This window comes from Burkholderia sp. Ac-20345, from assembly GCF_017104825.1.
Classification (GTDB): Bacteria; Pseudomonadota; Gammaproteobacteria; order Burkholderiales; family Burkholderiaceae; genus Burkholderia; species Burkholderia lata_B.
On the sequence record NZ_JAAGPO010000055.1, the window covers coordinates 1 to 57,671 of the forward strand.

Below are 57,671 nucleotides of genomic sequence, written 5' to 3' on the forward strand. Positions count from 1 at the left end.
TTACGGCAAGACGCCGATGCGCACTTTCCTCGATTCGCTCGAACTCGCCAAGGAGAAACTCATCCCCCATTGATGACTCGTTCTTTGTCGGTCCGACTACCTGTCAGATCGAGTCCCGGCTAATACAGGTGATCTACAGCAACAACAATTGGTTCGACTGGCCTTCGGGAATGGCGTCGTCCTTCTCCGTTGGGGTCCTGTTCCGCTGCCCATCGGGGTGCGCATTTCCGCTTCGCTCGGCGTTCCCGTAGTCCGCATGATGCTTGCGCATCCAGGCGACGCCAAGCACATCGGACGAGAACACGACGCCCGGGGCAATTTGAACAAGCTGACTCATCGGTGAACTCTCCTAAGCCGATTGAACGTCAAAGTGCGCAGCGGCGAAGCGAGCGCTGCAGCTCACACTTCGACGCTATCGCGGGTGAACGTTGTCCAGCCGTCCTTCACCCGTTGAGCAAGGCAGAGATGCCAACTCGAGGTGCTCGTCGCACAAGGCGATCGACACTTGAGTTCACATCTTTATCCACATTCTCGCCGAAATAATGTCGTCACTTCGCATGCGTCCGGAATAAACTCGTCATCAGCCCTCGAGTAGAGTTCCGCGCGTCCACGGCAGCTCGCCGAGCCCGGCCGCACGACAAGATTGCGGGATCGCCAGTCATGAACCTTGCTTGCGGTCGAGATGCGGCGTTGTCCTTCGCGAGGTCGACACATGCCCATGCGATCGCGTGCGGGATCTCGACGCCGTTGCCGCGACCGTGCCGCCCGGCTTGCCGCAGGTCATCTCACCGGTGCCGCGGGCGCGAGAAATTCGGTGAGCCCGTCGGCATCGGCGAAGAGACCGCCGGCACGGCAGCGGGCGGCTACTTCCTGCGCGGTGCATGCGGGCTCACGCAGTGGGCGACCGCGCAGCTGCTCGACGCGATGTCGGATCTGACCGCAGCTGCACGTCGCACGCTGGCCAGCACCTCGCCCCACGCATTCCGGCACACGACCAGTACGCAGATGCTGGCGACGGACATCGTGCTCGACGTCGAGCGATGTACGGCCGGCCGCGCGTTGCTCGACATGGTGCCGATCTATATTTCGCCGGAGGAGGCCAGGCTACGTCGTAAGGCCCCGAAAATTCACGTCCGTCGCGTGACACCCCGGATGTGGCGCGATTGCAGCGTGGCCCGTATCCGACAAATCGAACTTACCGCTTCTACGCCTGCGGAGTGCTCACGTGTCCAGCCCCTGTCTCGTTGAGGCCATTACTCATCGCCTTTTGTCCTCGGCTGCCTGAATGACACGGTACAGCGGCGGGTAGTAGATCCAATTCGGCTGGTAACTCTCCAGCCACGCCCATTTGAGAGCCCATAGTCCTGCAAATGCCATGGCTATGCCGAACAGGATGCCCCATGGAAAGCACGCATTCAACAACGCGTGGACAATCGATTCGTCCTCGATGCCGCCAACGAATACCGCCCCATCTGCGACTGTCAGCAATACGACGCCGAAAATCAGGCCCCCTGCCTGTTTGCGCTGCTCGCGCGATAGTGATTCGCCGCGATCGTATCTTTCATACAGCCGAAGCAGAAACTCGTCCTTCTCCTCCAAAGCAAGATTGTGTATCTCGTGAGGTGTCACGCATCCGATGGGCCGACTCCAACGGGGTTCGTGATGGAATATCGCAGTCCACCGCGATGGAATCCCGTATGCGATTTCGATAACAATGCTGCGCACGAAATCGGCTAACGCGGGAATGACCATCGAAGCGATCAGTCCAAACGCGGTGATGGTAAGACAAAGAAACACGATGCTTTGCGGCAGCCAGTCACCCTTAATCGCAGCGTGCAGCAGGCCATGACGATCACTCAATAGCAAGGCTAGGTCGGCGTACAGGAGCAAGTACGTGAGACGCAATGCCCATTGCCATTCCCATGCCTTCTGCAGATATCCCAGCGCAATCGGCGGTGCCGACCCTCGTTCCTTTTCTTCCTCATGCCGGACCGCCATACATGCCCTCCTTGAGCGCTTAAGAAGCTGAGTTTCGTCGCAATTTTGTCTATACAAGGCCACGTACTCATCGCGGCTTCAATCGCATGACAGATCCGCCAGCGGCAAATTTGGTCAGTCGTTGCTTGTTTGCGACGGGCAACTGCGAACGTTGGGTCGGCTGATTCGATGAGGCAGCAGAAATCATCCGCCGACAGTTGAATTCAAAAAGCGGGTGCGGTTCTGGCCAGCAATCCATGCCGGCTCCCGTCCACGGCCACTCCACGTTGCACCGGTCTCCGGATCGCGGTACTTCGCCGGCGGCTTGGTGCGCTTCTGTGGACGTGGGATATCGAAAATATCATCGGGCGTCAGACCGTTTTCGGCAATCGCGCGCTTGATGTTCACGATGACAGCGGCAAGCTCATTGGACCTGGCGTCGGCGATTTGCGCGTCCAGGTCCGCAAGCTGATGAAGAAGTTCTCTTAACGTGGGCATAGTCTGGTGGAGTCGTGATTCCGAGCTAAATGAGACGGCATTGCTCATGTCGGGAATTCTTGGCGAGGCGTCCGTGTACTAACGGGCAACCGCGACGGGCTTTTTGTAAATGAGAATGTCATCAAGGCATACCCATGTCAGCAGGGCCGAGACAGCGATCGCTATGGCGAGCGCGAGCAATCGTGGGCGCGACCGTGGGCGACGCTGCGGCTGCTCACGCGGCGACAGTGGTCGGTCCCGTGTAATTCCCTTCAGGTCTCCGACACCGCCCGAGACTCGCATTTCGTTGATCTCGGGCTTGGTCATCCAGTTCGCACCTCGTCCATTCGTCGCGCTCACACGCTGTCCTCTTGTTCCCATTGCGCCAGCAGGTCCGCGGGAATCGCCTTGACGACGTCGGCATAGCGCTTGCCGACAAACTGCTCCGCGCGCCGGAGCAACACGGGAATCGGACTGCTGGGCTCGTGCGTTTCGAACCAGTCACGTGCTGAGCAGATCAAGCTCAGCGCGGCCTGTCGGCCGGCGGGGGCGCCGCTCGCACTTAGCGCGACGCTCGGCAGAGCGGACGAGTGTGCGGGTTCGGTGAAGTCGGAGGCTGACGCATGTTCCACGCTGAGCGCGCTGTCTGGCACGTTCCCATCGGGTTCCGAGGCGTTGATGGGCGCAATCTCGTCTGTCGCGGATTCCACGTGCGATACCCCTCGCTGCAGCAACTGAAGGACGCGCGTGAGGGGAGAGAAGTCGGGCAGGTACGATCCAAGATGGGCGCCACACCACATGTTGATCGCGGCGAGATTCGAGATCGCTTCGTCGAAGCCCGTCATGGTCGCCGGCTGTTGCCGACGGAGATCCTGCAGTTGCTGCACGACTGAGTCGGGCGCGATCGCGTCGGCTGGGCGTGGATGCGCGAACGCGCGCTCGACATCCCGCACCTGCAGCCGAGTAGCGGTCGACTTCATCAGCACGATTTCCCGCACATCGGACAGCAATCCATCGGGGTCCGCCAGCCCCTGCAATGCGTTCATTCGCATATCGAGCGCGGTGTCGCGATCTTCACCGTCAGCCCCCGCTTGGGGATGGATATTGTCCGGAAACGACTGCAGCCAGGTCGCAAGCAGCCTTGTGCCCTCTGCGAGCCCCTCGGCACCGCCCAGACGCGTGCGGCAACGCGTGTTGAGGACCGCGACCCGCATGTCCTTCGTGCGTAGCATCAATCGTCGGCAATCCCGTTCGATCTCGCTCCAGTTCAGCGGGTCGGCAGCGCCGACGAAGTTACCGTATTGCACATCCTGTTTGGGCACCGCGCTCGTGAACAGGACGACGAAATCGTGATCGTATTCAAGATCCGGGCCGCATGGCGCACCATCGCTCACGGGGGTGAGCCAATCGAAGTGGTTGGAACCCGTGACAGATACGTGTCCGGCTTTGCTGGGTATGGGTGCTCGCTTCTTGCTCATGGTCATTCTCGGGAATCAGTGGCACGGCGCTCGAATTGGCGGACATATCGCTCCGGCTCGAAGCGCATGCCGGTGATCGGTTTGTGCGGATCTGGCCGTCCGAGCCATCCGGACCAGCCCATGCGTTGCTGACCGCCCATCACGGCTGCGGGCGCGCTTTCGGGTTTGATGCGTAGTTCAAGTTCCCATTCGAGCTCGTAGCCGACGAACGCCCGTACCCATTCGACGAGCCGTGGCAGATCTTCTCCCTGCGGCGTAAAACGCAGATACGCGTCGAGATCGACCGGCCCGATGACGATCCGAAACCGATGCTGGCGATCCGGTGCGACGCGGCCGAGCATCGCGCCCTGTCCCATCGTCGCCGCCGCGCCGGGGCGTCCCATGCGGCCGCGGTCGGCCGGATCGATTTCAATCCAGTGAAATACGTTCTCTTCAATCGCGACCGGCACGCTGAAGTAGCGTTCGAGCGTGGCGCGCAAGCCGTCCGGGTTGCGCGACTCCCGCACGAGGTGCGGCGACGCGGCTAGCCGCGCGTGTGACGGTAGGGGGCGTTGACTGCACTCGGCCACGTCCTGTCCGGTGAGGCTTGCAATGTAAAACGAGAACCGCTCGTCGCTCGCTCGGTCGAGGCCGGCCGTCGATTGTGCGGAGGCCCATGCGCGATAGAAGAGGGTGAAGAAGCGGTGATGGAAGATGTCGAAAAAGTCGACCGTTGTCATGTCCCGCCGGCTGTCCTCGCGATCCTTCGCGATCTCGGTGACGTGGATCGGTAGCGGGCCATTGGGGCCGAGCATCCCCAGGCCGAACAGGCGGACCTTCAGGCGGCCCGCGGCCTCTTGAGCACTTGCAACTTCACGCGGGGCAAAAGCAAGACTAGGCTGCTGGCCGAGGCGGAACGGCTCGGCGCGCGGCCGCCGTGCGGTACCGATCGGATCGATCGCTGGGTTCGCGCCGATGCGTCGCAAGAGCGACAGGAATCCGAAGCGCCACGGTTCGGCCTGCAGGCGCTCGAGCAGCTCGGGCGACAGCGTGCTGTCTCGCAGCAACGCGGGTAGCGTCGCGCGCTTCATCACAGCACTCCGCGCGTGCCGGTGCGCACGGGCCAGCGCGCAATGCGGCCGCGCTGCATCGAATGCAACTCGGTTTGGGTAAAACTGTTGATCGAGACATGCCGTGCAAGCCAGTGCTCAAGAATGACCCCAAAGAGATAGGGGCTCACCCCCGAGAAGCCGGTCTCGTCGACCGTCAGCGCGCACTCTATGCCGCGGCCAAACGTCATGGGGCCCGTTCCCGGCAGCTTGCGGGTCACGGGCCGCGTTTTCACGCCAACGAGGCTTTCCACCTGCCGGCCTTGTCCGGAGTCGCCATCCGTCAGATAGAGGCGAAGCAGATCACGCAGGCCCTGACCGCCTTCACGGTGATCGAGATCGTCCAGTGGCAGGTAGTTGAAATTGAGCTGACGGATCAGGCGCCACGCCATCTCGCGCTCAGCGTACGGCGGCAGCGGCGGACTCGGGGCACGGATCAGACCAATGCTCTCCACCGGAGCGGATTCGGCGGTCTCCAGGTCATGCAAGCCATCGCGCGGCACGAGCGTGGCGAGATCTCGGTTGGTCAGCAGCGCGTCGACTGACAAGAAGCGGATGTTCTCGTTGTAGGGCGCCTCGTTCTGATCGACCAGCGAGAGAAACACCTCCGTGCCGACATAGGGCGTGCGCGTGCCATACCGTCGCGCCGAATCGGACACGAGCCGTCGCTCGCGCCGTGTCGAGAAGTAGCGGCCGTGGTTGCCCTCATCGTTGTTCAGCGTCTGGTAGAGCGGGCGGAATTCGAGTTCCGACGACGTCGCGGCCACGCGGCCGTAGACGGTTTCCACTGAGAACACCTCGTAATCAAGCGGCGCGAGCCGTGCCGGCACCAGATGAAACTCGGTATCGCGCGGCGAGATCTCGATCCGGTCGGTGTGCTTGCTGAACAAATTGATGACCGGCGTGCAGAACAGTGCGAAGCGCGACGCGTCGACGAGGTTGGCGAGCTCGGCCGGTGCACGATCAAGCAGCACGACGATCTCGACTTCGCGGCCTTCGACTCTCGAGAAGCCTTCGGCCAGGCCGTTCAACGCGAAGAACCAGAATCGCGCAGGGCACGCGAAGTACTCGTGCAGCAAATTGTGCCCGTGGAATTTCGTCCAGGTCAGCGGCAACAGGTTCTGATCGGTGCGCAGACCCTCATACCCGACGGCGTTTTCGGTGACAGCGGTGGGCGCACGGCCTGGTACGGCAAACTCGCCGGGCGTCCCGATAACGGAGGCGATTGCGCCAACATGCAGTAGCTCGAACAGGTGAGAGGCGACCTGCTCGTCACCGGCCAGATAAACGGGGAGACGGTCTAGTCCCTTCAGATCCGCGATGCGCATGTCACCCGTCGTCGCCAGGCGCAACCGTAAGGCGCCGCGTACTTGGGTTTCCGGTGGGACGTATCGCGCAAGTCCCGGAATGTCTGGGGGGATACCGGTCAGGCGCGCTTCGGTGATCGTGAGCGGCCACAGCGTCACATCCTGCCCGCTCGTGAACTGACACGCCGTGCGCTCCCCGTCGGGAATGCGCGCGGTGAACGCGGTGCCGCGTGGAATACGATACCCGTTGGCGAGGTTCCCTTCCGTTCTCCCAGGGTACATCCGGGCGACTGCAATCGACGGCGTGGGTGCGACGTAGTTCGGGTAGATGACTTCCAGTAGCCGTTCGGTAAAGCGCGGAAACTCTGCGTCGAGCTTGAGTTGCGTGCGTGCAGCCATGAAGCTGAACGACTCGATCAGTCGCTCGACGTAGGGATCGGCCACTTCACCCGCTTGCATGCCGAGGCGCCGTGCGATCTTCGGGTGGGCATGCGCGAACTCAGCAGCCAGCTCGCGCATGTAGATGAGTTCTTGGTTGTAGTAGTCGAGCAGTCGCGGGTCCATCGGTGTGGTCTCGTTGTTGTCGTGGTGCCGCGCCGGGCTTAGCTGGTGCGCATGCCGGTGATTCGAATTTCGCTTGTTTCGAGATCCAGCGAGCTCTGCACCATGAATTCGAGCGGATACGGATCCATGTGAATTAGTCCGCGAACTTCAAACGCGAGGACGTTGTGATGATCGCCCGTGCCGTCATTGCGTGGACGAGGTGAGACCACCAGGGAGTCTGCAATCAAACGCGGTTCGAAATCCGTGATGGCCTGCCGGATCATCCGTTCGACGTCGTTCCACTGGCGCGATGCGATGAAAGCACCCGCGAGCGGCGGCACGCCGAAATTCACGGTTGAGGCTGCCGCATGCGGATGACGCCTGCGATCAATCTGATCCTCGATGCTCGTCGTGTTGAGCAGATAAGCGAGGTCGCGCTGCACGATGTCCCGCATTTGTTTGCGCGTGACCGTATATTCCTCGGGCGCTTCAGTTTGCCGATGCGGTGCGTCATCGCGAAGCCGGTCGAGCAAGGTCGGCATCAGGTGTGCATTGGCCCGGCGAGGCGTACGAACCGCGAGCCCATCCGAAGGCAAAGGTCGTTTGCGCTCAGTCATCGACGTGCTCTCCCTGGGCGGCGCCGTCGCGAACAGGTGAGCCGAACTCCGTGTTCGCCAGTTCGAACAGGCCGAAGTCGCCCTGGTCTGTCGCCCAAGTCTTTTGCCCGAGCGCGATGACGCCGGTCCGGCCACTTTCCTGCCAGACGGTTTCGCGTCCGAGGCGCATGGTGTCATCGCTGGCTTCCGAACCCGGATAGCGGGCAGGCATGAAGCCGTGGACGATTGAGCCGTCAATCAGCGTGAACGTACACGGCGCCCAAATCAGATCGACCAGCTTGGTCGGTGGCGACACGCGCCAGGCAGCCAGATCGGCGAACGGCACCCATCGGTAGTGCCTGGCCGTAATGACCTCGCACACCGGTCCGAAGCGCGAATCGCTATCCACGATCCAGGTGGCCATTCCTTGAGGGATCCGGGCAGCAATGCTTGGCGCGGCCTCGAGTGCCGCCTCGCGCGCGTCGTCGGCTTGCTCAATCCGATCGCCTGCAGCCAATTGCAGTGCGTCGAGAAGGCCTTCGATCCATGCCGACGGTTCCAGCACAAAGCCCGGACGTTCACGTCCGTCGACCACCTGCTGTCGCCAGCGTTCAGCGCGAATCAGGTCGCGGTATACCTGGGCCGTTGACGCCTGGCCCGGTTCGAGCTTCGCCCACGTCTGCAATTGCTGGATTGCCCGCGTCCATTCACCGGTGACGCACATCAGCTGAAACAGCGCCCAGCGATGGGACGCGGTGGTTGGCTGAGCACGCAGGCGTGCCGAGACGCGTTCGATCTGTTCGCTCAGAGGCGTTTCACTCACGCGATGGGTGTGCGGTGTATCGGCGGCGGTGAGGCGGGTCATCCTCTTTCCTTGCTGGAGGGGGCGGAGAGCGGGCTGTCCACGGTCAATGCGTGGTGTTCGCGCCGAGTGAGCGCCGGCGGTAGTGCCGGCCCCCGTCGTGCTGCCGCGGCTTGAAATTCGGGTGGGGCAAACAGTCGCAAGATTTCCGGAACGGGCTCCACGTCGAGCGCAGTCTCGGTGTGGCCATCCAGTCGCTCGAACACATCCGCGAGCGTGTGATCGCCAAACAGCAGCGCTTCGATGGATCCGGCGCGTTCATGGTCACCGTACGCATGCAGGGCATCGGGCGAGTCCGGAGCAGCGCCATGCGCTGCGGGTTCGTCCACCAGCGGTGCCCACTCTGCGGTAACCGTCGCATGCGGGTCGGTCAGCGCACGCCAATATTGCGCGTGCAACGCGTCCACGAGACCGTCCGGACTGTCAGTGTTGGCTGTCTGTGAGTGAGAGGATGCGCGCGCATGCGCCGCGGCGCTGTCCATGACGCCGATGCCGAGGCGGTCAAGGACGTCGTCGTTGGCGGCCAGATCTCCGCCGCTCTCATCCGCTGCAAGGTCGGACTCCGCCGCGTCAGGCGCGCGCCACGCATGTCCTTTGCCAAGCACGGGCTCGGCGTGCGAGAGGTCCGGTTGACGGCGCCACGGTAGGCGAAGGGAGCGCATCTAAGGTGTCCGCTGACAATGAAGATCGCATTTTAAACACGAGTGCTGGCGACTCGTCCATCACGGCGGCGTTAATCGACATTTCAAGGAGGGTCTAAAATGTTTTTGAGATCGGACGATAAATGTCAAAAATGTTAAATCGCAAAATGCAAATCTGAGGAAAATCAATGGATTGTGATGATTGTGATAGAGGATTTAACGGTTGTGTCCTAATTTTGTTGCGGAAGAACAATGACTTAGATTATCTCGAATTTGTCTTGGTGGCATCGAGGTAGAGTGGGGCGGCGCGAGGATTGTCGCTCGCGGAGAGGGGAGGCGCGGGTATTGACTTCGATTCGTTCTTGCTGTTATTGACATGGGGAATGCGTTGACGGCACTTCCGTTTCATGCTGATAATTCGCCACCGACTCGATGTGGCCGTTTGACTCGTATCGGTGAGAGTGCGATATATCGAGTGTTTTCGGTTCCATCAGGTAAGGTGGCTGTGTAGTAGTCCTGATAGGTCTGACAGGGTGCTCGGGGCATCGTAGCCAATTACAAAGACCATCATGACAATTTCACGCCAAACGCTATTCGGGAAGCTCGGGGTCCAGCTTTACCGAGGCATCGAATCTGCAACGAACTTCTGCAAGCTGCGCGGAAACCCGTTCGTTGAGCTCGTCCACTGGCTGCACCAGTTGCAGCAGCAACCGGACGGCGACCTTCAGCGGATCGTGCGCCATGCCGGCATCGATCGGGATGCGCTCGAGCGGGATTTCGTGCGAGCGCTGGCTGCGTTGCCGGCCGGAGCAAGCTCGATCAGCGATTTCTCCTGGCATATCGAGTCGGCGATTGAACGTGCTTGGGTCCTCGCCACGCTTGAGCACGGGGAGCACCGCGTACGTGGCGCATGGCTGATTGCTGCGCTCGTATCGACGCCCGACCTGCGGCGTGTGTTGCTTTCCATTTCCCCGACCTTCGGCAAGATTCCAGTCGACGGCCTGGGTGACGTGTTGCCGGGCTGGATTGCTGGGTCACCTGAAGCGGCCGATGCCTCCTACGACCACAGCGAGTTATCGCCTGCTACACCGGGCGAGGCGTCCGGTGCAATGTCCGGTCCGCAAAAGAGCGGTTCGCTCGAGCAGTACTGCACGGATCTGACCGCACGTGCCCAGGCTGGTGAAATCGACCCGGTCATCGGCCGGGAACTCGAAATCCGGACGATGATCGACGTGCTGCTGCGCCGCCGGCAGAACAATCCGCTGCTGACCGGCGAAGCCGGCGTCGGCAAGACCGCCGTCGTGGAGGGGCTCGCGCGCGCGATCGCATCGGGCAACGTGCCGCCGAACCTAGCCGATGTGCGCCTGCTCAGCCTCGACGTAGGAGCGTTGCTCGCCGGCGCGAGCATGAAGGGCGAATTCGAGGCTCGCCTGAAGGGGCTGCTCGAAGCGGCCGCCAAGTCGCCGGTGCCGGTGGTCCTGTTCATCGACGAGATCCACACCCTGATCGGTGCCGGTGGTCAGGCTGGCACGGGTGACGCCGCGAACCTGCTGAAGCCGGCGTTGGCTCGCGGAACGATCCGCACGATCGGGGCGACCACTTGGGCCGAGTACAAGCGACACATCGAGAAGGACCCCGCACTGACCCGGCGCTTTCAGGTGCTGCAGGTCGCGGAGCCGTCCGAGGCTGCGGCCGTCGATATGGTCCGGGGGCTCGTGCAAACGTTTTCGCAGCATCACGGTGTCGTGGTGCGCGACGAGGCAATCCGTGGCGCGGTGACGCTCTCGCATCGCTACATTCCGGCGCGACAGTTGCCGGACAAGGCTATCAGCCTGCTCGATACCGCGTGCGCCCGGGTGGCGCTGTCGCAGCACGCGACCCCGCGCGAACTCGACGACGTTCGTCAACGCCTCGCGGCCGCGCGTACCGAAGAGGCGCTACTCGTGCAGGAGGCCCGTATCGGTCTGGAGGCGGACAAGGCGTTGTCCAACGTGCGCGCCCGCATCGATGTACTGGCGTCGGAGGAAGGCGGAGTCGAGACGCGTTGGCGCGAGCAAGTGGCGGCCGCGCAGGCGTTGCTCGCCGCGCGTGAAGCGGCGAACGGCGAGGTCGAAGCTGAGCGACCGCCGATCGCGATGCTGCGCGAACTCGAGCACGCGCTGACCGCCCTGCAAGGGGATGCGCCGCTCGTGTTTCCGGAGGTCGATGAGGCGATCGTGGCGGAGATCGTGTCGGACTGGACCGGCGTCCCGGTTGGTCGCATGGTGACCGACGAGGTCGCCGCGGTGCGCCGACTACCCGAAACGCTGGAAGCCCGCGTGATCGGTCAGACCGATGCGTTGCGCATGATCGGGGAGCGCGTGCAGACCGCGCGTGCTGGCTTGACCGACCCGAAAAAACCGCTCGGTGTGTTCCTGCTCGCAGGACCGTCGGGTGTCGGCAAGACCGAGACTGCGCTCGCACTGGCCGAGGCACTGTACGGTGGCGAGCAAAACCTGATCACGATCAACATGAGCGAGTATCAGGAAGCCCACACCGTCTCGGGCCTGAAGGGCGCTCCGCCCGGATACGTCGGTTACGGAGAGGGCGGCGTGCTGACCGAGGCTGTACGCCGGCGTCCGTACTCGGTGGTCCTGCTCGATGAGGTCGAGAAGGCCCATCGCGACGTGCACGAGATGTTCTTCCAGGTGTTCGATAAGGGCTACATGGAGGACGGCGACGGCCGCCATATCGATTTCCGCAATACGACCATCCTGCTGACCAGCAATGTCGGCTCCGACCTGACGGCAAGCTTGTGCGCCGATCCGGAACTTGCACCTGACATGGATGGTTTGCGCGAGGCGCTTACCCCCGAACTGCTCAAGGCCTTTCCGGCTGCCTTTCTCGGCCGGGTGGCGGTGGTGCCGTACCGGCCTCTCGCTGACGAAGGGCTGGCACGCATCGTCCGCTTGCATCTGGGGCGCGTCGTGAAGCGCATGGCCGATAGCCACGACATCACGCTTACTTTCGACGATGCGGTGGTCGATTACATCGTCGGCCGTTGTCTCGTACAGGAAACCGGCGCGCGTGTGCTCATCGGTTTTATTGAGCAACACGTCCTGCCGCGCCTGTCGGCGCTTTGGCTCGACGCCTTCACTTCGAAGGCCACGTTGTCGCATATCGCCATCACCGTTTCCGATTCCTCCGTCCCGCCTGCACAAGCACTCGCGTTCGAGGCGATGCCGTTTCATGTCGCCGAGTCGCAGTGCTGAGCTTGGAGACTCTCTACCCCCGTTTGGAGACTGTTCATGTCCGCTAGCAGTTCGCAGAAATTCATCGCGCGCAATCGTGCGCCGCGTGTGCAAATCGAGTACGACGTCGAGGTCTATGGCTCCGAGAAGAAGGTCGAACTGCCGTTCGTGATGGGCGTGCTGTCCGACCTGTCGGGCAAGCATCCGGTCGAGCCGCTTCCTGCGGTGACGGATCGTCGATTCTTGGAAATCGATATTGACAATTTTGATGAACGCATGAAGGCGATTCGGCCGCGCGTCGCATTTGCGGTGCCGAACACCCTGACGGGCGAAGGTCAGATGATGGTCGACATGACCTTCGAGAGCATGGAGGACTTTTCGCCAGCCGCGATCGCACGCAAGGTCGAACCGCTGCGCAAGCTGCTCGAGGCACGCACGCAACTGGCCAACCTGCAGACGTACATGGATGGCAAGTCGGGCGCCGAAGCCCTCGTCACGCAGCTGCTGCAGGACCCGGCGCTGCTGAAGTCGCTCGCCGCGGCACCGAAGCCCGAGCGCCACGATGGTGACGCAGCTGAGGCGAGCGAAGCGAACTGACCGACGAACTGATCGAGGAAGACCATCATGGCGAAACAGCAAGCACAGGCCGTCCAAGCGCAGACTGCCACCCAATCCGATTTTACGCAATTGCTCGAAAAGGAATTTCGGCCGAAGACCGAGCAAGCACGTGAGGCCGTCGAATTCGCAGTCCAGACGCTGGCCGAACAGGCACTCGCGCAATCGACGACGATCAGCGACGACGCCTACAAAAGCATCGCGGCAATCATCGCGCAGATCGACCACAAGCTCTCCGAGCAGATCAACCTCATCCTGCATCACGACGACTATCAGGCACTGGAGTCGGCCTGGCGCGGTCTGAGCCATCTCGTCTCGAACACGGAAACCGACGAGCATCTCAAGATCCGTGTCCTGGACGTTTCGAAGACCGAGCTGCACCGCACGATGCGCCGATACAAGGGACTGGCATGGGATCAAAGCCCGCTCTTCAAGCAGATCTACGAGCAGGAGTATGGCCAGCTCGGCGGCGAGCCGTACGGTTGCATGGTGGCCGACTACTATTTCGACCACACGCCGCCTGACGTCGACCTGCTGGCGTCGATCGCGAAGGTCGCCGCGGCGTCGCATACGCCGTTCATCACGGGTGCGGCTCCGTCCGTGCTCCAGATGGAATCGTGGCAGGAGCTTGCCAATCCGCGCGATCTGACGAAGATTTTCACGCAGAACCTCGAATACGCGGCGTGGAATTCGCTGCGCAACACCGAGGACGCGCGTTACGTCGGTCTCGCGATGCCGCGCTTCCTCGCGCGTCTGCCGTATGGCGCCAAGACCAATCCGGTCGACGAGTTCGACTTCGAAGAAGACACCAACGGTTCGGACCATAGCCGCTATGGCTGGGCGAACGCGGCATACGCGATGGGCGTCAACATCAACCGTTCGTTCAAGCAGTATGGCTGGTGCTCGTTGATCCGCGGTGTCGAGTCCGGCGGCACGGTCGAGAACCTCCCGTGCCACACGTTCCCGACCGACGACGGTGGCGTTGACATGAAGTGCCCGACCGAGATTGCCATCTCGGACCGCCGTGAGGCCGAACTGTCGAAGAACGGCTTCATTCCGCTCGTCCATCGCAAGAACACCGACCACGCGACCTTCATCGGCGCGCAGTCGCTGCAAAAGCCGGCCGAATATCACGATCCGGACGCGACCGCCAACGCAAACCTGTCTGCTCGTCTGCCGTATCTGTTCGCGTGCTCGCGCTTTGCGCACTACCTGAAGTGCATCGTGCGCGACAAGATCGGTGCGTTCAAGGAGCGCGAGGACATGCAGCGCTGGCTCAACGAATGGGTCATGCACTACGTCGATGCGGATCCGGCGAACTCGTCGCAGGACACCAAAGCGCGCCGGCCGCTGGCGGCCGCCGAAGTGCTCGTCGAGGACGTCGAGGGCAATCCGGGCTACTACCAGGCGAAATTCTTCCTGCGCCCGCACTTCCAGCTCGAAGGGCTGACGGTCTCGCTGCGGCTTGTTACCAAGCTTCCTTCCATCAAAGAAGCAGCTTGAGAGTAGTTCCGGTCCGTTCGGTCGCGCGTTAAGCCATCACTCTCGTGGTGCGCGGCCTCTTTTTATTCATTGAAGAAAAGGAGTACTAGGTATGGCACAAGATATTTTCCTGAAGATCGACGGCATCAACGGCGAATCGCTCGACGACAAGCACAAGGATGAAATCGAAGTCCTGAACTGGGACTGGGAAATCATCCAGGAATCGTCGATGCACGCCGGCAGCGGCGGCGGTGCTGGCAAGGCGACGGTCAAGGATTTGACGTTCGAACACAACATCGATCGCGCGAGCCCGAACCTGATGAAGTACGCGCTGACGGGCAAGCACATCGACCAGGCAACGCTCGTGATGCGCAAGGCGGGCGGCAACCCGCTCGAATACCTGAAGGTCACGATGAGCGATGTGATCGTCACGCGCGTGAAGCCGTCGGGCAGCAAGACCGATGCGGAGAAGAGCCGCGAGACGGTGTCGCTGTCGTTCGCGAAGGTGAAGCAGGAGTACGTCGTCCAGAACGCGCAGGGCGGCAGCGGTGGTGCCGTCACGGCCAGCTTCGACATCAAGGGCAACAAGGAAGCGTAAGCCGGCGTTGCGCTGTGCGTCGGCATGGTTGCCTTGCCGTACGCGCAGCGTCTGCCTCCGTATCCCAAGGTGAAATCTGCATGCGTTCGATCCTGATAGCCACCACGCTCGCCGGCGTAACGATTCTCTCGGCTTGTGCGAGTGGCGAGCCCAAGCCCAAGGAGCCGATTCGGCTTGAATTGACCGTTAACGCCGAGTCCGATGTCAATCCGGACGAGCGTGGTCGGGCAGCGCCGATCGTCGTACGCCTCTACGAGCTGAAGAACGACAACGCGTTCAAGGCGGCGGATTTCTTCACGCTGCAGACCCAGGACAAAACCGTGCTGGCCGACGACGTCGTCAAGCGCGACGAGTTGCAGTTGCGTCCCGGCGACCACCAGACGATTGTGCGGCGCCCTGGGGCGGATACGACCGCCATTGGTGTGATCGCTGCGTATCGCGACCTACCAAATTCCGTCTGGCGCACGGTCTACACGATGCCTGTGTCACCCGACAAGGCGTGGTATCGCATCTCCACGCCGAAGCTGAAACTGACTGTCGATCTCGAGGCCAAGGCCATCAAGATCGAGGAAGCCAAGAAATGAACCACGTCGCTCAACGAAACGGACGAAACGCATGAGCTGGTATGCCAAGGTCGCCTGGCAGGAGGGGCTGTTTTTTCGCCCGCAACTGTTCCAGCAACAGGATCGCTACTTCGAGAAGTACGCACATATGCGTGCGGCGCCGCTCTCGCCGTTCTTCTTTGGCTTTTCGCACTATGCGCTCGATCTGGAATCGCTGGCGCTGGGCAAGGTGATCGTCAAATCGGCCGCCGGCGTGTTTGCCGATGGTTCGCCGTTCGATGCACCGGGCAACACGCCGCTACCGCCGCCGTTGACGATCCGGCCGGAGCACCTCGATCAGGTGATCTATCTGGCGGTGCCGGTCCGACTGCCGAACTGCGAAGAGACGACGTTCGAGAACACGCCGGATTCGCTGGCGCGCTATCTCGTGTTTGATACCGAGCTGCGCGATACCAATTCGATCGGCCTGGCACCCGAGCCGGTGCAACTGTCGAACCTGCGGCTGCGCCTGATGCCTGAGAAGGAGCTTGGCGACGCCTGGATCGGGCTTGCGTTCACGCGCGTGAAGACGATTCGCGCGGACGGCAGCATCGAACTCGACGATACGCTGGTGCCCCCGGTTTCGGGGTATGGCGCGAGCGGCCTGCTCACAAGCTGGGTCACGAAGATTCACGATCTGGCGCGCCTGCGCGCAAATGCGCTCGCGCAACGGCTGGCGGGCACCGACGACACCACGGCCAGTGCTGCGACGGTCACGGATTACCTGCTGCTGCAAATCCTGAACCGGTATGAGCCGCTGCTCCAGCATATGTTGCGTGTGCCGACGACGTCGCCGGCGGACGCCTATACATTGCTGATCAGCATGGCCGGCGAGTTGTCGACGCACCTGCGTACGGATACGCGTCGGCCCCTCGAAACACATCCGCCCTATCAGCACACGACGCCGCACCTGTGCCTGAAGCCCGTTGTCGACGACACGCACCGGTTGCTGAACGCCGTGCTCGTGCGTAGCGCGCAAAGCATTGAACTCGAAGACCGCGGCCATGGCATGCGTAACGCCGTGGTCGATCCGGTCGACATGCAGGGATTCACGGCTGTCGTGCTCGCCGTCCACGCTGCCATGCCGCCGGACGTACTGCAGCAGCAATTCCTTGCGCAAGCGAAGGCTGGCCCATCCGACAAACTGCCGAGCCTCGTGCGCAGTCACCTGCCGGGCATTGGCTTGCAGGCGCTGCCGGTGCCGCCGCGGCAGATTCCGTTCAACGCGGGATACATCTACTACGAGCTGACCCAGGGCGGGCCGCTTTGGGACGAGGTCGTTCGCCACGGTGGTCTCGCGCTGCACGTCGCAGGCGACTTCCCGTCGATCAAACTCGAACTGTGGGGCGTACGCGCGTAAGCACGCAACGGCAGCCTTGAATTCACGAATCGCGATCAGCTACGTCTCACCATGAGCAACTCATCTACCGGTACCGATGTGACCGAGGAACGGACCTCGCCGGCGTCCTCGCGGCCGTCATCCCCGTCGTTTGGGGCTTCCGCCGTTCCGTTTAAGGATCGGCTCATCGCTGTCGAGCAGGCATCGAACCCGCTGCGGGAAGCCGCGCGACCGCTCTTGCGTGCGCTCGCGGACATGCCGGACCATCTCGCTCCCGAGGAGACCTTCGCGCTTCGCGACCTTCTCGAGCAGGAGGTTCGCACATTCCAGAAGCTGTGCGAGCAGGCCAATATTCGCCGCGACCACACGATCGGCGCGCGCTACTGCCTGTGTACGGCACTCGACGAGGCCGCGACGCAGACCGCGTGGGGAAAAGGGGAGTCGTCCGGGATCGAATGGATCAGCACGGGGCTGGCCACGACTTTCCACGAGGATCGGCAGGGGGGCGAGAAGGTCTATCTGCTGATTAGTCGACTGCTTGCCGAACCGGACGAGCACCGGGATCTGTTGGAAGTCATCTACGAGATCCTCAGCCTGGGATTCGAAGGGCGCTTTCGACACGAGACCACCGGCAAGCGAAAGCACGATGCAATTCGCCAACGGATCTACAGCGAGATCACGTCGCAGCGCGGGATCGCGCCCACCGCACTGTCGCCGCACTGGCAGTCGGATGTGAAGAGCAAGCGGGCGTCGTTCTATGACTTTCCGGTCTGGATCACGGCGACATTCCTGTCGGTGCTTTTGCTGGGGATCTTCGGCTGGTTCAAGTACGAACTGATGAGTCGCAGCGCGATCGTGGAAAAGCAGATCGCCGACATCGGCCGGATGACCCCGCCGCCTGCGCCGCCGCAATTGCATTTGAAGCAGTTACTGAAAGACGAGATCGCAGCGGGCACGGTCAGCGTCGACGAGGACGCACGACACAGCGCCGTGACGTTCCGGGGCGACGCGATGTTCCCGCCGGGCGGCGTCACGATCAAGAGTGCCATGGCGCCGCTGATCGCGAAGATTGCGGGTGAGATCGTCAAGGTGCCGGGCAAGGTCACCGTCCTGGGCTACACGGACAACCTGCCGATCCGCAGTCGGCAGTTCCCCTCGAACGAGGCGCTGTCGGAGGAGCGAGCGACGCAGCTCATGCAGATGCTGCAGACCGCCGGCGTCCCGGCGAACCGTCTCGAAGCGGTCGGCAAGGGCGACGCCGATCCGATTGGCGACAACAGTACCGCCCAGGGACGTGCGCAGAACCGGCGCGTTGAGATTGTCGTCGCGCAATAGGCCAGACCGGTACTCGGAATAGACCATGAAGAAGTTTTTGTCGTTTCTCGCATCGCGCCAGTTTCTCGCGTTTCTCGCGCTGATCGTCGTTGCGCTGGTGATCTGGTTCGTCGGACCGTTCTTCGCGTTCGGTGGCCTCAAGCCGCTGGCCGGCGCTGGCATGCGCGTGCTGCTGATTGCGCTGGTGCTCGTCGGGATGCTGCTCTGGCTCGCGAACTGGTCGACGAGCATCGTGTTTGTTGCGCTGGTGTGTCTGCTGATCTGGTATGCGGCGCCCTTGCTGTCGTTCGGCCATACGTCGCCTTTTGAACCCGTGTCGGCCCGGCTTGGCGCTATTGCGCTGGTCGTCGTGGTCTTCGCCCTGTTCTGGATGTTCCGGCTGTGGCAGAAGATGCGCGAGGACGAGGCATTTCTGAAGAAAATGCTTCGCTTCGGCGATAAGAAGGAAGAGTCGCCCGCTGCACCGCGCCTGAAAAAGGTCGAAGCCATTGTCTCGAGCGCGCTGGCGCGACTGAAGTCGATGCGTACGGGCGCGCGGGGGCCGGGCAAGCTGTTCCAGGGCAAGCGGTACCTGTATGAACTGCCGTGGTACATCACGCTCGGTTCCCGAGGGACGGGCAAGACGAGCGCGCTGCTCAACGGTGGCCTCGCGTTTCCGATCGCGGAGCAAATGCAGCGCGCGGCCGGGACGTCATCGGGTGATGCGGCGGCCGTGGATTGGTGGTTGACGAACGAAGCGGTGCTGATCGACACGGCCGGCTATTACACGCGTCATGGCACCTCGACCGTGGCCGAGGGGGAAGTGACGCCTGCACCGGCACCCGCTGACCGGTCGGCAACTGCCGCGTCCGGCGACGAGAAAGCAGCTGGAGCGGGCGAGGACCGGAAGAACGATGCTTCTGGTGATTCGCAAGCGGCGGCTGTCACCAAGTCGAGCGCGAACATCGTTCCGCTTCACGCCGATTCACGCGAGCAACACGAGGCGCTCGATCGCGCGGAATGGCTGGGTTTCCTCGGCATGCTGCGCCGCCACCGACCGCGGGCCCCGATCAACGGCGCGCTGCTGTCTGTCGATCTGGACTCGCTGGTCGGCGCCGATGAGCAGAAGCGCCTTGCCGAGGCGTCGGCGCTGCGCGCGCGACTGGGCGAACTTCGCAATGAGCTCGGCATCCGCTTCCCGGTCTACGTGCTTGTCACGAAAATGGACCGGCTGACGGGATTTGCCGAGTATTTTGTCGGGCTGACAGCGGAGAGTCGTGCGCAAGCGTGGGGCTTCACCTTGCCGTACGGCAAGGAAACGGTCGCCAAAGAAGGCTTGCGGGCGCGTTGCCGCCATGAACTGACGCAACTGGCCGAGCGCCTGTCCGGCATGATTCACACGCGCCTGCAGGATGAGGACGAAACCCACAAACGTCGGCAACTCGCCGCGTTACCGGAGGAGTTCGCCGCACTGATCGGGCCGCTCGTCGACCTGATCGACCGTGTGTTTCTCGATTCGCGCTACGACGATACCCAGCTGCACTCGACGTTGCGGGGCGTCTATTTCACCAGCGCGCAGCAAGGCGGAAATGCAGTCGTCGCCGAACGCGACACGGTCGTGCAGCGTCTGGCACCGAAGCAAGGGCACGGGTCGGGCTTCGGCTTGCAGGAGGGCAATCGAAGCTTCTTCCTGCACGACGTGCTGACTCGCGTCGTGTTTCCGGAAGCGCATCTGGTCAGTCCCAACCTGCGTTGGGAATACCGCTATCGTTTGCTGCGCCTGATCGGCCATGCGCTCGCGTTGCTGCTGTTTGTCTGGCTTGCGCTCGGATTGCGCGTCAGCTTTGGCAACAACAGCGACTACCTTGACGTTATTGGCCGCAAGGTCCAGGCATTGGCGGCTCGGGTGACCCAGCTCTACAAGGAGCCCAAGCCGGAGGCCGTGCCCGATACGCTGACCGAATCGCGCTATTTGCCGACGTTTCCGAATCTGGACCTGTCCGATCCGAGCAGTGCGTGGCGCTACGGGCTCTATACGCCGCCGAACATCGTGACGGAGAGCGGTCGCACCTACGACGCGCTGGAGGACAACCTGCTGGTGCCGCAAATCGTGCGCCGGATGGAAGACGTGATGTCCGGAGCGATTGCCAGCAAGGATCCGAAGGCCGCTTACGATGCGCTGCGCGTCTACCTGATGCTTTATGACAAGGCGAAGTTCAACGCCGGTGATGTGAAGACGTGGGTCCTCGACGACTGGGCGAAGAACGACAGCGCGGCAATCTTCGGCGGACGTGCGTCGATGATCGATCACGTGCAGCAACTCTTCTCGGGCGAGCGTGTCGTGAAGTCGCCGCTTATCCGCAATGATGCGCTGATCCAGCAGGCGCGGGCGTTTCTCGACGGCAGCAATGCGACCGATCGCCTGTACCAGCGCGCGAAGGCCGCAATGCTGAAAGAGTCCCCGGACGAGTTCACGCTGCTACGCGCAGTCGGGCCGCAGGCCGGTACCGTGTTCACGCGGGCGAGCGGGCAGCCGCTCTCGCGCGGTGTGCCAGGTCTTTTCACGTTTGACGGCTATCGGAACCTGTTCGACAAACGCCTCCCTGAGTTCGTCCAGATCGCGCGCGACGATGACGCTTGGGTGATGGGTCGCTCGTACCTGGGCGATGCTCAAAAAAAAACGGCTGAGATCGTGAGCTCGGTGACCGGCGCGGATGATGCACTGACGGACGCCGTTCGCCGCCAGTATCTGATGGAGTATGCGCAGCAGTGGGATGCGTTTCTCAACGATATCCGGACGGTAAGCGGCACGAGTCTCGCATTCAATCTTCAGGTGCTGCGCAGCTTCGCGGCACCCGACTCGCCGCTCGGCCGACTCGCTCGCGCGGCCGTGCATGAGACGACGCTCACGGCTCCGGCGACAGGGGCGGACGGATCGTTTTTGCAGAAGGCGGCCGACCAGCTGAACCAGAAGGCCGACAAGGCGCTTGGCATCCGCGCGTCCGAGCGTGTTGAGCGTGAAGTGGTCGACAACCATTTTGCCGCGTTGCGCGAGGTGGTGACCGGGAACGCCGATGGTCAGGCGGGGACGCAGGCGGCCGCCGCGCAGGTCGGCAAGACCGGGCTCGACGGCGTGACGAATCTGCTGAACGACTACTACACGGCGCTGACGGTCTCCGACAACGCACTGTCGAACAACAGCATGCCGCCGGCGAGCGACACGGCCGCGAAGCTCAAGATGACGGCCAACACGATGCCGGCGCCTTTCCGGGCGGTGCTGCTGCAGCTCGCCGCGGACGGCTCGCACGAGGTCAATCAGGGGATTGGCCAGTTGCTGTCGCGCCAGATGCAGGCGGTCGTCGGTGACACGTGCCGCCTCTCGATCGAAGGCAACTATCCGTTCGCTCCTGACAGCAAGCGAGACGTCAGTATTGACGACTTCACCCGCGTGTTCGCGCAAGGTGGCGTGATCGACGACTTCTTCGCGAAGACACTGGCGCCGTTCGTCGATACCTCGGCGAAGCCATGGCGTTACAAGACGCTGGCGGGCGCGACGGAGCCCGTGCAGGGGCCGGACCTGGAGCCATTCGAGCACGCGAAGGCAATCCGCGATGTCTTTTTCAACGATCCCGGCCACAAGCAGCTGACGTGGAAGGCAGACATCCGGATTCCCGAACTCGATCCGACGATCACCGGTTTGTCGCTCGACATCGACGGTCAGACCTCGCTCTATCAGCATGGCCCGGTGGCACCGTTCGCGGTGACGTGGCCCGGCCCGCGCGGTGGCGTCCATACGGAAATCACTGCTAATCCCCGCATCCGGCCGGACACATCGACCATCACGGCCGATGGGCCATGGGCACTGATGCGTTTGCTCCAGAAGGGGCAGGTCATTGAAACCGCCACGCCTGGCCGCACCCGCGTCGCTTTTGATTTCGATGGACGTAAAGCGGTGCTCGACATTGCAAGTGCCGGCAGCGTGGCGAACCCGCTGACGAGTGATGTGCTGAAGACTTTCCGCTGCCCGAGCTCAATGCCGGTGTTCAACCTGTCGGATAGCGGCCCGCCTCCCGGGTTGCCGCGCGGCATGACGCCGGCCAGCCCGGCGAATGTCGCCCAATAAGGGGGAGGGATAAGCACGGTGACGAATTCGACAGTCGATTCGCGAAACGATCCCGGAATATTTGCGTCTCCCCCGCTCAGCGCGCGACTCAAGGCGGCAGTGCTATCGGTCAACCCGTTGCTCGAATCCGCTCGCGTTTTGCTGCTTGCACTGGCGGATACGCCTGCGGCGCTGGAACCGGACGCCGTTTTGCAGCGACGCAAATGGCTCGAGCAGGAATTGCGGATGTTTCTGCGGATGTGTCGCGATCTTCAGCTGACGCAGGACGACGTCTCGCGGGCGACCTATTGCCTGAGTGCCGCGCTCGATGAGGCCGCGATGCAGACTCAGTGGGGCCGAGGCGAGAGTACGGGCACCGAGTGGCAGGCGAGCAGCCTGGCGGTCGCAATCGGCCATGATCGGCAAGGCGGCGATCGTGTTTTCCAGGCGATCGACGAAGTGCTGGCCGATCCACGTGGTCATCGCGATTTGCTCGAGCTGTTCCAGAACGTCCTGGACCTTGGCTTTCGCGGCCGGTACCGCTTCGAGCGTGATGGGGCGGCACGGCTGGGCAATATTCGCGAACGCCTCCACGGCGTCGTGATGGCCGGCGAACAGGGCGGGCATCCTGTTGACGGTGCCGAAACTGCGGTAACCCAACATTCCCGGCGCGATCGTGTGGGTGGGGCACCCGCATCGGGGCCACGCTTGGTCGATCCGTGGGTACGTCCAGAGCGCCGGCGTAACTCACGCCGGTGGTTTGTCGTCGGGGCAGTGGCTGCTCTGCTGGTGGTGGCAGGAGCCTATGTCGCGCTCAAGGCGATTGCTCATGCGAACCAGTCCACTCAACCAGCGTCGCCGATCGATCGATTGTGGGACGTGTTGGGCAAGCAACTGCGCGATGAGATCGCTGCGGGCAATGTGGAGCTGATCAGAGACACACCGGCAGACGCCGTGACGCTCCGGTTCAATGGCATGTACGCGTCGGGTGACGTGACCGTCGCACCGTGGTGGGCGTCGATGATGGCAGCGGTCGGACGGGCTATCGCGAGTTCATCGGCCACGACCCACGTACTCGTTACCGGATACACCGACAACCTGCCGGCGAGTCGCGCCCAGCAGGGCTCCAATCGAGCGCTTTCAGAAGCACGCGCGCAGCAGGTCGCGCAGATCCTCGCGTCGGCCGGCGTGGCGCGCGAGCGCATCAGCGTGACCGGTCAGAGCGATGCCGATCCGCTCGCAGATAACGCTTCGACGCAAGGGCGGACCAGAAACCGTCGCGTCGAAGTGACCGTGTCGAATTAATGCACGTAATCGAATCCCCCATTCACGAAACGGAGCTGGATATGCAGGATGCGCAAGGGCGAAGCATGGTGCGATTGGGCGATATGACCGACCACGGCGGCAAGGTCGTCGAAGCGACTGACGAGTTGAAGCACTTGGGCATCTCCGTGGCGCTGGATCAGCACGGGGTGATGTGTCCGAAGTGCGGCGGGATTTTCCCGCTGCTGGCGAGCGGTCCCCGTACACACCGAGGCCGACGGGTCGGCTACGTCGGCGACAAGACTGGTTGCGGCGCGACCGTGATCGGTTCGTGACCGAGGGAGAAGCCGGATCATGGTGACATTTGCCGAGACACGTACGCTGTCGATTTCGGGCGCGGCGTTACCGACCTATTCGACCGGTGGACTGCCGGTGTTCGCACCAGTGCGGCTGCAGGGCAGCGAGGCGGTGGGCCGTCTCGAGGCCTGCCGCTACCTGGTCACGCTGCGCACCGACGACGCGTTTGCGTTCTCGCCAAGCGTCACCGCCAACCTCGACCTGGACAAGATCGTCGGCACCGAGGTGACCGTGTCGATCCAGCTCGAAGGCAAGGGGCAGTTCATCCCGGGCCTTGCCGGCAACGCTGGGCTCGGCAACATCGGCGCGGGCACGCGCGAGATCACGGGGCTGGTCACTGCGGCACGCGTGGCCGGCGAGGACCGACACTCGATCCTGTACGAGCTTGAGCTGCGCCCGTGGCTGTATCGCGCGACGCTGACGGAGGACTGCCGGATCTTCCAGGACATGAGCGTGGTGGAGATCACCGACGCGGTGCTCGCGAAGTATTCGTATCCGGTCGACAAGCGGCTCGCCGGCGCATTCCGCGGCGTCTATCCGAAGCGCGACGTGCAGCGTCAGGCGTTCGAGAGCGACTGGGCGTTCCTGCAGCGGCTGTGGGAGGAATGGGGCATCTGGTGGTGGATCGATCACGGGGATGGCCATCAGCGCCTGGTGCTGTGTGACACGACGGGCGGCCACCATCCGCACGGGGCGGCGTACGAGACAGTGCGCTACCTGTCGCCGGACGGCAAGCGCATCGACGAGGAGCACATCCACGCGCTGTCGGTGACGAGCCGCCTCACGTCGGGCAGCGTGACGGTGGTCGACTACGACTACACGCGCCCGCGCGCGAACCTGGCGGTCACCGAGGAGAACCCGCGCAAGACGGCGAGCGCGGACGGCGCAGTCTATGCCTGGGGCGACTACAGCCAGCCGCTGGCGGGTGCGCAGGGCGTGGCAGGTCAGCCGAACGACACCGAGCAGGAGTCTCGGCATCTGGCGCGCGTGCAGATGGAGGCACGACGCTGCGCCGGAGTGCGCGCGAACGGTAAAGGCAACCTGCGCGGGCTGACAGTGGGCTGCACGTTTGCGCTGACGGGCTATCCGCAGCAGGCGGCGAACCGCGAGTACGTGGTGCTGTCGTCGACACTTGACATCGAGGAGGTTGGCGATCGCTCGGGCGCCAGCGCGACGTACCGGTGCGAAACGGAGTTCGAGCTGCTGCCGGCGAACGAGCCGTTCCGGCTCGAGCGCAGCGTGCGCAAACCGGTATTGAGCGGGCCCGAGAAAGCGATCGTCGTGGGGCCAGCGTCACAGGAAATTTGGACCGACCGATTCGGCCGTGTGAAGGTCCAGTTCGCCTGGGACCGGCAGGGCAAGCTCGACGAGCATTCCGGGATCTGGCTTCGGGCGGTGATGCCGTGGCAGGGCGACGGCATGGGCGCGACGTTCGTACCGCGGATTGGCCACGAAGTCGTCGTGAGCCACTACTTGGGCGATCCGGACCTGCCGGTGATTACGGGCAGCGCGGTGAACGAGTTCCGCCAGCCGACGCTGGATCTGCCGGCGAACCAGACGGTGGCGCTGCTGCGCGGCCGGGAGATCAAGGGTACGGCGTCGGGCCACGTGGCGATCGACGATATGGAAGGGCAGATCCAGACGCAGATGGCGAGCGACGCGGGCAGCTCGCTGCTGGCGCTGGGGAACATCCGGCGGATCGTGAAGAAGACGGGCCGGGCGGATGCGCGCGGCAAGGGCTTCGACCTGCGCACGGACTTCTGGGGCGTGGTGCGGGCGCTGAGCGGTCTGTTCATCTCGACGGACGGCCAGCCGAACGGGGCGGGCCAGGCGAAGGAGGCGAAGGCGGCGGTGGGCCGGCTGACGCGTGCGCGGGAGCTGCAGGAGAGCCTGTCGGGGCTGGCGCAACAGCACGAAGCGCAGCAGCAGGGCACGGACCAGAGCGACGTCGCGAAGGCGATCAAGGCGCGCAACGAGGCGATCCGGGGTGACGCGCCGGCGGGCGAGAACGACTTCCCCGAGCTGAAGGAGCCGGACCTGGTGCTGGCGAGCGCGGCGGGGGTCAGCGTGGCGGCCGAGCGGAGCGCGCACGTGGCGAGCAACGAGGACGTCGCGGTGACGAGCGGCCGACACGTTGGGCTTGCGGTGGGTCATTCGCTGTTCCTGAGCGTGTCGAACGCGTTCTCGTTGTTCGTGCACAAGGCTGGGATGAAGCTGGTGGCGGCTGCCGGCAAGGTGCGCATCGAGGCACAGAGCGACGGCATCGACATGAAAGCGAAGCAGTCGATCACGATCGAAAGCACGACCGACAGCATCCATGTCTACGCGGCGAAGGAAATCCTGCTGCATGCCGGCAGCACGCAGATGCGCATCAGCGATCAGGGCTACACGGTGCACACGGCGGGCGAACACACGGTCTACGCCGCCAGCCATCAGACGGTTGATCCGCAACCCAAACCCATGAAGATCCCACTGACGGATATCAAGGATGCAAAGGTCGTGGAGCATTTCGTGCTGATGGAGCGCGAGTCGGGCTGGGTTTTGCCCCAGCAACGCTATCGCATCACGCTTGTTGGTGGGCAGGTGATTGAGGGCATTAGCAGCGCGAACGGCGAAACGTCGCTGGCTATGAGCAAAAGCCCACAGATCGCGACGCTAGATCTGTTACGTCACGACGGCTCATTGTTGGCGACGTCCCAGGCTGCCCTGCTGAAGGATGCGAATACGAAAGGAGCAGAGGGCTCGGAGGGGAAATACGCATGACTGGACCGCGCAAACACAAAGTTGGCCCACACGAAATGCAGGTCAACAAGGTGCAGCCGACCAGTGCCGGCGTGATGCCGCAATATGCACTGTGCACGCCTGATCAATGGGGGCTTCGGCATTCGGATGTTGATCCGCAGCGGCGCGGTCAGCTCCTATATCCCGTGGCCCGCGATTATGCAAAAGCGATTCAGCGAGTGCTGGTCAATCAAGTGCAGTGGGGCAATGCCTTCTTTGGACCGGAAGGTGTGGGACCTACGCTGAAGCTTCAATGGCCACTCAACGTTGACTCGACACAACAGCTTTTTCTGCTCGTACGTCCCGCTATTACTACTGCGTTGACTGATCCGGCGGCAGGCTATGGGATTCCGGCCGCTGCCGTACCGGTCAACATGGGCTTGGCGGTGCCGTCCGCCGGCGGCGCCGGACAGCAGGGCGTATTTAAGCCGAATGACTGGAGCCTGATCCTGAATGCCGAGCAACTCGCTCCGATGTTCCGCATAGAGGCCGTGGCAGATGCGAATAGCGGTAATCGGCCCGCGCAACTCGGACCTTTGAAGGTGTTTGCCGACACGCTTTATCACGAAGCTCGGCATTGCCAACAGTGGTTCTGGATGTATGCCCTGGTACAGCAGCACCCAGACAACTTTGAGATGCTTCCCAAAATTGCTCGGTGGCCGGACGCGGTCTCTGGCGGTAATCCGGAACCGGGACGAAGCCGCTTCCAACAGGCGCGTGACGTCGTCGCGCTGGCGGCTAGCCAGGAAATCCCAAGCGATCCGGCTGCTCTGGCCAGCCTCAAGCGCATGGCGATTGGCGAATACGTGTACACCCTGAACGTCTGGCGGCACGCAACGGTCCCGTACGTGCCTGCTTATCTTGCCGACGTCGCAGGGCTGGAAAATGAGTTTCAGGGAGCCCGAAAGTTGGCGACTGATTTGCTGCAGCGTGTAGGCATAGGAGGAACCTCAATTGATGTCGATGCAATGGTGGCGGAACCGAGCCGGTGTTATTGCGATTACACCGCGCGACCATGGGAAAACGATGCCTTCGTGTGCGGGGACATGGCTTCAGCGTACTGGGATGCGGAATTGGGGCTGGCACTCAAAACGTACCCGGCAGATCAGTGCAGTCATGCTTATGAGTTGGCTGACCGCGCTCGCAAGTTGGAGTCCCTCTTGTCAAGCACAGGAGGCTCCGAAGGTGGGCAATGAGATGCAGGAGAAGGCGCAGAGCCGAATGATGACTGAGGCTCAGCAGGCGAAGCTGATGCAATTTGTACGCATCGGGTTGCAATGGGTGTCCGGACAGATATCGTTTGAAGATGTGGAACGAACGTTCGGCAAACCGAAGAAGTATGACGCCGACGGAGTTCGTATGATCGACTATGCCTATTACGTCGACGATGACGTGATCTCGGTGAAGTTCTCCTACGACAAACTCTCCCCGATTGATGGCAAGCCCGGGCTCGGTGGATTCGAGTTGAAGGTGAAAGATGGTGTTAGTACGAACATTCCATATGAAACGTGGGACACCTTGGGGCTGGTTCGCGCCAAACGTGGCGCGTTGATCGACAGCGGCCGTACCGACCAAGGGGATTTTTTTGATCCAACCGGTCTCAGAGACGTTACCGGCTGGGACCCAAAGAATTACGTCACGTTCAGTTACCGCCTACCAATGCCGCTGGACTCTCCGTTCGAAGTGGGGGCTGGCTTCAGCTATCTCGGTGAATGGATAAGCAAGAACGGTGGCGCCACCCTTAGCAATTTCCGTAACGCAGTCAATCTGCGCGATCTAGGCATTGGTCGCCATTACTTGACGCCTGATGAACTTCAGCAGCGAGAACAGGCGAAGCGCCAGAAATACGGCGAAATGAACCTATGCACCGGCATGCTCTGCCCGGAGACGGGCATGTGGCAAGGCTTTTCGGAGAGCAACTCCGCAGACGTCACGGTGGTATGGAAGGGCCAGAAATTCCCGAGTGTACGCACGTTGACCCATCAGGAAGAGCGGGAGCAGCGCCGGCCGACTAGCTGGGTGGCTGGGCAATGGATGTGGTTGAGGGAACTCGACGACAACCGAACGCAAGCGAACGACAAGGGAGTTTGATCATGTTGAGCCTTACCCAAGCACGTACGCTGTCCATTTCGGGCGCGGCGCTGCCGACCTATTCGACTGGCGGGCTGCCAGTGTTCGCGCCGGTGCGGCTGCAGGGCAGCGAGGCGGTGGGCCGTCTCGAGTCCTGCCGCTACCTGGTCACGCTGCGCACCGACGACGCGTTCGCGTTCTCGCCAAGCGTCACCGCCAACCTCGACCTGGACAAGCTCGTCGGCACCGAGGTGACGGTGTCGATCCAGCTCGAAGGCAAGGGGCAGTTCATCCCCGGTCTCGCGGGCAACGCGGGGCTCGGCAACATCGGTGCGGGCACACGCGAGATCACGGGGCTGGTCACCGCGGCGCGTGTGGCCGGCGAGGACCGGCACTCGATCCTGTACGAGCTCGAGCTGCGCCCGTGGCTGTACCGCGCGACGCTGACAGAGGACTGCCGGATCTTCCAGGACATGAGCGTCGTCGAGATCACCGACGCGGTGCTCGCGAAGTATTCGTATCCGGTCGACAAGCGGCTCGCCGGCGCATTCCGCGGCGTCTATCCGAAGCGCGACGTGCAGCGTCAGGCGTTCGAGAGCGACTGGGCGTTCCTGCAGCGGCTGTGGGAGGAATGGGGCATCTGGTGGTGGATCGATCACGGGGATGGCCATCAGCGCCTGGTGCTGTGTGACACGACGGGCGGCCACCATCCGCACGGGGCGGCGTACGAGACAGTGCGCTACCTGTCGCCGGACGGCAAGCGCATCGACGAGGAGCACATCCACGCGCTGTCGGTGACGAGCCGCCTCACGTCGGGCAGCGTGACGGTGGTCGACTACGACTACACGCGCCCGCGCGCGAACCTGGCGGTCACCGAGGAGAACCCGCGCAAGACGGCGAGCGCGGACGGCGCAGTCTATGCCTGGGGCGACTACAGCCAGCCGCTGGCGGGTGCGCAGGGCGTGGCAGGTCAGCCGAACGACACCGAGCAGGAGTCTCGGCATCTGGCGCGCGTGCAGATGGAGGCACGACGCTGCGCCGGAGTGCGCGCGAACGGTAAAGGCAACCTGCGCGGGCTGACAGTGGGCTGCACGTTTGCGCTGACGGGCTATCCGCAGCAGGCGGCGAACCGCGAGTACGTGGTGCTGTCGTCGACACTTGACATCGAGGAGGTTGGCGATCGCTCGGGCGCCAGCGCGACGTACCGGTGCGAAACGGAGTTCGAGCTGCTGCCGGCGAACGAGCCGTTCCGGCTCGAGCGCAGCGTGCGCAAACCGGTATTGAGCGGGCCCGAGAAAGCGATCGTCGTGGGGCCAGCGTCACAGGAAATTTGGACCGACCGATTCGGCCGTGTGAAGGTCCAGTTCGCCTGGGACCGGCAGGGCAAGCTCGACGAGCATTCCGGGATCTGGCTTCGGGCGGTGATGCCGTGGCAGGGCGACGGCATGGGCGCGACGTTCGTACCGCGGATTGGCCACGAAGTCGTCGTGAGCCACTACTTGGGCGATCCGGACCTGCCGGTGATTACGGGCAGCGCGGTGAACGAGTTCCGCCAGCCGACGCTGGATCTGCCGGCGAACCAGACGGTGGCGCTGCTGCGCGGCCGGGAGATCAAGGGTACGGCGTCGGGCCACGTGGCGATCGACGATATGGAAGGGCAGATCCAGACGCAGATGGCGAGCGACGCGGGCAGCTCGCTGCTGGCGCTGGGGAACATCCGGCGGATCGTGAAGAAGACGGGCCGGGCGGATGCGCGCGGCAAGGGCTTCGACCTGCGCACGGACTTCTGGGGCGTGGTGCGGGCGCTGAGCGGTCTGTTCATCTCGACGGACGGCCAGCCGAACGGGGCGGGCCAGGCGAAGGAGGCGAAGGCGGCGGTGGGCCGGCTGACGCGTGCGCGGGAGCTGCAGGAGAGCCTGTCGGGGCTGGCGCAACAGCACGAAGCGCAGCAGCAGGGCACGGACCAGAGCGACGTCGCGAAGGCGATCAAGGCGCGCAACGAGGCGATCCGGGGTGACGCGCCGGCGGGCGAGAACGACTTCCCGGAACTGAAGGAGCCGGACCTGGTGCTGGCGAGTGCGGCAGGCGTCAGCGTGGCGGCCGAGCAGAGCGCGCACGTGGCGAGCAACGAAGACGTCGCGGTGACGAGTGGCCGACACGTGGGGCTGGCGGTGGGTCATTCGCTGTTCGCGAGCGTGTCGAATGCGTTCTCGCTGTTTGTGCACAAGGCAGGGATGAAGCTGGTGGCGGCCGCAGGCAAGGTACGCATCGAGGCGCAGAGCGACGGCATCGACATGAAGGCCAAGCAGTCGGTCGGTGTGATGAGCACCACCGACAGCATTGAACTCCACGCGGCCAAGGAAATCGTGCTGCACGCGGGGAGCACCGAAGTGCGAATCAGCGATCAGGGCTATACGGTGCACACGGCCGGCGAGCACACGATCCACGCAGGCGGCCACCAGACTGATGGTCCGCAGGGGCAGGGCGGCGGCTTCCCACCGTTCCCGAAGTCCGGGCCTGGTCAACTGGAAGTGCTGCGCCACTATGTGACGAATGCTCCGGTCGATAAGAACACCATCGCTGTGACGGACAGTCTTGGCGCAATCCACAAAGGGACGCTCGATGCATCCGGCAGAACCATCGTGAGCGGGTTGGCGCCCGGTGCGGTCACCGTGCAATACGGGCTTGACCCGCACGACTCCTGGGTCATGTCGAGCTACCTGAAGCAGCCCCGCTGGAACCCCGCAGGCGCTGCCTGACGCGCATCGGCCAGTCAATCAATCCATTCCACAGTCCGAACAAGATCATGGCTGATAAACAGCAGTCCCTTCCGTCGGTCGACGCGGCGATCGTTCCGCTCAATCAAGTTCACATCGCCGACCTCGAGGCCGGCGCGTCGCATTTCGATCATTGGCTGCGCACCGCGAGCGGCGGCTACGTAACGCTTGAGCGCATCAAGGAAGTCTCGGCCGTGTTGCCCGTGGTCGGGAACATCATTGCTGCCGTCGACGTGTGCGGCGACATTTCGAAGCTGATTCAGAATCGGAACGTTCAGCCCCGATCGGAAGCGGAAAAGATCGACAGGATCCTCGATTGGGCCAACCTGGCGATTAACTTGATCGGAGTGCTGCCGATCCCGCCAGGGACGACGGCCGCTCGCATGTCGTTGCGTCCGACTTTGGGCCTGGTGCGGCAAGCGGTCAAGGCAGGCTCGAAAGATCTAGCCAAGGCGTCGGTGGCGGTTATCGCGGGGCATTTCACTGCCACCCTGATGGGTGATCTACAGCCGTTTGTCGAACAGGCAAAGGCGAGGTTGACGGAGCTGCTGAAGCACGCCGGGATCGAGGCAGAGAAGCGCCTGAATCAATTGGCTGACGGGCTCGACGCATTGGCTTCCGGGCGCTTGAGCGATCCGAACGTGAATCTTGCGGCCGCAGGCCACAAAGTGTCACGTGTTTCAGCCAGCTCGCTTATCCACGACCCAACCAAAACGCTCGGCGATCTGTTCGGCGCAGTGTGGGAAGTCTACAAGGCGGGCGCGAAGGCCGAAGTGAATTTCGTCGTTTCGATGACGCCCAATGAGGCACGGTCGACGGTCCGACAACTGGCCGCAGATATTCGAGCCAGCATTCCGGACGTCAAGAAGCGCATTCAGAGCTTGTCCAGCGAAGATGTCGGCACCGTGATGTACATGCTGAATATCCTGATCCGTGCGATTCAGGAATACGAGAGGACAAAGCACAAGCTTGCTGCGACCGTCGACAGCAACAAGAAGAACCAAGCGCGTCGGACAGAGGGCGGTCAACAAGCTGAAATTTCGGCTAATGAGGCAAAAGCGCGGAAGCCAGGACCAGGTTGCGGATGTGAGCCACCCGCAAGGGTTGGGGCTGCGATTGGCTTAGCCTTGGGAGACGAATCGTTTACGCATGTCGACTTTGTATTGTCGGGGATCATGCCAGTCGAATGGGCGCGCACATATCGCTCGAACTTCGATGCACACGATGAGCAGGGGCCGCTCGGCCCACGCTGGACAACACCGTATCACGTCGCCTTCGAGGCCAAGGATGATGGATTTGCCTATCACGATGCTTCGGGAAGAAGCCTGATATACCCAGCGCTGAAGCCGGGGCAGCCGCATCGCGATTCAATCGAGTCTTGCACGATCACCCGTGAATCCGAAAATGTTATCCGGCTCGTACGCGGTGAGACGATTATCGAGTCCTACGGGCGGCACGGAACACGTTTTGTGCTTGAGAAAATTGAAGATCGCTCCGGCAATGCGGTGGCGCTGGTGTGGGTGGACGGGTTGCTTACCCGGATCGAAACGGCAGATGCCATCGCGACGCTGACCTACGATAACGTCGGCCGCATCATGCGTGTCGCGCTGGTTGACGCCGCAGGAAAGGCGATGCGCACTCTCGCACGGTATCGCTACGACGAGGCGGGCGATCTAGTGGAAGCAAACGACGAGAATGCGGCGGCGTGGAGTTACGAGTACTCATATCACCTAGTGACGCGTTATAGCGACCGGACTGGACGCGGGATGAATCTTGAGTGGGACGGCACGCACCTTGATGCGAAAGCGATTCACGAATGGGCGGATGACGGTACGTTCGACACCCGCCTGACGTGGCACGACCATCTGCGGCTGACCTTCGTAACCGACGCGCTTGGCAATACGACTCAACAGTACTACGACATCGACGGTTACGTGTATCGGATCATCTATCCCGACCACACCGAAGAATGGTTCATGCGCGACGCAGACAAGCACGTGGTGCGCCATGTGTTCCCAGACGGCACAGCGGAATCGTTCACGTGGGACGACGCAGGACAGATGACATCGCATACGTTGCGCGATGGCCGCATCGCATACTATGTCCACGATCGCCACGGTAATCTGACTGGACTGCAGGATCCAGAAGGCCATCGCTGGGAGCGCTACTACGATAGCAAAGGGCGTGTGACCGAGGCGCTCGATCCGCTTGGCCGGTTGACAAAATACGAATACGATCGCGCTGGTCTGCCTGTTGAGATTACGGATCCGATGGGCGGCACGACAAAGATCGTTTGGCGTACAGATGGACAGATCGCGAGCTATACCGACTGTTCCGGCAAGACCGCCACGTGGAAGTATGACGAACGCGGGCGGCTTGTTCAGCAGCAGAACGCCGTTGGTGAGATTACGCGTTACGGCTACGAGGCCGGGCAGCTTGCATGGGTGACGCGGCCCGAGGGGCTGCGTGACACCTATGCACGCGATGCCGAGGGCCGACTGCTTGAGCACGTGGATGGCCTGAATCGATCGACGCGATACAGCTACACGGCTGCAGGCCTGTTGGCGAAGCGAATCAACGCGCGTGGCGATTCAGTCGAATACGGCTGGAACCGGCTTGGACAGGTCGCGCTAATGCGTAACGAGAACGGCCGAGAGTATCGGTTTGGCTACGACCCCGCAGGGCGTCTTAGCAGCGAAACCGACTTTGATGGCCGCGAGACGCGGTATTACCGTGCTGCGGGCAGCGCGCTCTTGACGAACCGCCTGTACGGCGGCGTTATGCAGGCCTTCGAATATGACGCCATGGGCCGCCTTGAATCCCGACGCGGTTGGACTGCGCAATTCACGGACCGCGGGCACGTCTTCCTGGATCCGCAAGGCGAGGTAGCTGTCGAGAGGGAGTCGTTCCAATACGACGGCCTAGGCCGATTTATACAGGCGGTCAACGATCAGTCGAGTGTGCGGCGCTTCTACGATCCGGTCGGAAATCTGGCGCGCGAACACGTGCACATGCGGGTCGAAGGCAAGGAGTATGAGTTCGTGTGGCGTCACGAACATAACGAGGTTGGGGCACGAGTTGCCACCATTCGGCCGGATGGCCACCGATTGGATTGGCTCACCTACGGTTCCGGCCACGTGCATGGAGTCATGCTCGATGGAACGAGCATTGCAAACTTCGAACGCGACGACGCCCACCGTGAAACGCAGCGCGAGCTTGGTAACGGTCTGACGCAGACGACGCTTTACGACGAGGCTGGTCGGCTAGCGCGGCAACTGCTGCAGGGCGCCGGCGGAAAAGTGATGGAGCGCCGGTACCAGTATGACGCCGCGGGACAGTTGACCCAGATCGGGGACTTGCGGCGCGGCGAACTGCAGTACGCGTACGATCCGATTGGTCGACTGACGCGTGCGCAATCATCTCTTGGCATTGAAACCTTCTCGTTCGATCCGGCGAGCAACATTGTCGAGTCGAAGGAGCGTGACGAACACGGCATTGGAGTGCTAGGTGGAGCTAGATCGGCACCGCTGCTGGACAACTTGCTGAAGGACTATTCGGGCACCCACTTCGCTTACGATGAACTGGGTAATCTGAAACAGCGCACGCGTAACGGTGAGCGCACCGACTTCGAGTGGGGCAGTCTGGGCCGGATGGTGTCGGCACGCGATCGGTATATGCAGGCGACGTACACGTATGACGCGCTCGGCCGGCGTATTGCGAAGCTCACCGAGCCGCTGGTGCCATATCTCGCTGGTGCTGGCAGTGGCTGGCGGGATGCAGAACGGCAACGTTTGAAGCAGGAGCGTGGTTACGGCTTCACGTTGTACGGTTGGGACGGAGATACGTTGGCGTATGAAACGTCGTGGGACACGCGTGAGACGACCCACTACGTATACGAGCCGGACGGTTTCTCGCCGCTTGCTCAGGCGAAGGGGCCGGCAGCGTTCCACGATGGTAGCGCCGGCGTTGCGGCACTTACTGGCGTTGCCTACTACCACTGCGATCAGATCGGCACGCCTCAGGAGATCACTGACGACGCAGGTGGGGTGGCGTGGTCATCGCGCTATAAGGCGTGGGGTGAGGCGAGGGAGGTGATCAGCGACGCGGCACGTAAGGCTGGTATCACGAATCCGTTGCGGTTCGCGGGTCAGTACTTTGATCGCGAGACGGGCCTACACTATAACCGGCACCGGTACTACGATCCGAGCAGCGGACGCTTTGTTAGCAAGGACCCGATCGGGCTTGCTGGGGGCATAAACGTCTATCAATACGGCCAGAACCCGGTTGGTTGGACCGACCCCCTGGGGTTGATGCCGTGGAAGTGGAATGAAAACGGCATGGGCCACCACATGGTATGGAGAAAGAAAGCCGAATCGTGTGGATTGAAACACCTGGCTACTAAGCGTGATACTCCAACGTATTTCCCGAAACCGTATAAAAAGGGCGATCATGAGGAGCTGCACCGAGTGCAAGGTGTATTCCTAGGGGGACGTCAAGGAGATTGGTCTGGCACGTCGGACGAGCTGCTCGTCGCTTCCGGTAAAGGACTCGAAGGTATGACAATGAAAGGGGATCTCAGAATTCCATCGACTGGTGAGGTTCTCGCTAAAGATGTCACCCCTTCAGAAGCCTACAAGAAGTTAATGGAGTGGCATGCCGCAAAACTTAAGAAAGACTGCTCGTAACATGAGGAGAAGGCGATGGTAGTCGGCGAAATTGACGTTGAAGCGAACGGAATTGTTCTGCTGGATCAAGAAGTTCTTCATCAGACTCTCAGGTGGACACCAGTGGCGCCTGGTGAGCGTGATCTTATGAGTGAATTCTTCAGCTCGGATCTTGGGGACGAGGTTATCCAAAAAGGGGCGATAGTCCCTCTTCTCTCAATTGATGACGGCGGCTACGAGATTGTTTGTCGGTTGTCCAGTGAGCGAAGTACCGTCAACGACCTTGTTGTCACACGAAATGGCTGCTTTCCTTTGTTGGTAAGGGAGGGTGCACGTTTCTATGATCTGGAAAATTTGATGCACTGGCCGCCGATTGAGACTGGTGTAGATTCTGATCTAAAGCCCGGATTCTATTCGGTGACAATAAACGGATTTAGATCTGTCGAGTCTGGAAGAATTGTCCGTGCTGGATACGAATTCGTTTGCGAGTCAACTGATGAATTGATTGAGTATTCGGCGGAAATAGATAAATATATGCGTGTCTTTTTTTAAAACGTTTGATGCGCTGAATGGCGGATGGTTTGGTGGAAACGCGGAAGATCTCGGTGTCACATGGGGCGGGCGAAATCGCCCTTTGGGGGCAATCCAGGTTGTCGACTTCCGCTTCGCACGCCCATCCGATCTCGGAAATTGTCGCCATTGACAGGGGTGTTAATGTTCGTGGTCGTGGAAGGTGCGTTTGATTGTTAATCGAGGCAGTGATAGCAATGAGAGAAGCGCCTCCGACGCTGAAGCGCGTGAGAGGCATTTCGATCTAACCATCGGCGGTGGGGTATATCTCTCGCGTGCGATCGATGTCGCAGAGACCGAGGATCCCGTGTTGACCGACTACTTGTCACGCGCGTGGATGGAGTTGGCCAGCACATCGCCAACGCCGGTACCGCGGTGTCCACACTGTGACGGTCTCCGGGTTCGTCCACGTCAATTCGGTGGTCCGAAAAAACAGCTTCCCGGGTACTTCTGTCACGTATGTAAGCGCAGCTTCAATCGCTTGACCGGCACACCATTCGCACGCTTGCGCAATCAGGCGAACGTCGGTGGGTTAATTCCGATGCTTTCGCGCCAGACAACCTTGACGCAGGTGACTGAGCGGATCGGGATGTCGTATGAAGGTGTCCTTTCGTGGCTCCTGGCATTCCGGCGTTACGTGCTCGAGATCGATCCTTCGGGTGCGTGGGAGGCTCGCATTCGGCTTGGGATGCACGCTCTACCACATGCTCGATGCATCCGCTGCGGCTTCGAGGGCGGCTTCTTTTCTGGGGGCTTCGATGTGCAGCGCCGTCGCCGCATTCGATGTCCTCAATGTGGGCGTCATCGGTTGTTGGACGTGACCCAGCGTGAGGGGCAGGCACTCGAAGCAGTCGTAGTGCGTGATTCAATTGTGCCGGCCGTGCGCCGGCGACGAAAGCACTATCCGGACATGGCCATGCCACAGGTTCAACGCGCGGCCCGAGTGGACAACGCGGCGCCGAATGTCGCTTCTCGGTCTTTGCGAAAGCTGGAAGGTATTCCTTTGCCTTTGAGGCGTTTGCCAAGGGGAACGGTTCAACGCTCCGAAGACGTTGCTCTCTCTGCCTTTCTCGTCGATCAGATTGACAAGGTGCTGAGCTCGGACCCGACACCGGTCTCATGTCCGTGGTGCGGTGGGGACCGTACCGGTTACCACCCCTATCGACGGCCGAGTGGGCTTCCAGGTTTCCGATGCCAGTCGTGCCTAGCGTATTTCACGCGTGCGTCGAATACTCCGTTGCTGCTTCCGCGGGCACGTATGCACGCGCGTCGCTTCGTTACATTGCTCGGTTGGCGGGATGGGTACGAGGCGGTTGCGCAAGAGCTCGGTGTCGGGCACAAGGTGGTGAGGCGCTGGGTTCGTTTATGGCGGCAATGGTTGTTGCTGCTTGACCCTAGTGGAGACATGGAACAGCGCGTGCGGCTCGGAATTCCACCTGTGCTGCGGCGATCCAAATCTAGGTGATCACGTGAAGTGCTGCGTAGTCACTGACGCTCTCGTCGACGCCAGCTTGGTTGGGTGGTTGCCGACGTCGACCGGCCGACAACAAGAGGCCTACGCGCGGAGCGGTCGAGTTTCCCCGCAGTTTTCTGGGCACACGAGGACGTGATGTTGGAAAAGCAAGGCAAGTGGGACTTGGAAAAGATGAAGTCGATCGCTTCGGAAATCGGTTGGGAATGCGTATCTGACCAATGGCGGGGCGATCACACCCGTTACCGATTTAAGTGCGCGCGTGGGCACGAGTTCTTTCGCCCGGCCCGTGGACTATTCCACATCACTTTGTTGCATGCGTGCACGATGTGCAAACTGGAGGATGTGCAGGCCAGCTTGCAGGAAACGGTGGCCAAGCGAGGTGGGACACTGCTGAACGGACCGGTTACCGATCTACGAAAACGCTACCGATTGCGTTGCCGTCAGGGGCACGAATGGGTAACGGGAGGACGGGAGATCATTGATGGATGCTGGTGCACCGCCTGTGCTCATATTGATAGCACTGGCGTTTGCCCAGAAAAAGGTGCCGTGGTCGACGTAGAGGCAATTCATGGTGCTCGGAACCGGAGTCGAACCGGCACGCCTTACGGCGGGGGATTTTAAGTCCCATGCGTCTACCAATTTCGCCATCCGAGCGCGATCGATGCGCTTCCTGTCGATCGAACATGGCAGCGAGGTATGGCCCGTTGCTGCTCCAGTTGGGTGTGAACCGGAGGCCCGATGGAGCGGGTGAAGGGAATCGAACTCATTTAGCTACACCCGCGACGTGTGCAATTGTACCGTAAGCGGTCAGCGAAGCACTCCTCTCACTACGACTTGCGTAACTCATGATCGAGGAACCTCGAAGAAATGCCCAACCCTTGTTTGGCACATCGTGTGCGGATTGCAATCGCCAGATAGCGTACGAGAAGTGCAAAGCGCCACGGATCGGTAGCCGAAGCCGTGAGCCGTAGGCGTTGGAGCGCATCGCCAATCGCCGCACGTGCGAGAGCACGATTTTGTACATCGAATGCGATGGTCAATTGATGTCAATTCCATGCCGTAGGCGTTGCTGCCTGGGCTTCTCGCGGCGACAATCTTGCCACCCTTGTGGACGAGGGGCTGGCATAGGTGAGTCGGGAGAGCCGTTCCGAATAGGGGCGGCTTTCTTTTCTGTATTCCTCAAGGATCGGGTGACGTTCGCTTTTCAGCACGATCGGACCGACAGCCGGCGGCAGGGAAAAATGCCATTCGCCCGAAGCCACCGCCGCGACACCTAAGCCCGGCCTTTGACGATTGCACGGGGCTGAGACGCGGTCGGCCAACCCACGCAAATGAATTTCAACAAGATGAAAATAAAGACAGGCCTTTTCGGGGTGTTGCTGGCGATCTCGACGGCAACGGCATATGGACTCGGTGTGCAGAGCATCCCTACTGAACCGGCCGCGTCAGCGCCGACAGCGAATCCAGTGATTAGCTTGACGCCGGCACAAGTCACTCAACGTGCGCGTGCTTATTTTGCGCAGCACGGCTTGGATCCCGACTCGGAAAACGGGCAGATCATGACCGTATGGTTTACCAAGGTTGTGCAAGACCCGGGCTATCTTGACAGACTGAGCAACCTGCGCGATCAGCTGGCCAGTGGGGCAGGCACGATGCTACCGGCCACCGACAGACTGAAGTTCCTTCGGTTGCTGAAGGATATATCGAGCGAATCGCAAAACGGTTGCGAGGCGTTGAAATTGGCCAAGAGCGGCGAGTTGGTGGCGCTGGCGAAGATGTCGTCGCCGAAGACGCTTCGCAAAATGGCCGAACTGGTGGACATCGGAGCTGCGAAGCGCGAGGCGTCGTCGGAAGACGAGCACTACACCATTGCAGAATTGCTTGATGTGGAGGCGCGTCTAAATACAATCGATTCGCAGCCTGAGCTTTTCAAGCAAAGCAAGGCGAACAGTTGTGGATCGGTCGGCATTCTCTATGACATCTTCGGCACGCTTCCCGAGCCGGAACGGCACCGTGCGACCTACGATTTTTTCAAGATGATGACTGGGGGCAAGTCGGCGAGCGAGATCGTACTTGCTGATCCCTTCGCATATCTGGATGAAGTTTTCGATGATCGTCGCTTGCCGGACGCTATTCGGGGCCGGTTACCGGCCGACGGCAGCCGGCCGCTTCCGTATGCACGCCTGATTGTGGACGGAGAATGGGTGAACAAGATGACCCCCGAGGATTCCGGGCCGTTTGTCGACACCTTCGTCAATCGACACAACAACGGCGTGGTCGTCGATCTGTTGACGCCGAAGGGCGTATCGGGGACTTCGCGCTGGGTGGCTTTCGATATGTCGTATGGAATCGCGGACCTGATGACCCAGAACGTCAACGGTCGCCTCTATGCAACGATGCTCGGTACACAAACGAAAACTTCGACGATCGAACTGGCGAACGAACCGATGGCGGAGGGCAAGCATGTCGAGATTGCACTGCCGCAGCCGTCGAGCCACGGCCAATTGACCCGTCGATGCGAAATCGGCAAGACGGAGCCTGCATCGGCGATCTTCGACACGTTGACGGGCAATGCGATCAACCTGGATTGCAGCGAGGTACGCAAGGACGGGAAGACTGTTCGCGCTCGCTCCGTGTGGCTGGCTGATTACGGAATCGAGCTGTACAAGTCGTTCGACGATGAAGACGGCAGAACCGACGTCATCATCAAGAACATCACGATCGTGAAGCAATGAATCCGGTGGGCGAACATCGGTCGCGCGTTTCGGCTGGCAGGCGCACCAGCTCCTGTCGCTGTGCGCTGAAATCATCGGTCGTCACCGCAACGTTGATCGCAGGACTGACAGTCGTTGCAGGCAGTTCAGCTGCGCCGCAACCCACGTCGCCGCTTGTCGCAATGCCGTTGAATCGCAGTGCTGTGTTCGTTCCAGTGCGTGACGACACGACGCCGTGCTCGCTGGCATTGAACGCTCGATTCGGCAGTATTCCACTGAAGGACAGACCCACGCGGATTCGCAGCCTATGCCGCCAGGACGCCGGGACAGGTAACCTGACGGCCCGCGCGCTCTATGGGCAGATGGTGCTGCACGGCTATGCGGGACGCCCCAACCCGAAGCGCGGGATGGCGATTCTGAACTCGGCGGCGAGCGACGGTTCGACGGTTGCCAAACGTGCACTCGGTTACCTCTACTACGATGGTATCGCGGTGCCGCGCGATGCTGCGGAGGCGCGCGCATGGTTCGTGTCGGCGGTACGCGACGGCGATACGGTGTCGGCAAACCAGCTGGGCGGGATGAGCGCGGACGGTGATGGGCAACCTGCAGACGACGTTGCTGCCTACCGTTACTTTGTGACCGCCGCCGAAGGCGGATCTGCGGCGGGAGCGACCAACGCAGGTAAATTCTTGCTGGCCGGACGTGGGGTAGCGCGCGATCCGGTGGCTGCTGTAGCGTGGCTGTTGCGCGCCGCAGAGGACGGCGAGCCGAACGGGCAGTTCTTGCTGGGCTTGATGCTCGTCCAGGGCGACGGCGTCCCGCACGATCTGGACGAAGGAACGAAGTGGTTGCGTGCCGCAGCGGATCAGGACAACACCGAAGCCCAGGCGGTGCTAGGCAATCTGTATCTCACGGGCATCGGCGTACCGCGCGACATGGGGCGCGGCTTCGGCCTCATGTCGACGGCGGCCCTTTCCGGTTCGGCCTACGCGCAGCGTCGGCTCGGCGATCTGTACCGAAGCGGGACGGGTGTGTCCCGCGACGACGCGAAGGCGCGCGATTGGTATCGCAAGGCGGCGCTTGCCGGCGACGCGCGTGCGCGTTATGCATTGGCGAACCTCTATCTGTTCGGTCAGGGTGGCCCAGTCGATAGGGAAGCTGCATTGGGATGGATGCAGGGCGCGGCCGACACGGGTTTGGCCGTTGCCCAGAACGATCTCGGCGCGATGCTGCAGAACGGACTTGGGACGCAGCCGAATTCGGCCGCCGCGAAACCGTGGTTCGAAAAGGCCGACGCGCAGGGTAATGGTGCCGCGGCGGCGAATCTTTCCCGTTACGCGGCCCGAGGCGACGGCGAACCCGTGGATATGCGCAAGGCCTTTCGATTGGCGAAGCGGGGCGCGGATCGTGGCGACGGATCGGCCACACTGATGGCCGCCGGCATGGCATGGCGCGGAGACGGTACGAGCCTCGACCGTACGCAGGCGATGGAATGGTTTCGCTCTGCCGCAGATCGAGGCAACGTCGAGGCGGCACGCTGGGTTGGCTATCAGTACCTGTCGGGAACCGCCGGCGTGCCGCGCGACGAGCAAATGGGCTTGCGATATCTGGCGAAGGCGGCCGATGCCGGCGACCAGGCTGCCGGCGTATCGGTCGGCTTTTATCTGAGCGAGCACAACATGTCGTTCGAAGGCAGGACGGGACGTCAGTGGCTGGAGGACCTAGCCAACCGGAAGGTACCAGGCGCATTTACGGCGCTCGGCTCGTCGAATTGGCGCGAGCAGCCAGCGATCGCGTTCGACTGGTTTTCGCGCGGCGCGAAGCTGGGTGACGCCGGGTCGCAAGCGATGCTGTGCGCGATGTACCTGGACGGTAACGCTACGCCGCGCAATCCGGCCGAGGCCGCACGTTGGTGCCGCGCGGCGGCGGCCGGCAAAAACGCCGGCGCGATGCGTCTGCTTGCGTCACCCGACAGAGATTTCGTCACCGTTGACGAACGCGCATACTGGCAATGGAAGCTCGCGGATCAGGGTGATGCGGCGTATCAGTCGACCCTCGGCGATGCCTATGACCTAGGCGACGGCGTACCGGCGGACTTCGGTGCGGCGACGTACTGGTTTCGCCGCGCGGCGGAGCAGGGGAACGTGTCGGCACAAGGCTCGCTCGCGTGGCATCTGTCGACCGGGCTCGGCGGACAGTTCGACGAATACGAGGCCTTCGCATGGGCGCTACGTGCCGCGCCGTCAAGCGCCGAGGCGAAGCGAATGGTGGGTCTCGCCTATCTGCGCGGTCGCGGCGTCACCCGCGATTCAAAGGCCGCGTCGACGTGGCTCGAAAGCGCGGTCGCTGCTGGATCGCAATGGGCGGAAAGTGACCTCGCACTGATGTACGAAACGGGCGATGGCGTGTCCTTGAACGAAACGACGGCAATGGATTTGCACCGCCGCGCCGCGCAACGTGGCTCGGCGGTCTCGGCGATCGCACTGGCGCTGCGCAGCGTCGCGACGGGATCGGAGGTGGCGCTCTCGATCGGCGAAAAGCGCTGGCTCGTTCCGGCCGATCCGGCGGCCACACTATGGAGCGATTCGCCAGTCGGCGCGACCGCGGCCGCGAATCGCCAATGGGATGGTCTGTCGAGCCTGAATGAGGCGTTGCTTGGGGATCCGTTCATGCAGTATGCGGTCGGCATCCGGTTTCTGACCGGCAACGGCTTGCCGAGAGACCGCGCACTCGGCGCCGCATGGATCGAGCATGCGCGTGTGAGTTTCGACGCGGTACCCCGTTTTCGACAGTACGGCGCTGCTACGGCCCTCGTCGAGGCGAGAATCGCCGGCAGACTGGATGACGACGAAAAGAGGCGTGCATCTGATATCGCCGACAATCTCGACGGGACGCTGCGTCGAGTATGGCCGGATGGCGCGCGCGGAGTGGAGCCTCACGATTAACCGTTGTGTACCGATGCAAAATCTATGTCATTGCAATCGAGCAATAGGCTTCACTCTTTCTTTGCAGCATTGATCGTCGCGTACCCGCTGGCGCATGGCTCGCCGGCATGTGCGCAAGGCGTTATGGATTCCACGGAACGCGCGCACAGCGCGCCACCGTCGGTGGAGCGGCGTGCCGAGCCTATCTGCGCAGCTGCGGCAGCGACCGCGGCAAAATTTACTGAGATCGAACGCGAAGCCAAGCAGGGAAATCCGGTGGCGCAACACAGCCTCGGTGTTTTCTACTGGTGCGGGACAGGGGCAAAAGAAGACTTCTCCGAAGCGGCCGCGTGGTATCGGCGAGCTGCCGACCAGGGGTACTCTCACTCGCAATTCAATCTGGGTGAGTTGTACCTCCATGGGTATGGCGTCCAGCGCGACGAAGTGAGCGCAGCATACTGGTTACGGAAGTCAGCCGATCAAGGAGAAGCCCGGGCCCAATCCGAGCTGGGGAATTTGTATTTTCTGGGCGTCGGTGTGCGTGAGGACCAGGCACAGGCTGCGATGTGGTTGCGAAAGGCCGCAATGCAAGGCGACGCGAATGCCCAAACCCGGATCGGTCTCATGCTGAAGAACGGTTTCGGAATGCGACCGAACCTGATCGCCGCCTATGCCTGGTTGAAGATTGCCGAAATCACCCACCCCAGCTCAGTGGTCGGAGAACTTGACTATCTCCCCGAGTTGTCCGGCGACGCGCTGTCAGTTGCGGAGGGAATTGCAAGCGGCTGGAAGATCGGCGATTCGGTGCCGGAGGACATCCAGCCACCGAAGCCATAGTCGATCGATTGCGGTGTGCAATGAGGGGAAGTTGTAGGTAGGGGCGCGATGTGCGGCATCTCGGGCATGCGCGTTCCGTGCATCGTTTCATCTCAAATGGAGATTCGCTTGGTTCATACCCGTCGCCTGTTTGCGCTCTCGGCCCTGCTTATGGCAACTCACCTAGCAGTACGCGCTCAGGATATTGATTTTGCGCTCACACAAGCGAATGAGCTCGGTGTGCTCAAGTTCTGTAAATCAAAGGGATTTGTCGACGATGCAGCGATAGACCTCAAGGGCAAATTCGTTGACCTAGCTGGCGGGGCGGACCCAAAGGCAATGGATGCTGCTCGGAAGAAAGGCGAGGACGGCATTCATTCCAATATGGGCATCGATCAATCGATAGCGGAGCTTTCGAATGACTATATCCGTGTGCTGTGCGAATCGCAGGCTGATCTCGACCGTGCGATCGCAACTAGATACGGTATTTCCCCGTGAGGCTACCAGGACGTTACGAAGCTTGAGGCTTCCGCATCGATCCGATCAAACGGATGATCTAGGGGAAAGCGCGAGACCAGTACGGCCTAGGAAGTTAGATTATACGGCTTGGAATATCCTTCAGCTGTGGCGACCCCCGCGCGGACAGAGGTCCGGTCAATCATAGTCACATGGCTCTGATTTTGTTGGGGTTGCGTAATATTATATAACTCCATAAGCTCACTATATTAAATGGAAAGCCATGACGAAACGCCATCACACAAATTTGAGAATTAACCAGATTATGAAGAAAGTTTCACTATTTGCAAAATGCCTTACGGTGCTCGTCACAATTGCCGAACTATCAGGTTGTAGCACTGTTCATGCAGTAGACGAGGACTATTCGGCCGAATTTCTGGGCTCGTACCGCGTCGCTGACCGCTCGTCGGAAAGGCTTTTGCCGATAGAGAGGATTCGCGTCGCAAACAGTTCGACAGGGATCAAACTCGCATATCAGACTTCGAGCGGCATCACCACCCGGCTTGCAACGTGTCACTCAACTCTTGGTCAATGGGATCGGGCTGTTCGAAGCTCGATACCTGACAAGAGTTATCATGGATACGACTGTAGGGACCAGTACGGAACGCGCTGGCAATTCGTCCATGCGAGCGTAGGATCAAGTTCGATCACGCCAATATTTAGCAAGCTTGTCATACGCGACGTGACGTCAAACTCCGGCTACATTTTGTTTATGGCGTCACCTGGCATGACCATCCTTCACTATGCATTGGATCCAGAGCCGCAGGCAGATCAAAAGTGAAACTAGCGAAGACTCAATATGGCATGCAAGTCAAAAACGCAACGCCTCGGAGAATTTCATTGAAGCTGATGACCTTGGTCCTGGCCGTCGTAACGCTGTTGTCGACCACACTCGCGTCCGCCAGTACGGATGGCGTTCCGGTTCTTCGGGTAACGGCGCCCAATGGACAGCAAAGCATCCTCGTGGGTAGCATTCACGTTCCCATCGAAGGTCTGCGTGAACCAGCGCAATCGATCTTCAATGGCGCACGACACTACGTGATTGAGCACATCGGACTGTCGTCCCTGCGACCCAACGATCTCCCGAAATCGGGGGCGCGTGTGGACTGGGCAAAATCCTTGACTGACAAGGAAGTGAACACCTATCTGCAGCGCGCCACCTGCGTCGGGCTGACCGAAGCGACGGCCAGGAAATTGCTTCAGGAGCCGACGCCGCATGAAGCGAACGTATATGCGTATAGAATCTGCCCCGCGCCGCGCTACGCACTCGATCGCGATAGTTACATGTCCGCCATTGTTCCGCCATCGCTCGCGCTCCGACTTGAGGTGTTGGAAAACGACGATTGGGTTGAGCGTCAGCGCCGTATGGTTCCGGGTGATTCGGAGGTGGTCGGCTTCAAATGGGCGCTTGCACATGACCCTCAGACTGTGCTCGCCCAAACTCGTGATGATATCAATCGCGGTGACTACGACGCGTTGCGAGCCCAAGTCCTCGAATCGTTTGGCTCACCTCAGGCTGCTGCAGATTATGGTCGACACATGGTGGACGAGCGAAATGCAGCATGGATTCCGGTCCTGAGACGCGTGCTTGATGACGGGGCTGCCGTCGTGGTCGTCGGCGCAATGCATTTCCCGGGACCGACCGGCTTGATCGCGTTGCTGCGTCGGGAGGGCTACACCGTCGATAATATCAACTGGCCGGCCGTACAGGCGGCAAACGACGTGCCGCGATAGCACCGTCGACCTGCGTTGCCGCCGGATCGTGAATATTCGAGCCCGGCGGCAACGCTAACCGCCCCCCCGTCTTTGATCACCCGCCAAGCGGTGAATTAGGAAGATTCCTAAGTTGGCTATGCAGTGAAGAAACGCTTTTCACGCCAAAAAGTTTCAAGCTCACCATTTTATTCGGATAACTATCCAATTTTACATAAATCAAATTAGCGATCTTTTTGGTTGTAGTGGCTGGATTGAAATGTCCCTCCTAACGCCTTGGATTGGTCAGGGTTCGTCGCGCAGCATCTCGATCCCGACGACTGTCGAGATTGCTCGGATTGCCATGGTTGCCCGGCGTTACGATCATCAGGACGAGTAGTTTTTGGACGGCCGCCTATCTCCAGTAGGTCATATCGCAGTCAGCCGCCACCTCGGGGATGATAGCGAGCGGCGCTTGTCGAAGGAGGTATAAGGCTTCGGCATACTGCCGTGCTTCCTCGCGTCCAATCGAACTGCGCATAAGGTAGCGAGTGATGCAACGCTCGATCCACTCGTGTTTGGTGAGAGCGCTTTCGGGGAATTCCATTTCGTTGCCCTTCGCGTGGTCGAAACGCAGTCGTTCAGCTTGGCGGCACGCATCGTATACGCCCCGATGGGGCGCCGGCAAGCTTCGCGTTCGCGCAGCGGGAACAAGCCAAAGCGGGGCTTAATTTCGCCGATCAGGGATAGCCGGGCTCAAAGCGACATCTCGTCACCGAAGCCCAGGGTGCCTGGCTCGCACTGACCCTCGCACGCGCCAACCGCACAACGACGTCACTCAGCTGCAACCGCTCATTGAGGCCATTATGTGCCTCGTCGCAAGCCGCATCGCAGCTTGCCGCACAAGACCCGGCTGATCGCCGAGCGTACGTTCAAGTGGCTGCGCTACTTCAAACAGCCGCGCTTTCGGCTCGAACGCCGTGCAGCCGTGCGCGGCGATTTTTACGAACATCAACACTCTCAACGCCAGCTGTCGGTGACGATTTTATGGCTAGAAGCTGGCGCGCGTGAGCGATAGGCATTCGCCTATTTTTGAGTCTGCCCCGACGGCGCGAATCGATGGCGGATCATCAGCAGTTCACGATACGCCGCTTGTCGCCGGTTCTTCGCAGCTTCTCGAGCAGCAGACCGGACACGGCCCCCATACGCAGCCAGGCCACGAATCGCTCAGCCGCCGCCAGCATGTTCATCAACTCATCCCCGATGATCGGCTCGACCGTCTTCTCGGTCTCGATTGGTCCTGTCGATGCTTGAGGTTAGCCGCTCGCCGCGCAAGTCAACGGAGTCGCGGGGATTTTTTAAATCTGTGCCAGAGCTTTTGAGCGCGCCTCCGCCGCCATAAAAAATTGGAGATCAGAAATTCGCAAAATCTCTTCCAGACTACTACTCTCCTGCTTGAATTGAATCTCATGCTGCCGGACGAATTGTCAGATATATCCGGCAATCAAAACATCACAACAAATAGCAACAGCACACACTTACCATATTATCTTTCGTTGACGAAATAGTTAATGATCGTCATTTTGTGATTCTGATGTTGCCCTGGTGTTGCATTGCGCTATAGCATCTAGTCGAAATGAACGATCCGATTTTTCACATCGAGCCGTACGATGCAAAACGTACAGAACCACGGCCCGATGCACTTGGGGATACCACTGAACACGGCGATGAGGACGACGCGTATCGTCTCGACTACAAATCTTGAACGAGCAATGGTTTTGCTTTGTGCAAGCGTGACAGTACAGTCAAGCAATCCTCGTAACGGCACAAAGCGGCTCGAACCGCGGCAACGGTAATTCCGGAGCACCGAATCATTCCATCGGGATACTGCACGCGGACTCGGATGCTGAGGTGTCGGCGACATCAGTGTTCGTCATCAATCTCGGCGATCCTGGAGTCCATACAGGCCAGCCGCAGAGGAATTCCTAAGCCACGATATTTAATAAATATCAAACGTAAGTTCCGATAGCTCACTATAACACTTTCGAATATAAACGAATTTTCAGACCGCCAGATATTATGAGCGCGCTTCGCCAGCCACTTTTTTGGCCGTTTTCGTGGTCCCGAACATTGTTTGCATCATCTACTTCCTGCTTATCGCGTCGCCTATCCGAATGAAATCATTGCAGTTTACTAAAATATTTCACTTCCCCGGCCGGCTTCAGCAAGGATAGGGAAGCTCGCGTCTTCGGTCGTCTCGTGATGCAACCAAGGTTCGTTGAGATCGGTGAACGAAACGCCGAGCGGGCGACACAGGCGAGCGGGCTGACGGTTATGGACGGGTTTTTTGGGGTGATGCCTTGCTCTTGACCTTCGTCAAAATGGGCATCATTTTTATTTAACATATGTATTGCTATTTAAATTTCTGGACGGAGGCAACTGAATACGACCAACAAAGCAAGTAATACTGTACTTTTCTCTCTACAATTAATCGGAGAACAACATGGCTAGCGAACCGGTACGCGATCCTAAAAGCGACCATCTACTGACACCTCATAATTGCGCGCTGCTTATCATTGATTATCAACCAGCTCAAGTTAGCACCATCGCGTCGATGGACGCGCAAACATTAGTTTCCAATATTGTTGGCGTCGCCAAGACTGGACTTGCCTATGACCTGCCGATCGTGCATTCGACAGCCAACGTAAAGACAGGCTTGAATAAACCGCCGATTCCTCAGCTACGCAGCGTTCTGGGTTCATTGCCAACCTACGATCGCACCACGGTCAATGCTTGGGAAGATGTGGATTTTCGGAATGCTGTCGAGGCAACCGGGCGCAAGAAGCTCATCATGACCGCATTGTGGACTGAAGTCTGTCTTGCGTTTCCTGCTCTGGATGCGCTACAGGCAGGTTACGAAGTGTACGTCCCAGTTGATGCAGTAGGTGGCACTTCGGTAACCGCGCATGAAATGGCGCTACGTCGTATCGAGCAAGCAGGAGGAAAAATGATCAGTCTTGCCGGACTTATCTGCGAGTTGCAACGTGACTGGTCACGTCAGGAAACCGTTCCGCAGTTTATCTCCCTGCTTTCGGAGATGAGTGGAATCGTGGGAGTGCATTTCTCACTCGAAAAAGGTTGAGTCAACGTTGTTGTTACACGGTACCAACGAAGAGATAGTCGTTGGTGCCGTGTGTAATAAGCTGAGCTGTCCACACCTAAATCGTTCGCAGGCGAACCACAATCTGACGTCGGGTCGAGCTTATCGGCAAGATGCCTGCAGTATGAGGACGTCGCCAAGACTGCCTGATTCAGACAAATTGGTTTCCAACGAACCCCGGTCGATTTAATCAGGTCGAGCGGTTACGCCCCAATCCTTTTCCTGTGACCACCGGTTTTTCATCCTGAACCGGCGCATATTCTGTTCCACCATGATCAGCCGTGCGTGCCACAAGCTCATCGGCGAGAACGTCGCGCTAATGGAATATCGAGCCGAGTTGCCGAATCTCGTGATATGCGGCGTACGGGCGTTGCGATTTCAGCGGCCTGGAGAGAGGCTTGCTAGCGCGTCGTGGCGTGACGAAGCGAGGCACGAGGGCCATCGCGCACGACAGGAAGGGCTCCGCGGCGCCGCCGCGATCTGGCTGCAGCCACGGCGGACGGCATCCGCGCGAATCGCGCCTGACGGCCGGCGGTGAGCGTTAGACGACAAACAAAAACAGGTATCTGAACGGTGGGCGTGGCCGAGACGTGAGCCGAACTGCCGGTGTATCGGTCGCTCGATCTTTCCAGCGCTCATGCACGATAGCGGACTTCGGACCGCTCCGGCGACCATTGTCGGGAGCGGGCCCCATTGCGCTCACTTCTCACGACAACCGGCCTGAGCGATCGGCTTTTCAGTGTATTCGTTCAACGCGCCGCCCCACCGAATCGCGCTTCAACCGGCGGCCCGACCCGGAGTACCCGCCCCGGTTGAAGCAACGAGTTCGAAGTGAGGCTGTTCCAGTTCATCAAGTCGGTCGGCTGCCGACCAAACTGCGTCGCGATACGCGTGATGGTATCTCCCGGATTGACGCGATAAAACCCAGCTGCAACACCGGAGGCGAGGATTTCGGTCTTCCGACGCTGACTACGGATGCCACGCCCGCTCACTGATGTTTCTCGAGCAAATGATGCGATCGGATCTCCGAATTCGTCATCTCGGGAGCTAGCCAGCCGCGGTGGAGACTTCGACGCGTCCGCAAGCACATCGCGGTGTGCGCGGTGGTGTTTGATCGCACGTGGGGGAACGGGCGATGAGGCAGTGTTATCCAGTTGTTCGATAGTCAGTACTTGTATAGGCAGAGCTGCATGCCCCGAATTTCCGAAGACGGTGCAAGCAAGCATAACGCTGTACGTGGCCACGGTATTTCTTCTATTCATTGCACGTCTTTTGATTTTTTGTGAAAGTTTGCTGGAAAAAATCTACTCGCAGCGATGTGGCGCATGACACGAATATCGAATCGAATATCGGTTTACGTGATGCGCATGAATTAATTCCGACACCGGCGCCTCCGAGATAACACTCCAGTCCGCCATACAGTTCCATGATCGGCCCGAGGTCGTCCAGCGACATTGCCGCTGCCCGTGCTTCGTCGACACGATCGATGAGGTCGGCGTACATCGCCATATCCGTTCGACCATCCGTGTGAATCTCAACCCGCCTTGAACACGGAGATCCTGACACCCCCTGTCACTCGTGCCGAACAGCGAGCAACGCGAACAACAAGTGGTCACCAATCGTTCGCAATCTGAAAGAAAAAGGCATGCCAACCGAAGCCAGCATGCGAAAGTGCCTGGTCGAGGTAACCAGACACGAGGACAATCTCAAGCGGTCTCATTTGTCGCCCTCCTGACGCAGGTCATCGCACGGCGCACAATGTCGCCGCTCTGCCTCTGCATCGAACGGGGTATCCTCGCGTGATAAAACGCTACCGCTTGCGATACAAGTACATGCATCGCACCATAAGCCTTCAATAATCTTGCACCCCTCTGTTATCCACTCATGCCCGTGATGGCAACGCAGTCGGTAGCGCTTTTTTAGATCAGTAAACGGCCCATTCAGCAGCACCCCACCTTGCTTCTCCACCGCCTCGAGAAAGCTGTCCTCCAAGTCTTCCTGCTTGCACATCGTGCACGTGCGCAACCATTGGAAATTGAACAACCCACGGGCCGAGCGAAAAAACTCGTGACCACGAGCACATTTGAATCGATAACGTGTCCGATCGCCCGTCCATTCCTCCGATACACATTGCCAACCGTTTTCCGCAACGAGGGCGATCAATGCCTCAAAGTCTGGCTCGCATTTCCGCTCGATCATGACACCCCTTACCTCTTGCAATTGACGGCCCCGGCAATAGCGACTGAATCGCCGAATCCTGCAAAGCGCTCAAGATCGCCGACCGTGATCTTCTAGAGTACGAACCGTGGCGATTTCTGGAGGATCATCGCCACGGCATTATCCCTTCCGACTGACCTTCGTGCTCGTTGCGTTGATGAGCATTCATGCAACGCCCCAAACGCTCAACCGGCAGCAGAAGCGCGATCAATCCGTTCCGTGCCTCGGTGACCTCGGGCCGTAAAGCAAGCCGTTCGGCGGCCCGACAGACAGGAGTCGGTTGCTCGTCAGTGCAGCAACAGTATGGCCTTCGTCCGACAACGAATGCGCGACCTGTTTGACGGCTGCCTGCACCAACACCCCGACAATCCCGAATGCGCCGACGTTGACGTTGTTGCCCATTTCCTTACCCGTCGCCCGCCCATTACCCAGCCAAAGCACATCGCCGCTCTTCAGATCGACGAGCTTTGCCGACGCCGCAACCACGGTCGTGCTGTCGATGATCTGATAAACGGAACCATACTGTGTCACCTTGGAATAAAGGGCCGCGTCCGCTCCGAATATTTCGCGCAACTTCGCAGGCGACGTGCCCTGGATCTCCGCGGCGTTCGTCAGGCCGTTCTGCTTGAAGGTTTCGTCCATCACGGCAACCGGCACAACGTAGTATCCGGCTTCGGCAAGCGGTTGCGTCATCTGCGATAGCATGCCGTAGGTCGCCGTGACGTCGTTGGTCTCGTTCAACGGCGGCAGTACGAGAATCGAGCGCGGCTGGCTCTTCTTGAAAGCCGTGTAGTCGGCACGCTTCGCGGGCTGCGCGCACGCGCTCAATAGCGCGACAATCGACAGCACAGACAGCAGCTTGAATGAAATTGTTTTGAACATGGCGCGCGTCACTGTTGTGCGGTCTTTTGTTGGACAGGTTTCTTCTTCATCAGGAAATCCATGTACGTCGAGGATTCCGGGAACAAGTGCTCCTCCGCCTGGAATTCCTGTCCGGCGCGTTGCCCGTCCCCGATGCCCGCATACAGCATCCCGAGATGAGCATGGAAACCCGGAGGAGGCGTGTTGCCCTTCGCTCGGATCTCCTGCAGTGCCTTTTCAAGCGCGTCGATCTGTTCTTGCGGCGACGTCTTGCCCTTGAAGTATTCGTACACCTGCGGTTGATAGCCGGTCCATTGATAGAGCGGCGGCGTGGTCTGCGCCGCGCAGCCCGCAAGCAATACGGCCGCCGCAATCGCCGGCAACCCAATACCCCGTTTCATATTTCTTCCCTATTCCTTCGTGAATCAAATCCCGCTCGTGACCGTCACTGCGCGGCCTTGAGCCCACCTGCGTCCACCTGCTCAACAAGGTGGTTGACCGCCTCCTGGATCGCGAGGTCGAGCACCTTGCCGTTCAGCGTCGAGTCATAGCTCGCGGTACCGCCGAAACCAATGATTTCGCGGTTCGACAGACTGTATTCGCTGGCACCCTGGCTCGATGCAATGACTTCCGATGTCGTCGTATCTACGATGTTCAGGCTGACCTTTGCATACGCGACTTGCGTCTTGCCTTGGCCAAGAATGCCGAACAACTGATGATCGCCGACGTCCTTGCGACCGAACTCAGTTACATCGCCCGTCACAACGTAGTTCGCGCCCTTCACTGCCTGCGCCTTCTTCATGAAACCGGCTTCTCGCTTGATCTCGTCCAGGTTTTCGCGATCGAGCACATTGAAGCGCCGGCTCTGCTGCAGACGCGTGACGAGAATCGTCTTCGCTTGACCGCCAAGCCGATCAATACCGTCCGAGAAAATTCCGCGCATATAGCTCGAACGGTTATCGAACTTACCAACCGAAATCGCAACCGGCTTGCCGGCATAAGGCTTCTGTGCGCTGCTCACGGCAGGAACGTCGAGCGTGCGCGACGACTCGGTCGCACAGCCACTCAAGCCCATAACAACCGTAGCAGCAACGATCACCGATACTAGATAACTATTGGAGACTTTCATTCCAAACTCCTCGTTAAACGAAAATTCTATTGCCGTTAGACTCGCCCCGAGTCGCCCCGGAGTGATTTCGGTATAAAAAGGCGCGGCGATTCTACTTACCGCGCAAAGCATCTAGACCCGGAGGGAGCCTAGACGCGGCCAATCCAGCTTGAAATATCAACCGAAATCCAATCGTGGCTTCCGCTTTACGGTAATTCGCGGCTCAACGACAGCATGAGAGTGAGTTCGGGCTTGAGCGACTCGACGTACACCTGTCATGCTTCCTCTCACTACAATAGGCAACCTACTTAAAACCCCGAGCTTGTTACTTGTCGCTCATCCATTGAGTCGCCATGCTCGGAGCGTCGAATTCCGCCGCATCGACTGCTTTGGCTAGCAGCCACGCGCCAACACCACCAATCGCGAGAGCACCAAACCCCCACGATATGGGCCAGATTTTCACCAAACTCTCTCTGGTCAGATCGAAGGGTGTCTTCAGCGCAACGATCACCACTATGGTGTTGTAGAAAGCATGAAGGAGAATGCCCGGCAGCAGCGATCGTGTAGCCGCATACAGCTTCCCAATTAGCAGTCCGATCCCGAACGCGAGAACGAACTGGTAAACATTCAGGTGGGCAAGCCCGAACACAGCAGCCGAGTGCGCAATAGCCGTTCCTGGCGGGTACTGCCGCAAGAAGCTGCGGAGCATGATTCCGCGAAACAACATTTCCTCGAGTACCGGTGCTACCAGACACGTCAACACGATCAGGCCAAGCCCGCCGTTTGAGTAAGCTTCGCGTTCCTCATACCTGCTCCCGCTCCAAGGAAACAACTGCCCAACTCCGAGAGTGTCATCGTTGCATTTTTCATCGTGATACCTATCGGCTTACACTCATCTAACCGGGCAACAGTCCGATTTCTTCATAGTGCGCTGAGGCCACACTGCGTGCCGCTGGAGGCCATGGCTTTGCATCCCAACACAACTACTGACTGCAGCGCTCCCGCGGAACTCACTAGCGCCCCCGCAATGCAACCATCACGGGCTCATTGAAATCTACCGAAATGTTTGACTTCACAGTGTTAGAAATTGCCAAGGAGGAGTGCACTCAAACGAAGCGTCACCCATGTCCCGACTCAAGATGAATCCATTTGAAATAAAATTCTCAAAAGAAAATTTGACAATTAAAGTATCACGAAAAAACTCGACTCACTCGGCCATTGGCTCGACGAAAATTAGCTTCGCTGCCATCGCGATGCACTTCTTCTATCGAACCGCCCTCGATTTTTAAGGAAAATTAGGAATTTTCGACAATCTGCGTCCCTCGATTCGATTCGCATAAAATTTGTTATCGGTATTTTCAATGTGCGAAACTTACGTCCCAAAATGAGCAACTGAGATCCTTCTCATTGACATTTCGATACATCCCGCCGCGCATGCAGCAGAACGCTCAAAGCATCGATCGCGTCCATGTTCGATGTGTCAGATATGCAACACTACCTATCCGCATATTGGGTTAGCAGCGCGTCAACGTCCCGGCGTATTGCCTTACGCGGCGACGCACTGCATCGTCAGGTCGAGATATCCGAGGAACACACAGTCGGCGCAAGCAGACGCGCGACATCGCGCGTCGATACGCTTGAGCATGATGCGTGCATCGGACAGGGGGAGACGAGATCGAATCGCACGCGGTGGCGAACACTACCGGGTATGACCTCGACCGACCTTACCGCCTTCAATCACGAAATGCGGATTCTCACTACCGGCGGCAAAGAGCCGCCAATCTTCCTCACCGGCGATGCTGGCCGGTGTAAGTACGACAATCGTGTCTCCGGTCAAACTGAGTCGCACAACCGCTGACGGACTGACGGAAATGCCTTTAACGATCGCTCGCCGCGGCTTTACAAGTAGCCGAACTAGCTTCTCAACCGTGCGCATCGCATCGCCGTGTGATCTGAGCAGGTCGCCTTGCGTTGCGAAAAGCCCGCTTCCACGTTCAGCGGTCCAATTGCATTGAACATGGAGCGCCACTCTCGGACGAGCTTGGAGGTGCCTCGCCCGGTGGTGACCTCATTGAGCGGACCAAAGTGTAACGTGAGCATATCGGCCGCGTGGCCAACGCCGCTAACCTCGACTCCTGTGAGAACAGAAAAGCGACTCGCGGCTTCTTTCACAACATCGATCGCTTCAATAGCCTCGAAAGCAGGTCCGGAGCTCGTTCCAAAAATTTCGCAGTAGCGAGATTCGCTGCGCCAATGGCCGATCACGGCAGGAGTGCCTTAAAGCGATCGTACAGAGACGGCGGGAGGTATACAGAGGTGGTCTCGCTCGTTCGGACAGTTTTCTGAGATTTTTAAGTGGACCGTCCGGGGCAGTCATGCTGCCGATTTGATCGCCGGCAGCGTCGCGAAGTATGCCTCATCCGGCGTCTGATCCGACAGACTCGAATGGGGCCGTTTCCGGTTGTACAACTCGATATACTCGCCGATGGAGCGCCGAGCATGGCTGACCGACTCGTACGCTTTCAGGTAGACCTCTTCGTACTTGATGCTGCGCCACACCCGTTCGACGAACACGTTGTCGCGCCAGCTTCCCTTACCGTCCATCGACAGCCGGATACTTCGGCCCAACACGGCCTCGGTGAATGCGTTCGCCGTGAACTGGCTGCCCTGATCGGTGTTCACGATGTCGGGCCGCCCGTAGCGGGCGAACGCTTCTTCCAGCGCTTCGACGGCGTGCACGGCTTCCAGCGTGATGGCAACCCGGTAGGCGAGGATTTTGCGGCTCGCCCAGTCCACCACCGCCGTCAGATACACGAAGCCGCGCGCCATCGGAATGTACGTCGTGTCGAGTGCCCACGCCTGGTTGGCCCGATCAATCTTCACACCTCGCAGCAAGTATGGCCAGATCTTGTGCTGGGCGTTGCGTCGACTCGTGTTCGGCTTGCAGTACAGCGCCTCAATACCCATGCGCTTCATCAGCGTGCGCACGCGACGGCGGCCGATCTCGTGCCCCTCGCGACGCAGCAGTCGCGCCAGCATCCGCGCCCCGGCAAACGGAAACTCCAGGTGCAGTTCGTCGATCCGACGCATCAGCATCTGATCGACCTCGCTCATCGGCTGCGGCCGGTAATACGCGCTCGATCTTGCAATGCCGACCAGCCGGGCCTGCTGCGAAACCGACAGCGCATGCCTACGGTCGATCATCGCTTTGCGCTCAGCAATCCCGACTTGGTGAGCGCGCCGCTTAAAAAATCATTCTCCAGCGTCAACTGGCCAATTTTCGCGTGCAGCGTTTTCACATCCACTGGCGGCTCGCTCGACGACGCGCCTGCCGCGCCAAACACGTCTGCCGCGCGCTCCTGCAACTGCCGCTTCCACTCCGTGATTTGGTTCGGGTGCACATCAAACTGCTGCGCCAGTTCGGCCAGCGTCCGCTCGCCTTTGACCGCTGCAAGC

The 57,671-nt window shown here is 60.5% G+C and carries 40 protein-coding genes and 1 tRNA gene (1 of these 41 running past the window's edge); 24 read left to right on the forward strand and 17 right to left on the reverse strand.

All coding sequences use genetic code 11. The features are described 5' to 3' along the window. Positions 1 to 133: 133 nt before the first annotated feature. The 9 genes from G3O06_RS20825 to G3O06_RS20865 all read right to left on the reverse strand — a co-directional run bounded on the left by G3O06_RS20825 (position 134) and on the right by G3O06_RS20865 (position 8,990). Positions 134 to 337: a hypothetical protein gene (locus G3O06_RS20825; RefSeq protein WP_205817393.1), complete on the reverse strand. Its 204-nt coding sequence runs from the start codon at positions 335 to 337 to the stop codon at positions 134 to 136. A 920-nt stretch (positions 338 to 1,257) separates the two neighbouring features. Beyond that, positions 1,258 to 1,998 (reverse strand): hypothetical protein, encoded by a 741-nt coding sequence (locus G3O06_RS20830; RefSeq protein WP_205817354.1) that lies wholly within the window; start codon positions 1,996 to 1,998, stop codon positions 1,258 to 1,260. 183 nt (positions 1,999 to 2,181) lie between these two features. Continuing rightward, complete coding sequence (locus G3O06_RS20835; protein WP_205817392.1) at positions 2,182 to 2,475, reverse strand: H-NS histone family protein; 294 nt, start codon at positions 2,473 to 2,475, stop codon at positions 2,182 to 2,184. Between the two features lie 335 nt (positions 2,476 to 2,810). Further along, a complete protein-coding gene (gene tssA / locus G3O06_RS20840) occupies positions 2,811 to 3,932 on the reverse strand; it encodes a type VI secretion system protein TssA (protein WP_205817355.1) in 1,122 nt (373 codons plus the stop codon). A 2-nt stretch (positions 3,933 to 3,934) separates the two neighbouring features. Beyond that, a complete protein-coding gene (gene tssG / locus G3O06_RS20845; RefSeq protein WP_205817356.1) occupies positions 3,935 to 5,002 on the reverse strand; it encodes a type VI secretion system baseplate subunit TssG in 1,068 nt (355 codons plus the stop codon). Further along, on the reverse strand, positions 5,002 to 6,891 hold the full coding sequence (gene tssF / locus G3O06_RS20850; protein ID WP_205817357.1) for a type VI secretion system baseplate subunit TssF: 1,890 nt from the start codon (positions 6,889 to 6,891) through the stop codon (positions 5,002 to 5,004). Before tssF ends, tssG begins: the two co-directional genes overlap by 1 nt. A gap of 38 nt (positions 6,892 to 6,929) precedes the next feature. Then, positions 6,930 to 7,487: a type VI secretion system baseplate subunit TssE gene (gene tssE, locus G3O06_RS20855; protein WP_205817358.1), complete on the reverse strand. Its 558-nt coding sequence runs from the start codon at positions 7,485 to 7,487 to the stop codon at positions 6,930 to 6,932. After that, positions 7,480 to 8,331: a type VI secretion system accessory protein TagJ gene (locus G3O06_RS20860; RefSeq protein WP_205817359.1), complete on the reverse strand. Its 852-nt coding sequence runs from the start codon at positions 8,329 to 8,331 to the stop codon at positions 7,480 to 7,482. Before G3O06_RS20860 ends, tssE begins: the two co-directional genes overlap by 8 nt. Then, on the reverse strand, positions 8,328 to 8,990 hold the full coding sequence (locus G3O06_RS20865) for a TagK domain-containing protein (protein WP_205817360.1): 663 nt from the start codon (positions 8,988 to 8,990) through the stop codon (positions 8,328 to 8,330). The genes G3O06_RS20860 and G3O06_RS20865 overlap by 4 nt, the downstream gene beginning before the upstream one ends. 548 nt (positions 8,991 to 9,538) lie before the next feature. Between G3O06_RS20865 and tssH the strand changes: the two genes are divergently transcribed. The 16 genes from tssH to G3O06_RS20945 all read left to right on the forward strand — a co-directional run bounded on the left by tssH (position 9,539) and on the right by G3O06_RS20945 (position 36,715). Continuing rightward, entirely contained in the window at positions 9,539 to 12,220 is a 2,682-nt protein-coding gene (gene tssH / locus G3O06_RS20870) for a type VI secretion system ATPase TssH (protein WP_205817361.1), read from the forward strand. A 36-nt stretch (positions 12,221 to 12,256) separates the two neighbouring features. Next, entirely contained in the window at positions 12,257 to 12,796 is a 540-nt protein-coding gene (gene tssB, locus G3O06_RS20875; protein WP_205817362.1) for a type VI secretion system contractile sheath small subunit, read from the forward strand. Between the two features lie 27 nt (positions 12,797 to 12,823). Beyond that, entirely contained in the window at positions 12,824 to 14,317 is a 1,494-nt protein-coding gene (tssC, locus tag G3O06_RS20880; protein WP_205817363.1) for a type VI secretion system contractile sheath large subunit, read from the forward strand. A 91-nt stretch (positions 14,318 to 14,408) separates the two neighbouring features. Beyond that, positions 14,409 to 14,894: an Hcp family type VI secretion system effector gene (locus G3O06_RS20885; protein ID WP_205817364.1), complete on the forward strand. Its 486-nt coding sequence runs from the start codon at positions 14,409 to 14,411 to the stop codon at positions 14,892 to 14,894. 80 nt (positions 14,895 to 14,974) lie between these two features. After that, the gene (gene tssJ, locus G3O06_RS20890) at positions 14,975 to 15,478 is read left to right on the forward strand and encodes a type VI secretion system lipoprotein TssJ (protein WP_205817365.1); all 504 of its coding nucleotides are present in this window, start codon (positions 14,975 to 14,977) and stop codon (positions 15,476 to 15,478) included. A 31-nt stretch (positions 15,479 to 15,509) separates the two neighbouring features. Next, positions 15,510 to 16,856: a type VI secretion system baseplate subunit TssK gene (gene tssK / locus G3O06_RS20895; RefSeq protein ID WP_205817366.1), complete on the forward strand. Its 1,347-nt coding sequence runs from the start codon at positions 15,510 to 15,512 to the stop codon at positions 16,854 to 16,856. 51 nt (positions 16,857 to 16,907) lie between these two features. Further along, the gene (gene tssL, locus G3O06_RS20900) at positions 16,908 to 18,170 is read left to right on the forward strand and encodes a type VI secretion system protein TssL, long form (RefSeq protein WP_205817367.1); all 1,263 of its coding nucleotides are present in this window, start codon (positions 16,908 to 16,910) and stop codon (positions 18,168 to 18,170) included. A gap of 25 nt (positions 18,171 to 18,195) precedes the next feature. After that, positions 18,196 to 22,272: a type VI secretion system membrane subunit TssM gene (gene tssM / locus G3O06_RS20905; RefSeq protein ID WP_205817368.1), complete on the forward strand. Its 4,077-nt coding sequence runs from the start codon at positions 18,196 to 18,198 to the stop codon at positions 22,270 to 22,272. Between the two features lie 18 nt (positions 22,273 to 22,290). Next, entirely contained in the window at positions 22,291 to 23,556 is a 1,266-nt protein-coding gene (gene icmH, locus G3O06_RS20910; RefSeq protein ID WP_205817369.1) for a type IVB secretion system protein IcmH/DotU, read from the forward strand. Between the two features lie 41 nt (positions 23,557 to 23,597). After that, positions 23,598 to 23,849 carry a PAAR domain-containing protein gene (locus G3O06_RS20915; RefSeq protein WP_205817370.1) on the forward strand — a complete coding sequence of 84 codons (252 nt, stop codon included), beginning with the start codon at positions 23,598 to 23,600 and terminating at the stop codon, positions 23,847 to 23,849. Between the two features lie 19 nt (positions 23,850 to 23,868). Further along, positions 23,869 to 26,634, forward strand: coding sequence for a type VI secretion system Vgr family protein (gene tssI, locus G3O06_RS20920; RefSeq protein ID WP_241020164.1), 2,766 nt, complete (start codon positions 23,869 to 23,871; stop codon positions 26,632 to 26,634). Beyond that, entirely contained in the window at positions 26,631 to 27,848 is a 1,218-nt protein-coding gene (locus tag G3O06_RS20925) for a hypothetical protein (RefSeq protein WP_205817371.1), read from the forward strand. The genes tssI (G3O06_RS20920) and G3O06_RS20925 overlap by 4 nt, the downstream gene beginning before the upstream one ends. Beyond that, positions 27,838 to 28,743 carry a hypothetical protein gene (locus G3O06_RS20930; RefSeq protein WP_205817372.1) on the forward strand — a complete coding sequence of 302 codons (906 nt, stop codon included), beginning with the start codon at positions 27,838 to 27,840 and terminating at the stop codon, positions 28,741 to 28,743. The genes G3O06_RS20925 and G3O06_RS20930 overlap by 11 nt, the downstream gene beginning before the upstream one ends. A 2-nt stretch (positions 28,744 to 28,745) precedes the next feature. Beyond that, positions 28,746 to 31,481, forward strand: coding sequence for a type VI secretion system Vgr family protein (gene tssI, locus G3O06_RS20935; RefSeq protein WP_205817373.1), 2,736 nt, complete (start codon positions 28,746 to 28,748; stop codon positions 31,479 to 31,481). 47 nt (positions 31,482 to 31,528) lie between these two features. Beyond that, entirely contained in the window at positions 31,529 to 36,184 is a 4,656-nt protein-coding gene (locus tag G3O06_RS20940) for an RHS repeat-associated core domain-containing protein (RefSeq protein ID WP_241020165.1), read from the forward strand. Positions 36,185 to 36,199: 15 nt separating this feature from the next. Continuing rightward, a complete protein-coding gene (locus tag G3O06_RS20945; protein ID WP_205817374.1) occupies positions 36,200 to 36,715 on the forward strand; it encodes a hypothetical protein in 516 nt (171 codons plus the stop codon). Positions 36,716 to 38,776: 2,061 nt separating this feature from the next. Here G3O06_RS20945 and G3O06_RS20955 read toward each other — a convergent pair. Beyond that, a tRNA-Leu gene (locus tag G3O06_RS20955) sits at positions 38,777 to 38,861 on the reverse strand. Positions 38,862 to 39,538: 677 nt separating this feature from the next. Here G3O06_RS20955 and G3O06_RS20960 point away from each other — a divergent pair. The 8 genes from G3O06_RS20960 (at position 39,539) to G3O06_RS20995 (ending at position 50,011) form a co-directional block, all read left to right on the forward strand. Further along, positions 39,539 to 40,942, forward strand: a complete 1,404-nt coding sequence (locus tag G3O06_RS20960) for a hypothetical protein (RefSeq protein ID WP_205817376.1) — start codon at positions 39,539 to 39,541, stop codon at positions 40,940 to 40,942. Next, positions 40,939 to 43,866, forward strand: coding sequence for a tetratricopeptide repeat protein (locus G3O06_RS20965; protein ID WP_205817377.1), 2,928 nt, complete (start codon positions 40,939 to 40,941; stop codon positions 43,864 to 43,866). Before G3O06_RS20960 ends, G3O06_RS20965 begins: the two co-directional genes overlap by 4 nt. Positions 43,867 to 43,869: 3 nt before the next feature. Then, on the forward strand, positions 43,870 to 44,682 hold the full coding sequence (locus G3O06_RS20970; RefSeq protein WP_205817378.1) for a tetratricopeptide repeat protein: 813 nt from the start codon (positions 43,870 to 43,872) through the stop codon (positions 44,680 to 44,682). Positions 44,683 to 44,790: 108 nt separating this feature from the next. Beyond that, positions 44,791 to 45,159: a hypothetical protein gene (locus G3O06_RS20975; RefSeq protein WP_205817379.1), complete on the forward strand. Its 369-nt coding sequence runs from the start codon at positions 44,791 to 44,793 to the stop codon at positions 45,157 to 45,159. A 241-nt stretch (positions 45,160 to 45,400) separates the two neighbouring features. After that, positions 45,401 to 45,958 carry a hypothetical protein gene (locus G3O06_RS20980; protein ID WP_205817380.1) on the forward strand — a complete coding sequence of 186 codons (558 nt, stop codon included), beginning with the start codon at positions 45,401 to 45,403 and terminating at the stop codon, positions 45,956 to 45,958. A 68-nt stretch (positions 45,959 to 46,026) separates the two neighbouring features. Continuing rightward, positions 46,027 to 46,911 (forward strand): TraB/GumN family protein, encoded by an 885-nt coding sequence (locus tag G3O06_RS20985; protein ID WP_241020167.1) that lies wholly within the window; start codon positions 46,027 to 46,029, stop codon positions 46,909 to 46,911. Between the two features lie 853 nt (positions 46,912 to 47,764). Further along, on the forward strand, positions 47,765 to 47,947 hold the full coding sequence (locus tag G3O06_RS20990) for a hypothetical protein (RefSeq protein WP_205817382.1): 183 nt from the start codon (positions 47,765 to 47,767) through the stop codon (positions 47,945 to 47,947). A 1,425-nt stretch (positions 47,948 to 49,372) separates the two neighbouring features. Continuing rightward, positions 49,373 to 50,011 carry a hydrolase gene (locus tag G3O06_RS20995; RefSeq protein WP_205817383.1) on the forward strand — a complete coding sequence of 213 codons (639 nt, stop codon included), beginning with the start codon at positions 49,373 to 49,375 and terminating at the stop codon, positions 50,009 to 50,011. A 1,272-nt stretch (positions 50,012 to 51,283) separates the two neighbouring features. On the opposite strand, the gene G3O06_RS21005 is transcribed toward G3O06_RS20995, so the two are convergent. The 7 genes from G3O06_RS21005 to G3O06_RS21035 all read right to left on the reverse strand — a co-directional run. Beyond that, positions 51,284 to 51,532: a hypothetical protein gene (locus tag G3O06_RS21005; protein ID WP_205817385.1), complete on the reverse strand. Its 249-nt coding sequence runs from the start codon at positions 51,530 to 51,532 to the stop codon at positions 51,284 to 51,286. 213 nt (positions 51,533 to 51,745) lie between these two features. Then, positions 51,746 to 52,228: a hypothetical protein gene (locus G3O06_RS21010; protein ID WP_205817386.1), complete on the reverse strand. Its 483-nt coding sequence runs from the start codon at positions 52,226 to 52,228 to the stop codon at positions 51,746 to 51,748. Positions 52,229 to 52,453: 225 nt separating this feature from the next. After that, a complete protein-coding gene (locus G3O06_RS21015; protein ID WP_205817387.1) occupies positions 52,454 to 53,128 on the reverse strand; it encodes a DUF799 domain-containing protein in 675 nt (224 codons plus the stop codon). Between the two features lie 8 nt (positions 53,129 to 53,136). Continuing rightward, complete coding sequence (locus G3O06_RS21020) at positions 53,137 to 53,508, reverse strand: DUF4810 domain-containing protein (RefSeq protein ID WP_205817388.1); 372 nt, start codon at positions 53,506 to 53,508, stop codon at positions 53,137 to 53,139. A 44-nt stretch (positions 53,509 to 53,552) separates the two neighbouring features. Continuing rightward, positions 53,553 to 54,236, reverse strand: a complete 684-nt coding sequence (locus G3O06_RS21025; protein ID WP_205817389.1) for a CsgG/HfaB family protein — start codon at positions 54,234 to 54,236, stop codon at positions 53,553 to 53,555. 304 nt (positions 54,237 to 54,540) lie between these two features. Continuing rightward, positions 54,541 to 54,978, reverse strand: a complete 438-nt coding sequence (locus G3O06_RS21030; protein WP_346779543.1) for a CPBP family intramembrane glutamic endopeptidase — start codon at positions 54,976 to 54,978, stop codon at positions 54,541 to 54,543. A 1,610-nt stretch (positions 54,979 to 56,588) separates the two neighbouring features. Then, a protein-coding gene (locus G3O06_RS21035; protein WP_205817391.1) for an IS3 family transposase occupies positions 56,589 to 57,671 on the reverse strand; the annotation gives its coding sequence in 2 pieces (ribosomal slippage) (positions 56,589 to 57,469 and positions 57,469 to 57,671; 1,137 coding nt in all); it runs 53 nt beyond the window's last position.

Excerpts from the sequence above, each read along its gene's own strand:
- tssB (WP_205817362.1), top strand. The coding sequence starts at position 12,257 with ATGTCCGCTAGCAGTTCGCAGAAATTCATCGCGCGCAATCGTGCGCCG.
- G3O06_RS20980 (WP_205817380.1), top strand. The coding sequence starts at position 45,401 with ATGACGAAACGCCATCACACAAATTTGAGAATTAACCAGATTATGAAG.
- tssG (WP_205817356.1), bottom strand. The coding sequence starts at position 5,002 with ATGAAGCGCGCGACGCTACCCGCGTTGCTGCGAGACAGCACGCTGTCG.
- G3O06_RS20925 (WP_205817371.1), top strand. The coding sequence starts at position 26,631 with ATGACTGGACCGCGCAAACACAAAGTTGGCCCACACGAAATGCAGGTC.
- G3O06_RS20825 (WP_205817393.1), bottom strand. The coding sequence starts at position 337 with ATGAGTCAGCTTGTTCAAATTGCCCCGGGCGTCGTGTTCTCGTCCGAT.
- tssI (WP_205817373.1), top strand. The coding sequence starts at position 28,746 with ATGTTGAGCCTTACCCAAGCACGTACGCTGTCCATTTCGGGCGCGGCG.
- G3O06_RS20995 (WP_205817383.1), top strand. The coding sequence starts at position 49,373 with ATGGCTAGCGAACCGGTACGCGATCCTAAAAGCGACCATCTACTGACA.
- G3O06_RS20940 (WP_241020165.1), top strand. The coding sequence starts at position 31,529 with ATGGCTGATAAACAGCAGTCCCTTCCGTCGGTCGACGCGGCGATCGTT.
- tssF (WP_205817357.1), bottom strand. The coding sequence starts at position 6,891 with ATGGACCCGCGACTGCTCGACTACTACAACCAAGAACTCATCTACATG.
- G3O06_RS20860 (WP_205817359.1), bottom strand. The coding sequence starts at position 8,331 with ATGACCCGCCTCACCGCCGCCGATACACCGCACACCCATCGCGTGAGT.
- G3O06_RS21025 (WP_205817389.1), bottom strand. The coding sequence starts at position 54,236 with ATGAAAGTCTCCAATAGTTATCTAGTATCGGTGATCGTTGCTGCTACG.
- G3O06_RS21005 (WP_205817385.1), bottom strand. The coding sequence starts at position 51,532 with ATGTACGCCGACCTCATCGATCGTGTCGACGAAGCACGGGCAGCGGCA.
- G3O06_RS21020 (WP_205817388.1), bottom strand. The coding sequence starts at position 53,508 with ATGAAACGGGGTATTGGGTTGCCGGCGATTGCGGCGGCCGTATTGCTT.
- G3O06_RS21015 (WP_205817387.1), bottom strand. The coding sequence starts at position 53,128 with ATGTTCAAAACAATTTCATTCAAGCTGCTGTCTGTGCTGTCGATTGTC.
- G3O06_RS20865 (WP_205817360.1), bottom strand. The coding sequence starts at position 8,990 with ATGCGCTCCCTTCGCCTACCGTGGCGCCGTCAACCGGACCTCTCGCAC.
- G3O06_RS20960 (WP_205817376.1), top strand. The coding sequence starts at position 39,539 with ATGAATTTCAACAAGATGAAAATAAAGACAGGCCTTTTCGGGGTGTTG.
- G3O06_RS20830 (WP_205817354.1), bottom strand. The coding sequence starts at position 1,998 with ATGGCGGTCCGGCATGAGGAAGAAAAGGAACGAGGGTCGGCACCGCCG.
- tssH (WP_205817361.1), top strand. The coding sequence starts at position 9,539 with ATGACAATTTCACGCCAAACGCTATTCGGGAAGCTCGGGGTCCAGCTT.
- tssE (WP_205817358.1), bottom strand. The coding sequence starts at position 7,487 with ATGACTGAGCGCAAACGACCTTTGCCTTCGGATGGGCTCGCGGTTCGT.
- G3O06_RS20985 (WP_241020167.1), top strand. The coding sequence starts at position 46,027 with ATGACCTTGGTCCTGGCCGTCGTAACGCTGTTGTCGACCACACTCGCG.
- G3O06_RS20835 (WP_205817392.1), bottom strand. The coding sequence starts at position 2,475 with ATGCCCACGTTAAGAGAACTTCTTCATCAGCTTGCGGACCTGGACGCG.
- tssM (WP_205817368.1), top strand. The coding sequence starts at position 18,196 with ATGAAGAAGTTTTTGTCGTTTCTCGCATCGCGCCAGTTTCTCGCGTTT.
- tssK (WP_205817366.1), top strand. The coding sequence starts at position 15,510 with ATGAGCTGGTATGCCAAGGTCGCCTGGCAGGAGGGGCTGTTTTTTCGC.
- tssJ (WP_205817365.1), top strand. The coding sequence starts at position 14,975 with ATGCGTTCGATCCTGATAGCCACCACGCTCGCCGGCGTAACGATTCTC.
- tssA (WP_205817355.1), bottom strand. The coding sequence starts at position 3,932 with ATGAGCAAGAAGCGAGCACCCATACCCAGCAAAGCCGGACACGTATCT.
- tssC (WP_205817363.1), top strand. The coding sequence starts at position 12,824 with ATGGCGAAACAGCAAGCACAGGCCGTCCAAGCGCAGACTGCCACCCAA.
- G3O06_RS20965 (WP_205817377.1), top strand. The coding sequence starts at position 40,939 with ATGAATCCGGTGGGCGAACATCGGTCGCGCGTTTCGGCTGGCAGGCGC.
- G3O06_RS20915 (WP_205817370.1), top strand. The coding sequence starts at position 23,598 with ATGCAGGATGCGCAAGGGCGAAGCATGGTGCGATTGGGCGATATGACC.
- tssL (WP_205817367.1), top strand. The coding sequence starts at position 16,908 with ATGAGCAACTCATCTACCGGTACCGATGTGACCGAGGAACGGACCTCG.
- tssI (WP_241020164.1), top strand. The coding sequence starts at position 23,869 with ATGGTGACATTTGCCGAGACACGTACGCTGTCGATTTCGGGCGCGGCG.
- G3O06_RS20885 (WP_205817364.1), top strand. The coding sequence starts at position 14,409 with ATGGCACAAGATATTTTCCTGAAGATCGACGGCATCAACGGCGAATCG.
- G3O06_RS20945 (WP_205817374.1), top strand. The coding sequence starts at position 36,200 with ATGGTAGTCGGCGAAATTGACGTTGAAGCGAACGGAATTGTTCTGCTG.
- G3O06_RS21010 (WP_205817386.1), bottom strand. The coding sequence starts at position 52,228 with ATGATCGAGCGGAAATGCGAGCCAGACTTTGAGGCATTGATCGCCCTC.